52 protein-coding genes and 1 tRNA gene (1 of these 53 only partly in view) are annotated in these 57,288 nt (G+C 70.8%); 24 read left to right on the top strand and 29 right to left on the bottom strand.

The annotated features are described in order from the left end of the window. The 5 genes from BLR04_RS32955 to BLR04_RS32935 all read right to left on the bottom strand — a co-directional run. Positions 1-708: the 5' portion of a 5-oxoprolinase subunit C family protein gene (locus BLR04_RS32955; protein ID WP_090772700.1), read on the bottom strand. It extends 129 nt beyond the left edge of the window; 708 of the gene's 837 nt are visible here — the first part of the coding sequence; its start codon is at positions 706-708; its stop codon lies off the left edge, out of view. Continuing rightward, entirely contained in the window at positions 705-1,328 is a 624-nt protein-coding gene (locus BLR04_RS32950) for a 5-oxoprolinase subunit B family protein (protein WP_090772698.1), read from the bottom strand. Before BLR04_RS32950 ends, BLR04_RS32955 begins: the two co-directional genes overlap by 4 nt. Next, entirely contained in the window at positions 1,325-2,068 is a 744-nt protein-coding gene (locus BLR04_RS32945; RefSeq protein WP_090772696.1) for a LamB/YcsF family protein, read from the bottom strand. Before BLR04_RS32945 ends, BLR04_RS32950 begins: the two co-directional genes overlap by 4 nt. 75 nt (positions 2,069-2,143) lie before the next feature. Then, positions 2,144-3,634 carry a hypothetical protein gene (locus BLR04_RS32940; protein ID WP_245740808.1) on the bottom strand — a complete coding sequence of 497 codons (1,491 nt, stop codon included), beginning with the start codon at positions 3,632-3,634 and terminating at the stop codon, positions 2,144-2,146. Positions 3,635-3,810: 176 nt separating this feature from the next. Beyond that, positions 3,811-4,035: a hypothetical protein gene (locus BLR04_RS32935; protein ID WP_090772692.1), complete on the bottom strand. Its 225-nt coding sequence runs from the start codon at positions 4,033-4,035 to the stop codon at positions 3,811-3,813. Positions 4,036-4,191: 156 nt separating this feature from the next. On the opposite strand from BLR04_RS32935, the gene BLR04_RS32930 reads away from it, so the two are divergent. The 3 genes from BLR04_RS32930 (at position 4,192) to BLR04_RS32920 (ending at position 8,968) form a co-directional block, all read left to right on the top strand. Beyond that, complete coding sequence (locus BLR04_RS32930) at positions 4,192-4,761, top strand: HhH-GPD-type base excision DNA repair protein (RefSeq protein WP_218129257.1); 570 nt, start codon at positions 4,192-4,194, stop codon at positions 4,759-4,761. Positions 4,762-5,003: 242 nt separating this feature from the next. Next, positions 5,004-7,097: a SpoIIE family protein phosphatase gene (locus BLR04_RS32925; protein ID WP_090772688.1), complete on the top strand. Its 2,094-nt coding sequence runs from the start codon at positions 5,004-5,006 to the stop codon at positions 7,095-7,097. 242 nt (positions 7,098-7,339) lie between these two features. Then, a complete protein-coding gene (locus BLR04_RS32920) occupies positions 7,340-8,968 on the top strand; it encodes an RNA polymerase sigma factor (protein WP_090772750.1) in 1,629 nt (542 codons plus the stop codon). Positions 8,969-9,038: 70 nt separating this feature from the next. Here the strand turns inward: BLR04_RS32920 and BLR04_RS32915 are convergent, their stop codons facing one another. Next, a complete protein-coding gene (locus BLR04_RS32915) occupies positions 9,039-9,776 on the bottom strand; it encodes a YaaA family protein (protein ID WP_090772686.1) in 738 nt (245 codons plus the stop codon). Positions 9,777-9,876: 100 nt separating this feature from the next. Here BLR04_RS32915 and BLR04_RS32910 point away from each other — a divergent pair, with 100 nt between their 5' ends. Then, a complete protein-coding gene (locus tag BLR04_RS32910; protein ID WP_090772684.1) occupies positions 9,877-10,581 on the top strand; it encodes a GNAT family N-acetyltransferase in 705 nt (234 codons plus the stop codon). Positions 10,582-10,827: 246 nt separating this feature from the next. Here BLR04_RS32910 and BLR04_RS32905 read toward each other — a convergent pair whose 3' ends face one another. From BLR04_RS32905 to BLR04_RS32890, 3 genes are all read right to left on the bottom strand, one after another. Then, positions 10,828-11,232 carry an NUDIX hydrolase gene (locus tag BLR04_RS32905; protein WP_090772682.1) on the bottom strand — a complete coding sequence of 135 codons (405 nt, stop codon included), beginning with the start codon at positions 11,230-11,232 and terminating at the stop codon, positions 10,828-10,830. Between the two features lie 1,014 nt (positions 11,233-12,246). Beyond that, entirely contained in the window at positions 12,247-12,783 is a 537-nt protein-coding gene (locus BLR04_RS32895; RefSeq protein ID WP_143022324.1) for an LGFP repeat-containing protein, read from the bottom strand. A gap of 658 nt (positions 12,784-13,441) precedes the next feature. Then, complete coding sequence (locus BLR04_RS32890) at positions 13,442-13,672, bottom strand: DUF7455 domain-containing protein (protein WP_090772676.1); 231 nt, start codon at positions 13,670-13,672, stop codon at positions 13,442-13,444. 248 nt (positions 13,673-13,920) lie between these two features. Between BLR04_RS32890 and BLR04_RS32885 the strand changes: the two genes are divergently transcribed. Continuing rightward, complete coding sequence (locus tag BLR04_RS32885) at positions 13,921-15,987, top strand: DNA gyrase/topoisomerase IV subunit B (protein WP_245740806.1); 2,067 nt, start codon at positions 13,921-13,923, stop codon at positions 15,985-15,987. 1,205 nt (positions 15,988-17,192) lie between these two features. Next, positions 17,193-17,561: a YciI family protein gene (locus BLR04_RS32875; protein WP_090772670.1), complete on the top strand. Its 369-nt coding sequence runs from the start codon at positions 17,193-17,195 to the stop codon at positions 17,559-17,561. A gap of 520 nt (positions 17,562-18,081) precedes the next feature. Here BLR04_RS32875 and BLR04_RS32870 read toward each other — a convergent pair. Further along, entirely contained in the window at positions 18,082-18,576 is a 495-nt protein-coding gene (locus BLR04_RS32870; RefSeq protein ID WP_090772668.1) for a beta-class carbonic anhydrase, read from the bottom strand. 149 nt (positions 18,577-18,725) lie between these two features. On the opposite strand from BLR04_RS32870, the gene BLR04_RS32865 reads away from it, so the two are divergent. After that, positions 18,726-19,034: a hypothetical protein gene (locus BLR04_RS32865; protein WP_090772666.1), complete on the top strand. Its 309-nt coding sequence runs from the start codon at positions 18,726-18,728 to the stop codon at positions 19,032-19,034. 2 nt (positions 19,035-19,036) lie between these two features. Here the strand turns inward: BLR04_RS32865 and BLR04_RS32860 are convergent, their stop codons facing one another. Further along, positions 19,037-19,600, bottom strand: coding sequence for a thioredoxin family protein (locus BLR04_RS32860; protein ID WP_090772664.1), 564 nt, complete (start codon positions 19,598-19,600; stop codon positions 19,037-19,039). Positions 19,601-19,632: 32 nt separating this feature from the next. Between BLR04_RS32860 and BLR04_RS32855 the strand changes: the two genes are divergently transcribed. Continuing rightward, the gene (locus BLR04_RS32855; RefSeq protein WP_090772662.1) at positions 19,633-20,004 is read left to right on the top strand and encodes a VOC family protein; all 372 of its coding nucleotides are present in this window, start codon (positions 19,633-19,635) and stop codon (positions 20,002-20,004) included. 50 nt (positions 20,005-20,054) lie between these two features. Here the strand turns inward: BLR04_RS32855 and BLR04_RS32850 are convergent, their stop codons facing one another. Next, positions 20,055-22,574: a DNA gyrase/topoisomerase IV subunit A gene (locus BLR04_RS32850; RefSeq protein WP_090772660.1), complete on the bottom strand. Its 2,520-nt coding sequence runs from the start codon at positions 22,572-22,574 to the stop codon at positions 20,055-20,057. A 148-nt stretch (positions 22,575-22,722) separates the two neighbouring features. Here BLR04_RS32850 and BLR04_RS32845 point away from each other — a divergent pair, with 148 nt between their 5' ends. Then, on the top strand, positions 22,723-24,837 hold the full coding sequence (locus BLR04_RS32845; protein WP_245740804.1) for a RecQ family ATP-dependent DNA helicase: 2,115 nt from the start codon (positions 22,723-22,725) through the stop codon (positions 24,835-24,837). 375 nt (positions 24,838-25,212) lie between these two features. Here the strand turns inward: BLR04_RS32845 and BLR04_RS32840 are convergent, their stop codons facing one another. After that, positions 25,213-26,106 (bottom strand): carbohydrate kinase family protein, encoded by an 894-nt coding sequence (locus BLR04_RS32840; protein WP_090772658.1) that lies wholly within the window; start codon positions 26,104-26,106, stop codon positions 25,213-25,215. 181 nt (positions 26,107-26,287) lie between these two features. Between BLR04_RS32840 and BLR04_RS32835 the strand changes: the two genes are divergently transcribed. The 4 genes from BLR04_RS32835 to BLR04_RS32820 all read left to right on the top strand — a co-directional run bounded on the left by BLR04_RS32835 (position 26,288) and on the right by BLR04_RS32820 (position 31,638). Further along, a complete protein-coding gene (locus tag BLR04_RS32835; RefSeq protein ID WP_425413465.1) occupies positions 26,288-28,960 on the top strand; it encodes a bifunctional acetate--CoA ligase family protein/GNAT family N-acetyltransferase in 2,673 nt (890 codons plus the stop codon). Between the two features lie 93 nt (positions 28,961-29,053). Beyond that, positions 29,054-29,644 (top strand): DUF5998 family protein, encoded by a 591-nt coding sequence (locus BLR04_RS32830; protein WP_090772654.1) that lies wholly within the window; start codon positions 29,054-29,056, stop codon positions 29,642-29,644. 69 nt (positions 29,645-29,713) lie between these two features. Continuing rightward, the gene (locus tag BLR04_RS32825; RefSeq protein WP_090772652.1) at positions 29,714-30,826 is read left to right on the top strand and encodes an alkaline phosphatase family protein; all 1,113 of its coding nucleotides are present in this window, start codon (positions 29,714-29,716) and stop codon (positions 30,824-30,826) included. Next, entirely contained in the window at positions 30,823-31,638 is an 816-nt protein-coding gene (locus tag BLR04_RS32820) for a sulfurtransferase (protein ID WP_090772650.1), read from the top strand. The genes BLR04_RS32825 and BLR04_RS32820 overlap by 4 nt, the downstream gene beginning before the upstream one ends. On the opposite strand, the gene BLR04_RS32815 is transcribed toward BLR04_RS32820, so the two are convergent. The 3 genes from BLR04_RS32815 to BLR04_RS32805 are packed head-to-tail and all read right to left on the bottom strand — an operon-like array spanning position 31,578 to position 35,154. Continuing rightward, complete coding sequence (locus tag BLR04_RS32815) at positions 31,578-34,142, bottom strand: CHAT domain-containing protein (protein ID WP_090772649.1); 2,565 nt, start codon at positions 34,140-34,142, stop codon at positions 31,578-31,580. The two genes, BLR04_RS32820 and BLR04_RS32815, sit on opposite strands and share 61 nt — an antisense overlap. 32 nt (positions 34,143-34,174) lie before the next feature. Further along, complete coding sequence (locus tag BLR04_RS32810; RefSeq protein ID WP_090772647.1) at positions 34,175-34,621, bottom strand: hypothetical protein; 447 nt, start codon at positions 34,619-34,621, stop codon at positions 34,175-34,177. Beyond that, positions 34,618-35,154: an RNA polymerase sigma factor gene (locus tag BLR04_RS32805; RefSeq protein WP_090772645.1), complete on the bottom strand. Its 537-nt coding sequence runs from the start codon at positions 35,152-35,154 to the stop codon at positions 34,618-34,620. Before BLR04_RS32805 ends, BLR04_RS32810 begins: the two co-directional genes overlap by 4 nt. 329 nt (positions 35,155-35,483) lie before the next feature. Between BLR04_RS32805 and BLR04_RS32800 the strand changes: the two genes are divergently transcribed. Continuing rightward, entirely contained in the window at positions 35,484-35,978 is a 495-nt protein-coding gene (locus BLR04_RS32800) for a DUF3145 domain-containing protein (RefSeq protein ID WP_090772643.1), read from the top strand. A 219-nt stretch (positions 35,979-36,197) separates the two neighbouring features. On the opposite strand, the gene BLR04_RS32795 is transcribed toward BLR04_RS32800, so the two are convergent. The 9 genes from BLR04_RS32795 to BLR04_RS32755 all read right to left on the bottom strand — a co-directional run bounded on the left by BLR04_RS32795 (position 36,198) and on the right by BLR04_RS32755 (position 44,415). Beyond that, positions 36,198-37,622, bottom strand: coding sequence for an acyl-CoA carboxylase subunit beta (locus BLR04_RS32795; RefSeq protein WP_090772641.1), 1,425 nt, complete (start codon positions 37,620-37,622; stop codon positions 36,198-36,200). Further along, entirely contained in the window at positions 37,623-38,855 is a 1,233-nt protein-coding gene (gene fabF, locus BLR04_RS32790) for a beta-ketoacyl-ACP synthase II (protein WP_090772640.1), read from the bottom strand. It abuts the gene before it with no gap. 36 nt (positions 38,856-38,891) lie between these two features. Then, positions 38,892-39,131: an acyl carrier protein gene (locus tag BLR04_RS32785; protein ID WP_090772638.1), complete on the bottom strand. Its 240-nt coding sequence runs from the start codon at positions 39,129-39,131 to the stop codon at positions 38,892-38,894. A gap of 78 nt (positions 39,132-39,209) precedes the next feature. Then, entirely contained in the window at positions 39,210-40,163 is a 954-nt protein-coding gene (locus BLR04_RS32780) for a beta-ketoacyl-ACP synthase III (RefSeq protein WP_090772636.1), read from the bottom strand. Then, positions 40,160-41,056 (bottom strand): ACP S-malonyltransferase, encoded by an 897-nt coding sequence (locus BLR04_RS32775; protein ID WP_090772746.1) that lies wholly within the window; start codon positions 41,054-41,056, stop codon positions 40,160-40,162. Before BLR04_RS32775 ends, BLR04_RS32780 begins: the two co-directional genes overlap by 4 nt. A gap of 103 nt (positions 41,057-41,159) precedes the next feature. Continuing rightward, positions 41,160-42,284, bottom strand: coding sequence for a PucR family transcriptional regulator (locus BLR04_RS32770; protein ID WP_176903396.1), 1,125 nt, complete (start codon positions 42,282-42,284; stop codon positions 41,160-41,162). A 130-nt stretch (positions 42,285-42,414) separates the two neighbouring features. Beyond that, positions 42,415-42,846, bottom strand: a complete 432-nt coding sequence (locus BLR04_RS32765) for a DUF350 domain-containing protein (RefSeq protein WP_090772632.1) — start codon at positions 42,844-42,846, stop codon at positions 42,415-42,417. Between the two features lie 41 nt (positions 42,847-42,887). After that, positions 42,888-44,033, bottom strand: coding sequence for a glutathionylspermidine synthase family protein (locus tag BLR04_RS32760; RefSeq protein ID WP_090772630.1), 1,146 nt, complete (start codon positions 44,031-44,033; stop codon positions 42,888-42,890). A gap of 4 nt (positions 44,034-44,037) precedes the next feature. Beyond that, positions 44,038-44,415 (bottom strand): hypothetical protein, encoded by a 378-nt coding sequence (locus BLR04_RS32755; RefSeq protein ID WP_090772628.1) that lies wholly within the window; start codon positions 44,413-44,415, stop codon positions 44,038-44,040. 96 nt (positions 44,416-44,511) lie between these two features. Between BLR04_RS32755 and BLR04_RS32750 the strand changes: the two genes are divergently transcribed. Then, positions 44,512-45,537 (top strand): PHP domain-containing protein, encoded by a 1,026-nt coding sequence (locus BLR04_RS32750; protein ID WP_090772626.1) that lies wholly within the window; start codon positions 44,512-44,514, stop codon positions 45,535-45,537. 214 nt (positions 45,538-45,751) lie between these two features. Then, complete coding sequence (locus BLR04_RS32745) at positions 45,752-46,480, top strand: helix-turn-helix transcriptional regulator (protein WP_090772624.1); 729 nt, start codon at positions 45,752-45,754, stop codon at positions 46,478-46,480. Positions 46,481-47,067: 587 nt separating this feature from the next. Here the strand turns inward: BLR04_RS32745 and BLR04_RS32740 are convergent. From BLR04_RS32740 to aceE, 3 genes are all read right to left on the bottom strand, one after another. After that, a complete protein-coding gene (locus tag BLR04_RS32740) occupies positions 47,068-47,805 on the bottom strand; it encodes a maleylpyruvate isomerase family mycothiol-dependent enzyme (protein WP_143022323.1) in 738 nt (245 codons plus the stop codon). Between the two features lie 35 nt (positions 47,806-47,840). Continuing rightward, the gene (locus BLR04_RS32735) at positions 47,841-49,358 is read right to left on the bottom strand and encodes an alpha/beta hydrolase (protein ID WP_090772620.1); all 1,518 of its coding nucleotides are present in this window, start codon (positions 49,356-49,358) and stop codon (positions 47,841-47,843) included. 187 nt (positions 49,359-49,545) lie between these two features. Beyond that, on the bottom strand, positions 49,546-52,293 hold the full coding sequence (gene aceE / locus BLR04_RS32730; protein ID WP_090772618.1) for a pyruvate dehydrogenase (acetyl-transferring), homodimeric type: 2,748 nt from the start codon (positions 52,291-52,293) through the stop codon (positions 49,546-49,548). 519 nt (positions 52,294-52,812) lie between these two features. Here aceE and BLR04_RS32725 point away from each other — a divergent pair. The 8 genes from BLR04_RS32725 to BLR04_RS32690 all read left to right on the top strand — a co-directional run bounded on the left by BLR04_RS32725 (position 52,813) and on the right by BLR04_RS32690 (position 56,826). After that, a complete protein-coding gene (locus tag BLR04_RS32725) occupies positions 52,813-52,995 on the top strand; it encodes a DUF1918 domain-containing protein (RefSeq protein ID WP_090772616.1) in 183 nt (60 codons plus the stop codon). Positions 52,996-53,004: 9 nt separating this feature from the next. Next, positions 53,005-53,409: a secondary thiamine-phosphate synthase enzyme YjbQ gene (locus tag BLR04_RS32720; protein WP_090772614.1), complete on the top strand. Its 405-nt coding sequence runs from the start codon at positions 53,005-53,007 to the stop codon at positions 53,407-53,409. A gap of 117 nt (positions 53,410-53,526) precedes the next feature. Next, entirely contained in the window at positions 53,527-53,955 is a 429-nt protein-coding gene (locus BLR04_RS32715) for a DUF3052 domain-containing protein (protein WP_090772612.1), read from the top strand. Between the two features lie 27 nt (positions 53,956-53,982). Next, positions 53,983-54,447 (top strand): peroxiredoxin, encoded by a 465-nt coding sequence (locus BLR04_RS32710; protein ID WP_090772610.1) that lies wholly within the window; start codon positions 53,983-53,985, stop codon positions 54,445-54,447. Between the two features lie 18 nt (positions 54,448-54,465). Further along, complete coding sequence (locus BLR04_RS32705) at positions 54,466-54,783, top strand: hypothetical protein (RefSeq protein WP_090772608.1); 318 nt, start codon at positions 54,466-54,468, stop codon at positions 54,781-54,783. 256 nt (positions 54,784-55,039) lie between these two features. After that, positions 55,040-55,990 carry an ROK family protein gene (locus tag BLR04_RS32700; protein WP_090772607.1) on the top strand — a complete coding sequence of 317 codons (951 nt, stop codon included), beginning with the start codon at positions 55,040-55,042 and terminating at the stop codon, positions 55,988-55,990. Between the two features lie 17 nt (positions 55,991-56,007). After that, positions 56,008-56,079, top strand: a tRNA-Val gene (locus BLR04_RS32695). 300 nt (positions 56,080-56,379) lie between these two features. Then, positions 56,380-56,826, top strand: a complete 447-nt coding sequence (locus tag BLR04_RS32690) for a cytidine deaminase (protein ID WP_090772744.1) — start codon at positions 56,380-56,382, stop codon at positions 56,824-56,826. A gap of 193 nt (positions 56,827-57,019) precedes the next feature. On the opposite strand, the gene BLR04_RS32685 is transcribed toward BLR04_RS32690, so the two are convergent. Then, a partial coding sequence (locus BLR04_RS32685; RefSeq protein WP_176903391.1) for a transposase occupies positions 57,020-57,288 on the bottom strand: 269 nt, incomplete at its 5' end.

The following is a 57,288-nucleotide window of genomic DNA, read 5'->3' as shown; positions in this document are numbered from 1 at the left end:
CACGATCGGCTGCCCGCTCGGCGGCACCTGCACCGCGCCCAGCACCATGCCCTCGCTCGGCAGCTCGCCCTGCCTGGCCCGTACCAGCTCGGGCCCGCGCAGCCGCACGCCGACGCGGTTGCTGTCCTGGGTGACGCGGTACGGCCGCGCGCACAGCGCGGCCGGCGCGCCAGGGACGAACCAGTCGTCGCGCGGCCCCGGCACCAGGCGCAGCACCGCCGGACGCGGCGGGGGAGGCGGCGCCAGGTCGGTCGCGATCTCCCCTTGGGGCGGCCCGACGGGCAGCAGCGTGCCCGCCCGCAGCGGTTCCGGCCCCAGCCCCGACAGCGAGTCGGTGGACCGGCTGCCGAGCACCGGCTCGACCGCGATGCCGCCGCGTACCGCCACATAGGTCCGCAGACCCCACGCCGGCGGCCCGAACCGCAGCTCGCCCCCCGCAGGCACCCAGAACGGCGCTCCCATGCCGGCCTCCGACGTGACGGGCGCGCCCGCGAGCGCCACCCAGGCCCCGTCGAGGAACCGCAGCCGCGCCGTCCCGTACGTCAGCTCGACGGCGGCCAGCCCCTCCGGGTTGCCGACGAGCCGGTTGGCCAGCCGCAGGCCGGGCGCGTCGGCCGCTCCCGAGCACGGCACCCCCAGGTGCGCGAGGCCCGGCCGGCCGAGGTCCTGCACGGTCGCGTACGGGCCTGGCGCCACCACCTCGATCATGCGCCGCTCACCCGCTCGAACCGCACGCGGACGCCAGGGAGGAGCAGCGCGGGCGGATCGGCCGTCACGTCCCACACCCGCGTGGACGTGCGCCCGAGCAGCCGCCACCCGCCCGGCGAGGCCGAGGGGTAGACCGCCGAGTACGGGCCGGCCACCGCCACCGACCCGGCGGGCACCGAGGTGCGCGGCGTCTCCAGCCGCGGCGTCCGCAGCACGGGGTCGAGCCCGGTGAGGTACGCGAACCCGGGCGCGAACCCGAGCCAGCCCACCGTGAGCTCGCGCCCGGTGTGACGGGAGATCACCTCGTCGACCGGGATGCCGGCCAGCCTCGCCACGGACTCGAGGTCGGCGCCGTCGTAGACCACGGGGATCGTCACCACCCGCCCCTCGCGCGCCGCCGGGCCGGCCCCTTCGCGTACGTCCTCCGCCAGGGACGCGAGCCGCGCGCGCAGCCGCTCCCGGTCGGCCCCCGGCGCGACCACGAGCACGGTCTCGGGCCCCGGCACGATCTCGACCACCCCGCCCGGCGGCGCGTCGCGGAGCGCGGCGTCCAGCCGGTGGGACATCTCCAGCGACCCGGTCTCCACGAGCAGCCCGTGCTCGCCGGCCGGCCGGATCACCCGAACGCCTGCAGGACCACCCCGGCCGCCAGCAGCGCGTCGCGGACGGCACGCGCCGACCGGACCGCCTCCGGGGTGTCGCCGTGGACGCACAGCGACCGCACCGGGACGGGCGCCGAACTCCCGTCGACCGCCGTCACGCACCCCCGCACGGCCAGGTCGAGGGCGCGGGCGGACACCGCCGCCGCGTCGTCGATCACCGAGTCGGGCATCGGGGAGCCCTCCGGGGTGCAGGCGCGGTCGGCGTACCCCTCGCTGACCGTCGGCACGCCCTCGGCCGCCGCCACCTTGTGCACGACAGAACCGGGCCGCGTGAGGACCGGAAGGGACGGGTCGTAGACGGCCACCGCGTCGACCACCGCCGTCGCCTGTGCCTCGTCGCGGCAGACGCGGGCGTGCAGCGCGCCGTGCGGCTTGACGTACGAGACCCGCCCGCCCATCGCCCTGGCGACGCCGTCGACGGCGGCCAGCTGGTAGAGCACGTCGGCGCACAGTTCCTCCGGCTCGACGTCCATCTCCCTGCACCCGAAGTGGGCCAGGTCGCGGTAGGACACCTTGGCCCCGATCGTCACCCCCCGGTCGACCGCCGCCGCGCACGTGCGCCTGATCGTCACCGGGTCGCCGGCGTGGAAGCCGCAGGCGACGTTGGCACTTGTGACGACGTCGAGGAGGGCGAGGTCGTCGCCCAGCCGCCAGATGCCGAAACCCGCGCCGAGATCCGCGTTCAGGTCGATCACCATGGCTCCATCATGACGAAGACGACCGTCCCGGCGTGGCGAGAACGGGCAGCTCGTCGAGCCGCAGTGGAACGTTCTTCAGATAGCGTCCGGAATGTCGGCGATGTCGTCGAGGGCAGAGGCGAGCTCGTCGGGGTCGCCGCCGATCCGCTCGGCGATCTCGATCAGCACGTGCAGGACGTCGTGACGGTCGTGGCCGAGATCGAGCAGGCGCTGCGCGGCCTCCCACAGCTGCGGCGGGTCGCCGTCCCACAGGCGGCCGGCGATCTCCTCGTGCCAGGCCAGGTGCTCCTGGTCGATCAGCCCCCCGTGGTCGACCTCCAGCAGCGTACGCCGGTCCGCCTCGTCGGCCGGGTTGAGCCGGTCGAGGTCGACGCCGTTGTGCGTGCCCTGCAGATAGGGGAACGCGAAGGCCCGCCTGGCCAGCGCCGACAGGTCGCCGTCCGGCAGCAGCCGCTCCAGCACCGGCCGGTCGATCCCGAACGACGCCGGATCGCGGTACGCCTCGGGGAACTTGCCCGTGGCCTCCCACACCGCGTCGAGCGTCGCCTTCAGCCCCTGCTCGGGCAGCCCCGTGCGGCGGGCCGCGAAGCGCACCCACGCCGACAGCACGTGCGGCATCGCCTCCTGCTCGGCCTCGCTCAGCATCACCTTGCGCGGCAGCCAGTCGAGCAGGAACGTCTCGCACTTGGTGGGGCTCACCCGCAGCGGCCGGTTGAAGTCGCGCTCGCACCCGTAGTCGATGATGTGGTCGGCGCAGCTCGACGCCGCCGACGGGTCGGACAGGTGCTCGGCCGCGTCGGAGGCGAGGAACTCCGCCGCCAGCATGGCCCGCCGCTCCTTGCTGTACGGGGCCTCGATGTGCAGCGGCGCCGGCCGCTTGCGCCCCGGCGGCAGCGCCTTGAGCCGCGCCCTGGCGAAGGCGTGGTAGGCGCTGTAGCTCTCGCTCACCGGCGGCGGCGTCTTGGGCTCTCGAGTGGCCTTCATCGCCGAATCGAGCAGGGCTCTGGCCTGCTCGGGCTGGATCTCCTCGAACAGCAGCATCGGGTTGCCGGCCGCCTCGGCCTCAGCCTGCTCCAGCAGCTTGTCGACCTGCGAGGACACCCACGCGTCGCGCGCCATGCCGTTCATGTTGTGGTCGACGACCATGACGAGCGCGTGGCGGTCGATCGGGCCCGCGCTGTCGGACGTGCGGTAGGCGAAGGTGCAGATGACGGTGTCCTGGTCGCCGTAGGCGTCGCGGGAGACGTAGCAGCCGGCCGGCTTGACCGCGCCGACCCGGTCGGCCCAGCCGGGACGGGCGACGCCCGACTCCATCATGGCCAGCGCCGCGCCCTCGGCCTTGGCGCCCTGGCGGGCCGTGCCGAGGTAGGCCAGACAGATCAGCAGCGTGAGTGACGCGGGGGTGCCCGCCTTGGCGGCGTAGTCGACGAGTCCTTCGCCGAGCACCTGCTCGACGTCGCCGCCCCTGACCCGCCGGCCCCACCAGGCTCCGATCATGTCGGAGACCATCAGCTCCGCGTCCAGCGGTGAGCGCACGGCCAGCAGCTCGCGGGCCGCCTGCACCATCTCCTTGAACACGTCGTCGGGCGGGGTGCTCTCCCGGGGATCTCGTCGGTGTCGGCGCACGCCCTCACTCTCTCGTATTCCAGGCGCGAACGCTGCGGAGAACACGGCCCGGTGACCCCGATGTTATCGGTCGGTCACGTTCCAGGCGGGCACGTGGCGCAGGCGCCCGGTCGACGTTACCGAAGACCCCTGGGCGGGGGCGCGGAGTTGACGATCGCCAGCAGATGCTCGCGGGCGATGCGTTCGACGATCTCGGGCGTCGCGGAGATGCCCAGATGCTGCGCGCACGCGCACGCGTCCGCTACGCAGCGTTCGATCGTGTCCACGGGTACGGTCAGGAACTCTTCGGCCAGCCTGAGACTGACCGGCTCCCGCAGGAACCGTGTGGCCAGAGCGAGCATAGGTCTCAGATTCCCTCTGAAGACCTGGGGGCAAACCCCCAGGAACGTCGACACGGCGACTTGCGCTCTCATTTCACCTTTTCTCGTGTATCTGTCAAGCCTCCGCGGAGGCTGTGTTTCCCTTCACCTGACGTACATCCATGCCAAGCTGTGTCCATGCGCATCCAGCTCGCCCAGCGGAGCGAGGCAGACGAGCTCCTCGGCCGCAGCCCGCTAGCCCTCCTCGTGGGCATGCTGCTCGACCAGCAGATCCCCATGGAGTGGGCGTTCACGGGGCCGTACACCATCTCGGAGCGGCTCGGGCACGACCTGTCCGCGGCCGAGATCGCCGCCTACGACCCCGACGCGTTCGCGGCCCTGCTCGCCGCCAAGCCGGCGGTGCACCGCTACCCCAAGTCCATGGCGGCCCGCGTCCAGCAGCTCGCGTCCTGTCTCGTCGAGCACTACGACGGCCGGCCCGAGGCGATCTGGGCCGATGTGCAAGACGGCCCTGAATTGTTGAAACGACTCATGGCCCTTCCGGGATACGGGAAGCAGAAGGCCCAGATTTTTCTGGCATTGCTGGGCAAGCAGTTGGGGGTCCAGCCGTCAGGCTGGCGGGAGGCGGCCGGACTCTACGGCGAGGAGGGGGCGTTCCGATCGGTCGCCGACGTGGTCGACGCCGACAGTCTGGTCCGCGTGCGAACGGCCAAACAGGAGGCCAAGCGCGCGGCCAAGGCGCCGTAGCCGGACAAAAAGTGCGACGGCGAACAGGCGCTGTAACCTGATCTTGCTGCGCAACGTGGAGCGACTTTGACAGGATGCGTAGACCCTAGAGGCGACCGGGCAGCGGCGGGGGCTTCCGTCCGCACATGCCCATCGCCGATGATGTACTGCAGGATCCGGTCGCCCGGAGCTGCGCTACGCCGATACACAGTTATGGAGATGTGCCGCGTGGGAGACCCTGGCACGCGACGGAGGTGCCGACCATGAGCGCCGAGACCTCCGTTCCCCGTCCCCGGGAGTCGGATGTGGACATCTCTGACTCCGCCCTCTTCAAGGGCATGCTGTCGGAGGCCGAGTTCGCCTTCGCCTTCTTCGACGCCGAAGGCCGCGTCCAGCGGGTCAACGACGTCTTCAGCGACGTCGTCAGCGTGCCCGCCGACCGCCTCGCCGGCAGCCTGCCCGCCGAGGTGCTGTCCGCCGACCTCAACCAGATCATCACGCACGCGGTCCAGGCCGTCATCGACAGTGACGCACCGGTCACCGAGGGCCGCGTCCGCGTGCGCTCCGGCCGGGGCGAGACGCGGCAGTGGTCGCTGTCGTTCTCGCCCGTCCACGACGACGAGGGCGAGCTGCGGGCGGTCGCGCTGATCGGCCTCGACGTGACCGAGAGCCGCCAGACCGAGGAGGCGCTGCGCCGCAGCGAGGAGCGCTACCGCTCGCTCGTCGAGGCGCAGTCGCAGCTGGTCTGGATCACCTCGCCCACCGGCGCCGTGATCGAGGACGCTCCCCAGTGGCGCGCCATCACCGGCCAGGGGCTGGAGGAATACCTGGCCAACGGCTGGCTCGACGTCGTCCACCCGGAAGAGCGCCAGCAGACCGAGGAGGCCTGGCGAGAGGCGCTGCGCGGGCGCACCATGTTCGAGTGGAACTACCGCGTGCGCACCCGCGCCAGCGGCTACCGCCACTTCGAGGTCCGCGCGGTGCCGATCATCCGGCACGGCAGGGTGGTCGAGTGGGTCGGCGCCAACACCGACGTCACCCCGCAGCGCGAGGCCGAGGAGATGCGCGGGCGTCTGACCGACCAGCTCGGCGCCGCCGCCCTGCGCACCGCCCGGCTGCAGGGCGCCACCGCGATGCTGGCCGAGGCCCTCACGGTCGAGCAGGTCGTCCAGGTCATCATCGACGTGGGCCGTACCGCGCTGGCCGCCGACCGCTCGGCGGTCGCGCTGCTCGACACCGACCGCGCCGCGCTCAAGCTGATCAACGGCGAGGGCATCATGGAGGCCTCTGGCGCGCGGGGCGACGAGATCCCGCTGTCGCAGTCCAACGTCATGACCATGGCGGTCAACAGCCGCCGGCCCGTGTTCGCCGAGTCGCCCGAGTCGCTGAAGGCCCAGCTGCTGGAGGCGGGCGGCGACGAAGAGGTGCTGGCCGGGCTGCTCGCCAACGGCGACGAGCGGGCCTGGGTCGGCCTGCCGCTGCTCGCCGCCGGCCGCGCGTTGGGAGCGCTCCGCTTCTCGTTCACCCGGCCGCAGAAGATCTCCCAGGAGGACGGCGTCTTCCTGGAGGCGCTGGCCGGCCAGTGCGCGCTGGCCGTCGAACGGGCCACGCTGTTCGAGCGCGAGCACCGCACCGCCGAGACGCTGCAGCGCAGCCTCCTGCCCGACCGCCTGCCGGTGGTCAAGGGCCTGGTGCTGGCCCAGCGCTTCCGCTCCGGCAGCCGCCACGTCCAGGTCGGCGGCGACTGGTACGACGCGTTCGTGCTGCAGGACGGGCGGGTCGCGGCGGTCGTCGGCGACGTCATGGGCAAGGGCGTCAAGGCCGCGGCCGGCATGGGGCGCATCCGCAACGCCATGCGGGCGCTCGCGCTGACCAACCCGCCGCCCGCGGCAGTGCTCACCGGGCTCGATCGCGTCTTCGAGGCGACCGAGGAGGAAGAGCAGGTCACGACGCTGGCGTACGTGGTCGTCGAGCCGGTCACCGGTGAGGGCACGCTGGCTCTCGCGGGGCATCCGCCACCCGTGCTGGTGTCACCTCAGGGCACCGCGATCCTGTGCGAGCCCGAGCCCGGCACGCCGCTCGGCTGGCCGACGAGCCGCCGGCAGTTCCGCTTCGTGGTGCCGCCAGGACACACCGCCGTGCTGTACTCCGACGGCCTCGTGGAGAACAGGAAGCGCGGATTGGACGCGGGTTTGGCAGAGCTTTGCAGTGTTGTGACCGAAGCCCCACCAGAGGTGGTGGGTAGCCCACATATGTTGCTGGACTTCCTGGTTGACCGGATGTTGTCTGGATATGAACAGGATGATGACGTTACTGCACTCGCAATACACGTCCCGCCAGCCACGAAGAGTGACTGAATGAAACAGTCATAACGGTTGCTTTCGGGTATCAGTGCCCCGCTTACGTACGCACTACTGTCTTGGTCGGCCTAGGGTGGAGGTCAACCGCCGGGAGGTGGCCGTATGGAGTGCGGGGTCGTGCCAGAATGCTGTGCAGGTCCGTCGCGGTCCGCACGGCCTCACCGATCTCTGAGAGAGGCAACAGCCCCCCAGCGGGCATCTGGGTCCATTGTCGCCACGCGTTCGTTCGAGAGGTGTTCGTGTCGCCTGCAAGTTCGACTCGCTCGAAGCCACAAGAGCTGAACGAGCCCGTCATTCAGCGACTGCTCGAGCGTGGGCGCTCGCAGGGTTTCCTCGAGTCTGAGGATGTCCGTCAGGCCTTCGAGGAGGCGGACATCCCCATGTCGCACGCCGCCGCGTTCTTGCGGAACCTCAGCAAAGAGGGCGTGACCGTGGTGGTGACCGCCGCGGATTCGGCTGCGCCGAAGAAGAAGTCTCGAGGTCCAGCAAAGCGTCAGACTGCCGCGCCGGTCAAGACCAAGGCCGCGGCGGCAGCCAAAGAGCAGCAGCCCGACACCGTGACCGCGGTCGTCGGCACCACCGAAGCCGAGCCGGCCGCCAAGAAGGCGGCCCCTGCCAAGAAGGCCGCGCCCGCGGCCAAGAAGGCGGCGTCCGCCGCCAAGAAGGCCGAGCCGAAGAACGCTGGGCCTGCCGAGAGCAAGACCAAGTCGCCCGAGACCAGGGCCGACGGTGACGACGACGACATCGAGCTCGATGGCGACGTCGAGCTGGACGACCTCGAAGACCTCGACGTCGACGAGATCGTCGCCGAGGAAGACACCGAGGCCGACTCCGACTCCGAGGACGACGAAGAGCCCAAGGCCGCCGAGGTCGTGGTGCAGAAGAGCGAGGACGAGGTCCTCATCCTCTCCGACGACGACGATGACGCGCCCGTCGCGCAGGTCGCCGCCGCCGGTGCCACCGCCGACCCGGTGAAGGACTACCTCAAGCAGATCGGCAAGGTCCCCCTGCTCAACGCCGAGCAGGAGGTCGAGCTTGCCAAGCGCATCGAGGCCGGTCTGTTCGCCGAGGAGCAGCTCGGCTCCGAGTCCGACCCGCTGCCGGTCGACGTCAAGGCCGAGCTCGAGTGGATCGCCGAGGACGGCCGCCGCGCGAAGAACCACCTGCTGGAGGCCAACCTCCGGCTCGTGGTCTCCCTGGCCAAGCGCTACACCGGCCGCGGCATGCTGTTCCTCGACCTGATCCAGGAGGGCAACCTGGGTCTGATCAGGGCGGTCGAGAAGTTCGACTACACCAAGGGCTACAAGTTCTCCACCTACGCCACGTGGTGGATCCGGCAGGCGATCACGCGAGCCATGGCCGACCAGGCGCGGACCATCCGCATCCCGGTCCACATGGTCGAAGTGATCAACAAGCTCGCCCGTGTCCAGCGGCAGATGCTGCAGGACCTCGGCCGCGAGCCCACGCCGGAAGAGCTCGCCCGTGAGCTGGACATGACGCCCGAGAAGGTCGTCGAGGTCCAGAAGTACGGGCGCGAGCCCATCTCGCTCCACACCCCGCTGGGTGAGGAGGGCGACAGCGAGTTCGGCGACCTGATCGAAGACTCCGAGGCCATCGTCCCGGCCGACGCCGTCAGCTTCACGCTGCTCCAGGAGCAGCTCCACTCCGTTCTCGACACGCTGTCGGAGCGGGAGGCGGGCGTCGTCTCGATGCGCTTCGGTCTCACCGACGGGCAGCCGAAGACGCTCGACGAGATCGGCAAGGTGTACGGGGTCACCCGTGAGCGCATCCGCCAGATCGAGTCGAAGACCATGTCGAAGCTGCGTCACCCGTCCCGGTCCCAGGTGCTGCGCGACTACCTCGACTGACCTGGCCGAGCCGTAACGATCGAGCCCCGCACGGAACCTGTCCGTGCGGGGCTCTTTCGCGTCTGCCGGGTCAGGTCACGTTGACGTCGAGCGTCCACGGTCGGGTGGGGCGCGACGGCGCGCTGAGCTCGACGGCGTGACCGAGGTCGCTCAGCTGCTTGGCAAGCTCGTCGGGGGTGACGGGGTCGGCGCCGGATTCGAGCAGCGCTCGGGCGATCACGCCGCGCGTGGCCTTGGCCATGTGGCTGACGACCTTGCCGTCGCGGAACACGCGTACCGTGATCGCGCGGTCGCCCGGCTGCCACGCGCCCGCGTACGTGGCCGAGCGCAGGTCGACCACCAGGCCCGGCAGGCGGTCGAGCTCCTTCGTGAGCGCCGGGCGCCAGAACGCCGCGAGCCCCCCGATCGGCGGCAGACTGACCCCCATCGACAGGCGGTACGGCGGGATCCGGTCGTTGATCCGTACGACGCCCCACAGGCCCGAGAAGATCAGCACCGACTCCTCGGCCCGGCTCCGCGCCTCGCCGTCGAGCGTGCCGAGGCCCAGGTTGTCGTACAGGACGCCGGTGTAGAGGTCGGCGGCCGGCAGCGTCGGGGCGGTCTTCAGCTCGAGGTTCTTCGCCAGCTCGCCCGCCAGGCCCGGTGTCAGGCCGAGCGTCTCGAGGGCGTCGCGGCGCTTCGAGGCTCGGATGAGCGCGTTCAGCACCCGGGTGCGGTGCTTGGACAGGGACGCGAAGGACAGCTCACCGACGGGCGGGCCGCTGCCCTCCGACGCTTTGCCTTCAGACGGCGGCAGCAGAATCAACACAGCCCCCTAGCGTATTCGCCCAGGCAGCCCGCCCTGCGCCCGCGTGCCGCTCCGGGACTCCCACGCCTGGGATCTCCCGGTCCTCGGCTAACCTGCGCGGGTGAACTTCGACCTGCTCGTCCACGAGGCATGGCCCGCCTACGAACAGCGCCCGCACGACGGCTGGCTGCTGCGCTACGCGGGCGGGGTGACCAAGCGGGCCAACTCCGTGCTCGCGGTCGATCAGCCGTCCGACCTGGACGGTGCGATCCGCGCGGCGGAGGCGTTCTACGCGGAGCGCGGGCAGCGCTGCGTCTTCTCGATCGGTCCCGGCGTCATGCCCGGACTGGACGAGGAGCTCGGACGCCGGGGCTACGCGGAGGTCGACCCCACGTACCTCATGACGCGCTCTCAGGGGGCCGGGCACCCGTGCGCCGTGGGCGCGGTGCGGATCGAGGAACGGCCGTGGGACGGCTGGCTGGAGACGTGGTGGGCCGTGGACGGCCGGTTCAGCGACGGCTTGTCAGTGGCCGAGCGGGTCTGCACGGGAGTGCCGGCTTGGTACGCGGCCTACGAGGAGGACGGCCGGGTGCTGTCCGTCGGGCGAGGCGTCCCACAGGGCGACACACTGGGCATCTACTGCATGGCCACCCTGCCTGAAGCGCGCAGGAAAGGGCTCGCACGGACGATCCTGCGAGCGCTGACCCGGCACGCCGGCGTCGGGTCGGCGTACCTCGTCGTGACGGAGAAGAACACGGCAGCCCAGAAGCTGTACCGCAGCGAGGGCTTCGAGATCACGACCGGCTACCACTACCGCGTGCGCTGACTCTTTCACGGCTGTCCCTCGTCCGGCCGCCTGGACGGGGGGGACGGTTCCCGAAAGGGGCGGCGCATCCGGAAACAAGGCCCGTGGTGATCAGCGCCCGGCCTGGAGCTGGCGAGGAACGTTGGATTTATCGCCATTTTCCGGACTTGACCTTGTGTTCTCGCGAGGGCGGGTGGCTGCGAGCTTCCTGGAGGTCTGACGGATCCGTAGATGCCCTGGCCGGCCGCTTCCCATGGGTGTCCTGGGTCAGTGAAGCTGCCCGGCCTGGTTCAGGTGATCGAAGATGACCTGGTCGACCGGGGACACGCGGTCGCGGTCGGCGTAGCTCAGCCAGGCGACCTCTTCGATCTCGTTGCTGGGCGTCGGTGCCCCGTGATGGTCGGCGGTGTAGCAGGTCATCTGCACGGTGACGCCCTCGGCATGGCCGTGTGCCTGGGCCTGGTAGGTGCCGATATGGGTGGCGGTGGCGGGGATGATGGTGACGGCGAGTTCCTCATCGATCTCCCGTACGAGGGTGTCGAGGTCGCTTTCACCGGGTTCGCGCTTGCCTCCGGGGATGTAGTAGGCGTCCTTGCCTCGCGACCGGGTACTGAGGATCTTGCCGTGGTCCAGGTGGATCCAGGCAATCTTGTCGATGACGCTGTTCACCATGTGTGCTCCCTGGTGCCGGAGGTGGACGGATGGCTCACGCAGTCGCGTTCGCCGGTGATGCGTTGGTCGTGCGGGCGGCGCACGGGGAGTTCGATCATCTCGAAGGCTGAGACCATCGCGGAGCGCGGGTACCTCGACCTTCGGATCCGGTGCCGCACGGTGGCGACGGCCGGTCAGACGCATCTATAACGCGTAAACCTCACACCCTCCCGCATCCCCCACTTCAACATCAGGACCCGACAGCGCCTCTCACACATCTCTGGCCTCGGTAGGGGCCGGTCCTGCATCGGGGGATCCGCGTAGTGCTTGTGTCGGTGTCGGTGTCGGTGTCGGTGTCGGTGTCGGGGGCGGGTGGGCGTCAGCGCTCTCATGTATCTCTGGCCTCGGTATCGGGGGCCAGTCGTGTATGGGGGTGATCCGCGTATTCCATGCCTCGGTATCGGGGGCGGTCCTGTATCGGGGTGATCCGCGTATTCCTTGCCTTGGTGTCGGGGGCGGGTGGGCGTCAGCGTCCCTCACCTCGATGTCGGGGCCCTCTCGCGCGTCCCTCGCCGGGGCGCTGAGCGTGACTGCATCCAGGCTCGGGTGGGATGTCGGGTCTTCGAGGGTCGTCGACTGGCTTCGTGCCCGCTGCGGACACTTGGCGGCTGGGGTGTTCTTGACTGTGGTTCGCGTGGTGGCCCTTGTTCTCGGCGTTCAAGGTCTCCAGGGAGTGCTTCTCGGCGGTCGAGCGAGTCGACCTTGCGAACAGCGCTGTCGCAGCCAGCATTGGTGTTCCTCGGTCTGCGGCAGTACGGCCGCAGTCCAGTCGAGCGCGCGCCCCCGAGTCCCGGCGCTGGTGCGGGCACCGCCGTGCGGCTTGTCGACGCGCAGGGAGTCGGCTCGTGGCTCGGCCGGCGCAGCGATGGGCCGGCTCCTCAGGGATGTGCCGCTGTGAGCGGTGCGCGGTCGCGGGCGTCGTCTCGAGAGCATCGTCGATGGTCCGGGGATGGGGCAGTCTTCCGGTTCGAGCCGTCAGCCGGTGACCGAGACCGTCCACGACCTCTGGCACTTCGAGCCGACCACGCCGGTGTCACACCCCTTGAGGGTCCACCGGTAGCCGCCGTTGGTCCGCTGGCGGGTCCAGGCCTTGCCGCGGTTGCCGCCGACGAAGTCCTCCTGCCGTCCCTGCGGGTCGGCGGGGCTGGTCCAGCGGACGAGGAACTTGTCCCAGTTGCGGTCGGTGGCCTTCCAGTCGAAATAGGCGTATCCGTTCCTGGAGTACGCGGCCACCACGAGCTTGGAGCCGTTCTTGGGTGACCAAGCCATCTGACCGTGCACGAACGACTGCCTACGTCCTGCCCAGCCGACGCCGTTCATGTAGATGTCGGTCTCCCGCGTCGTCGGGCAGCCCAGCTTGCCGTGCTCGCCGCCCAACTCGGCCCACCGCGCCCCGATCAGCCCGTACGGCGCGATCGCGCAACCCGCGGAGGCGTGGGCCGGCGTTGCGACAGCGATCGTCCCGGCGAGCGCGAGGCCGGCGGTGACGGACAAGACCACGCGACTGCTCATCGAGCACACTCCCAAGGAACCAGACCCGCCTGCCTGTTCGTGCGGGTGCCGGATTCTTTGGTACGCCCGCCGCCTTGGCAGCCGCTTGACCGCCACTTGCTGGAGTCAGCTGGTGCGCCGTCACTCGTCGTGCCTCCGAGTCGATGTGCCGCCGCATGGCTGCCGCTTGCTGGAGCCTGAGCCGCTGCGCAACTGCTCGACCGCCGCTTGTTGGGGCAGCCGGTGTGTCGTCAATCGTCGGAGGGCTGAGCCGTGTGCCGCCGCTTGCTGGGGATCGGAGCCGATGCGCCGCCGCCCCGATGGCCTGGTGCTGATGCGGGTTGCGGGTATCCCCGTCCGGGCCGCTCACTGCTTTGGCGGGGAACACCGGTGTCCGCGTTCTTGCGCGTCGGGAGGGAGGACGGCCTTCGGGACGGCGGCCCTGCTCCGGGTGCGTGCGTGTCGAGCGGGGGAGTTGGTGGTTCTGCTCTGGGCGCGGTGGGGCGAGCCTGGGAGATGGCGGCCCTGCTTTCGCGGCTCGTGGGCTTGGAAGCAGCTCACAGTCAGCTCTGTTGCCGAAGGGGATGACTGCGGGAACGCAGAACGGCGACCCCGGATGGCCGGGGTCGCCGTTCTGGCTACGCGATATGTGGTTATCTCACACGACGGGCGCTTAGGGTCAGCGCTCGTCGCTGGGGGCGGTTGATCGAGTTTCGCTGAGTCGAGCCGACTCGTCCAGGATGTCGGCACCCTTCTCGCGCAGCGCCGCAACGTGCTGACGCCCATGGTGGGCGCAGAACAGCAACTCCCCACCCACGGGCAGGGTCGCGCGAATGTAGGCCTGGGCGCCGCAGCGGTCGCAGCGGTCGAGGGCCGTCAGCGGCTTAACGGGGGCGAGAGCTCCAGTCACGTATCGCCTTTCGGGTCACCCCCGCCGAAGCGAGGATCTGGCGTCAGTCACTTGGAACAACATCTAACCGGACCTGGAGCTTCCCAACCGCCTGCTCTCTACGCCCAGAGCAGAATGTGTCCGAAAGTAATGATGATCAGCCGGTTGGTAACAGCAAACGTTCCGCCATGGCAAGCTTGTACGCGCACGCAGGGGAACAACGGTAAGCTACGCACACGTGTTCGATGCTCAACACCAGGGGAGCGGGAGTGACGCTAGTCGAGGCGGGTTACACGGCTCGTCACCTGTCGGTGCTTGAGGGGCTGGAAGCCGTCCGCAAGCGCCCGGGCATGTACATCGGGTCCACCGACAGCCGCGGGCTCATGCACTGCCTCTGGGAAATCGTGGACAACGGCGTCGACGAGGCGCTCGCCGGCTACTGCGACCGCATCGAGGTCGAGCTCCACGCCGACGGCTCCATCGAGGTGCGCGACAACGGCCGCGGCATCCCGGTCGACGTCGAGCCCAAGTCGGGCCTGGCAGGTGTCGAGCTCGTCTATACGAAGCTGCACGCCGGTGGAAAATTCGGCGGCGGCTCCTACGGCGCGTCCGGCGGTCTGCACGGCGTCGGCGCGTCCGTGGTGAACGCGCTGTCCTCGCGGCTCGACGTCCAGGTCGACCGTGGCAGCCGCGTCCACGAGATCAGCTTCCGGCGCGGCGTCACCGGCGTGTTCGACGGCGACGGGCCCACGGCCAAGTTCAAGAAGAAGTCCGGCCTGCGCGTCGGTGCCGAGCTGCCCAGCAAGGCCACCGGCACCCGCGTGCGTTTCTGGGCCGACCGGCAGATCTTCCTGCCCGACGCCGAGGTCTCCCTCGACGAGATCCACGTACGCCTCAGGCAGACCGCGTTCCTGGTGCCCGGTCTCACCCTGGTGGTCTTCGACAGCCGTCACGAGGAGCGCACCGAAGAGGTGTTCCGCTTCGACGGCGGCATCTCCGAGTTCACCGAGTTCCTGGCGCGCGACGAACCTCTCTGCGAGGTGCTGCGGCTGCAGGGCGTCGGCCACTTCCACGAGACCGTGCCGGTCCTCGACGACCAGGGCCACATGACGCCCACCGAGGTGCAGCGCGAGCTCAGCGTCGACGTGGCGATCCGGTGGGGCAAGGGCTACGAGTCCACCGTGCGGTCCTTCGTCAATGTCATCGCCACCCCCAAGGGCGGCACCCACATCACCGGTTTCGAACGCGGCCTGGTCCGTACGATCAACGAGATCCTGCGCGAGACCCGCCTGCTGAAGAACGGCGACGACCCCGTCACCAAGGACGACATCTCCGAGGGCCTCACCGGCGTCGTCACGGTCAGGGTGCCGGAGCCCCAGTTCGAGGGGCAGACCAAGGAGGTGCTCGGCACCTCCGCGGCCACCCGCATCGTCTCCCACGTCGTCTCCCGCGAGCTCAAGGAGCTGTTCGCCAACCCGCCGCGCGGCTACAAGCAGCCGCTGCGGTCGGTGCTGGAGAAGATCGTGGCGGCCGCCAAGGCCCGCATCGCGGCCCGCGAGCACCGTGACAACCAGCGGCGCAAGAGTGCCCTGGAGAACTCCGCGCTCCCGGCGAAACTGGTCGACTGCCGCAGCGACGACGTCGACCGCAGCGAGCTGTTCATCGTCGAGGGCGACTCCGCTCTCGGCACGGCCAAGCTCGCGCGCGACTCGGAGTTCCAGGCGCTGCTGCCGATCCGCGGCAAGATCCTCAACGTCCAGAAGGCGTCCGTGAGCGACATGCTCAAGAACGCCGAGTGCGCGGCCATCATCCAGGTCGTGGGGGCAGGCTCCGGGCGCTCGTTCGACATCGAGTCCGCCCGCTACGGCAAGGTCATCCTCATGGCGGACGCCGACGTCGACGGCGCCCACATCCGCTGCCTGCTGCTGACCCTCTTCCATCGCTACATGCGTCCCATGGTGGAGGCCGGTCGGGTGTTCGCCGCTGTGCCGCCGCTGCACCGCATCGAGCTGACGAACCCCGGTCGGGGCCAGGAGAAGTACATCTACTGCTACTCCGACGCCGAGCTGCACAAGGTGCTGCGCGACCTGGAACGTCGCGGCAAGCGCTGGAAGGACCCGGTGCAGCGGTACAAGGGCCTCGGTGAGATGGACGCCGACCAGCTCGCCGAGACGACGATGGACCCGCGCCACCGCATCCTGCGGCGCGTGCGCATCGAAGACGCCGAAAGCGCCGAGCAGATCTTCAACCTGCTGATGGGCAGCGAGGTCGCGCCACGACGGGAGTTCATCGTCAACAGCGCCGCCGAGGTCGACCGCGACCACATCGACGCCTGACGGCCAAGGTCGACGGCAGCGACTCTGACGTGTCCCAGCCGCGGTCAACCACGGCTGGGAGTCTGACGTCTCTCGGCCGAGGCAAGCCCGGTGACTCCGACGCGTCTCGGTCGAGGTCAACCGCGGCTGAGTCCCTGGCGTGCACCGGATGGGGTTCAGCCCGGCTTGGCTCCAACGTGTGCGGCTGAGGTTGACGGCGGCTGTGACGCTGATGCTTCTCCGCCGAGCGCGGTGCGCCGGGGGCTGCGCCGTCGCCGTGTCGGCGTGCGTGGTTGGCCGGCGTCTCCTCCTGGTGGCGGGCATCGGTGGCGGCGGCCGCTGCGACGCGGGCCTGCCGTGCTTGATGGCGTCTGCGGCTGTGACGCGTCCCAGCCGGCGCGCGTGGTTGATGACGGTGGTGAGACGCTGGGCCGTGGTTGTCGGGGCTCGTTGCGGCGAATGGCTGCGCTGGAGTGTCGTCGGCCGTCCCAGGGGCGTGCTGGGGCAGTGACGCTGGCGCTCGTGCCGCTCGGCGCGCACGAACTGCGGCACGAGCGGCAGGTACGCCGCCTGGTCGTGTCGAGCGGCGCATCCGCCTCGCCCGCGCCCTCTGCGTCGGGTGATTGCCGATCAACTTGTGGAGAGCTGCCGTGGCGTGCGGTTGATTCCCTGCGTCGCCGCTGTGGTGGTGGCGGTCGTTTCCCTGCGTCGCCGCTGTGCTTCGCAGGAGGGTCTTCGGCAGCCGTGAGCAGTGCACGTGGCGGCCGGTGGATGTGCCGTGAGCGTGCTGATGGTGGCGGCGGGGATCGAACGTGCGTGGCATCTCGCCTGGGCATGTCGCTGTGTTGGCAGGCATGGTTGCTCGTACGGCGATCTTGATGCGGTGCGAGGCTCAGAAGTGTTGTTCGCTTGCACGCGGACCGGGGCGCGTTGATGGAGGGCTCCGGCGCCGTTTCGATCCCGTGGTGGGGCTGGTGGCCTGAAGATTTTCTGTGGTGAAGGGGTAGTGTCCGGGCGTAGCTGCTGGTCCGGGTGCCTGTGCGGGAGGCCGGGTGGGCGAGAGGAACCGGACGTGCGTCACAGCAATCTTGCCGATGTGTGGCTCGTTCGGCGGATGCGGCGGGTGGGTGGGCGGAGTGGCGGTGGAAATTTGCTGTTCCGTGTCGAGGGGTGGGTCCGGGCTCCGACTTACTGCGAAAGTACGGATCGAGAGTCGAGGAGATGACGTGAAGTTTCTGCTGATTATGCATATGAACCCGCAGGTCTGGGACGGCCTGACCGAGGAGCAGCGGCAAGAGGTGTTCGACGGCCACGGGGCGTTCATGGCGACGATCACAAAGTCTGGCGAGATGTTGGGCACCGTCGCCCTGGCCGACCCGTCGCAAAGCGCCGTCGTGCGGGTGCAGCGGGGAATGCCGGCGGTGACCGACGGGCCGTACGCGGAGGCGAAGGAGTACCTCGGCGGTTACTACCTGGTCGAGTGCGACAGCAAGGAGCGTGCCCTGGAGCTGGCGGCCCTCATCCCGGACGCTTCCGTGCCCGGGCTCGGCATCGAGGTACGGCCGGTGGTCTTCGCCAGTACGACCGAGGGCTGATGCCAAGCTCCTGCCAGGTCTCCGGGTGCGAGGTTCCGCCCGGGTCCCCCGGACGTGGAGTTCCTGCCGGGTCTCCGGGTGTGAGGTTCCGCCCGGGTCCCCGGATGTGGAGTTTGTGCCGGGTCTCCGGGCGTGAAGTTCCGCCCGGGTCCCCGGATGTGAAGTTCATGCCGGTCTGCGGATGTGGAGTTCCGGCCGGGGCTTCGCGCGGGGGAGGCGCGGCCGGAGGAGGTCGAGCGGGCGTGGGCTCCTGACCGTGGAGTCGGCCTTGGTCGCCTTCTGGTGACTCGCCGACGCCGCCACTGCCCGACCGGGTCCACGAACCCGGACCGTGTTGATGGTGACGACCCGTAGCGGGTGACGGCCCCGCTACGGGTCGTGTCATGTTCGGCCGCTCAGGCTTGCGGGCTGTGCGGTGGTCGCCCCGCGCAGGGCTCTGCTGCGGGTGGTGTTGTTCCGTGCATGCCCGGACGCTCAGGGGTCCGGGTGGGTGGAGAGGTGGCCCGCCTGGGGCGGATCGTCAGAATGAGGACGGGTTGAGTCGTCCTGTGTGGACGTCGTAGATGGCGCCTGCCACCGGCATGCCCGCAGGCAGGAACGGCGTCGCCCTGATGCGCAGGAGGTCGTGCCGGAGGGCCTCCTCCTGGTTCGCGATCGTGTGGTACTCGAGGCTGCGCGTGTCGACGCCGCGTGCGGCGGCCATCGCATGGACGTCGGCGTCGGTCACCTTCGCCATGCCGCAGTCGGTGTGCGGCATCAGCAGCACTCGTTCCACCCCGAGCACATAGACGGCCAGCACCAGCGTACGGAGCACGTCGTCGGTCACGCGCGCACCGGCGTTGCGCAGGATCTTGGCGTCGCCCGGCCGCAGGCCGAGCAGCCCCAGCGGGTCGATGCGGGAATCCATGCACGTCACGACGGCAAGTCCGCGGGCTGCGCGCCCGGTGAGCTCGGCATTGCTGAACGATTCGGCAAACCTCGTGTTGCCCTCATAAACGTCGTCGAACGCACTCATGCCATGAATGATCCCGCAAGCAGCAAAGTCGCTGGTGACCGGGGTGGCGACTCGGGCCGCACGTGCTGGAGTTGGCAAACGTGCCACGCAATCAGCTCACGATGCGTGATGATGTCGTAGCCGTATGTACGTTGCCGAAGAAGGTTGTCATGAGTAGGTCCGAATCGCTCGCCGCATATCTCCGTGCCCAGGCCTGGCGGCGCCTCGACCGCGTCGAGCTCAACGACGACGGCCGTAACGCCAGAAGCGCCTTGGCCCTCCTCGACACCGCCGCCTATGCCGCCGGCCTGCCCGAGGACGATCCGCTCATCCTCACGCTGCACGAGGCGGGCTGCTTCGGCCCCGGCGAGCGGTTCGACCCGGGCGAGGCGGGCACCAAGCTGATCAAGCACTGGGCGGGTGGAGAGCCGCACGAGCTGCTCATCGCCCTGCCGCACGCCATCGCCGCCGCCATGTGAGGTCATGCGGGCTGGTTACCCGGCTTCCACTTGATGCTGCAGCCGAGCGCCGGCCGCTGCTGCTCCGGCACGGGCCGTCCCTCGAGTAGCGCGTCGACGGCCGCCCGCAGCGACGACCCGGTCACCGGTACGGAGTTGCCCGGCCGCGCCCCGTCGAACTCACCCCGGTAGGCGAGCCGCAGCTCGGCGTCGTACAGGAAGAAGTCGGGCGTGCAGGCCGCCTTGTAGGCCTTGGCGACGTCCTGGGTGTCGTCCAGCAGGTACGGAAACGTGAACCCGGCCCGCGTGGCCTGCTCGGCGAGGTGGGTGGGGTCGTCGTCGGGATAGTTGACGCTGTCGTTGCTGCAGATCGCGACGATCGACAGCCGCGCCCCGTAGTCCTTGGCGAGCGCGCCGATGCCGGTTTCTATATGCCGGACGTATGGGCAGTGGTTGGAGAGGAAGACCACGAGGGTGGCGGGTGAGTCCTTCAGGTCTTCGAGCGACACGCTGCCGCCGTTGATCGCGGTCAGGTCGAAGGCGGGCGCCGGGGTGCCCAGTGGCACCATGGACGAATTGACAGCCATGACCCCATTCTCCCGGAGAGAGGCGGACATCCATGGGAGGCATTGCCGAGTTCCGTAGCATCGTGCTCGACTGCCCCGACCCGAAGGCCCTCGCGGAGTTCTACTCCGAGCTCCTCGGCTGGCCGATCACGTCGGTCGAGCACGACTGGGTGGTCGTCAGCGACGGGGGCTCGCCGAGGCGGCTGGCCTTCCAGCTCGCCGCTGACCACCGTCCCCCGACCTGGCCGGACGCCGAACGTCCCCAGCAGCTCCACCTCGACCTGACGGTCACCGACCTGGACGAGGCCGAGCGGCGCGTCCTGAAGATCGGGGCTCGCAAGCACGACCACCAGCCGAGCGAGGAGGGCGACTTCCGGGTGTACCTCGACCCGGCGGGCCACCCGTTCTGCCTCTGCGTGGACTGAGGCCGTTCGGCGAGGCTGACCCCGCGAGTTCCGCGGGGTCAGCTTTCACGTCACTCGTCGCCGGGCTCGGGGGACGCCGGGGCTTGCGGCGTGCCTCCGGGCAGGGCCTCCTCGGTGGAGGCCAGGGCGCCGCCGATCGCGCCGATGGTGTGCGTCAGCCGGACACCCGATCCGTCGCGCCGGCCGACCTCGTCCGGCAGCGGCACCGGCTTGCCGACCGCCGAGACCGCCTTCGCGGGCGCCGGCCCGGCCCAGGCGAGCAGGAGGACGTCCTCGCCCTTCAGGAAACGCTGGGCGCGTACGCCGCCCGTGGCGCGGCCCTTCGGCGGGAACTCCGCGTAGTCGGACACCTTGCCGCCGCCCACCTGCGTGCCGGGCAGCGCCGTGGACGACCCCGCGACCGTGACCACCTGAGCGGGGCTGTCGGGATCGACCACACCGAACCAGATGACCTGCGCCCCGTCGTCGAGGCGGATGCCCGCCATGCCGCCCGCGGGACGGCCCTGGGGGCGTACGAGGGCGGCGGAGTAGCGCAGGAGTTGCGCGTCGGAGGTGATGAAGACCAGGTCGTGGTCCTCGGAGACGAGCTCGACGGCGCCGACCACGCGGTCGCCATCCTTCAGGGTGATCACTTCGAAGTCGTCGCGGTTGGCCGGGTATTCCGGAACCACCCGTTTGACCACGCCCTGCGCGGTGCCGAGGGCAAGACCAGGGCTGTCGGGGTCGAGGGAGCCGAGCCCGACCACCTTCTCGTCGGGCTCCAGCGACACGTACTCGGACACCGGATGCCCGCCCGACAGCGACGGCGGGACGGCCGTGGGCGGCAGCGTCGGCAGGTCGACGACCTGGACGCGGATCAGCCGGCCGAGGGACGTGACCACGCCGACCTCACCGCGTACGGACGTCTTGACGACCGAGACGAGCACGTCGTGCGCCGAGCGCTCGCCCTCGCCCGACAGCGGCGAGGCGTCGGAGGTGCGGGCGAGCAGGCCGGTCGAGGACAGCAGCGCCAGGCACGGGTCGTCGGCCACCTGCAGCGACACCACCGGCGTGCGCGTCACGCCGGCCGCCTCGAGCAGGACCGTGCGGCGCGGCGTGCCGTACTTCTTGGCCACGTCGGCCAGCTCGCCGGACACCACCTGGCGCAGCTTCGTCTCGGACGACAGGATCTCGGTGAGCCGCGCGATCTCGTCGGTCAGCGTCTCTTTCTCGCCGTCGAGCTCCAGCTTGTCGTAGCGGGTCAGCCGGCGCAGCGGCGTGTCGAGGATGTAGGCGGCCTGGATCGCGGTCAGGTCGAAGACCTCCATCAGCCGCGTGCGCGCCTGCGCCGAGTCGTCGGAGGAACGGATGACCTGGATGACCTCGTCGATGTTGAGCAGCGCGATGATGAGGCCGTCAACCAGGTGCAGGCGCTCCTCGCGCTTGCGCCGCCGGAACTCCGACCTGCGGCGCACGACCTCGATCCGGTGGTCGACGTAGACCTGCAGCAGCTCGCGCAGCCCGAGCGTGCGCGGCTGGCCGTCGACCAGGGCGACGTTGTTGATGCCGAACGTCTCCTCCATCGGCGTGAGCCGGTAGAGCTCCTCGAGGACGGCCTCGGGGATGAAGCCGTTCTTGATCTCGATGACCAGCCGGAGGCCCTTGTGGCGGTCGGTGAGGTCTTTCAGATCGGCGATGCCCTGCAGCTTCTTGCTGGTCACCAGCTCCTTGATCTTGGTGACCACGCGCTCGGGGCCGACGTTGTACGGCAGCTCGGTGACGACGATGCCCTTGCGGCGCGGGGTGATCTGCTCGACCGTGCACCTGGCGCGCATGCGGAAGGTGCCGCGGCCCGTCTCGTACGCGTCGCGCACGCCCTGCAGCCCGATGATCGTCCCGCCCGTCGGCAGGTCGGGGCCCGGGACGAACTTCATCAGGTCGTCGAGCGAGGCGTCGGGCTTCTTGATGAGGTGGCGGGCGGCGGCCACGACCTCGGTGAGGTTGTGCGGCGCCATGTTGGTGGCCATGCCCACCGCGATGCCGCTGGCGCCGTTGACCAGCAGGTTGGGGAACGCCGACGGCACGACCGCGGGCTCGGTCTCCTGGCCGTCGTAGTTGGGCTTGAAGTCGACGGTGTCCTCGTCGAGCGACTCGACCATCAGCATCGCCGCCGGGGCCAGCCTGGCCTCGGTGTAGCGCATGGCCGCGGGCAGGTCGTCGGGGGAGCCGAAGTTGCCGTGCCCGTCGACCAGCGGCAGCCGCATCGAGAACGGCTGCGCCAGGCGTACGAGGGCGTCGTAGATGGCGCTGTCGCCGTGGGGGTGCAGCTTGCCCATGACGTCGCCGACGACGCGCGAGGACTTGACGTGGCCGCGGTCGGGACGCAGGCCCATCTCGCTCATCGAATAGAGGATGCGCCGCTGCACGGGCTTGAGGCCGTCACGAGCGTCGGGCAGCGCCCGCTGGTAGATCACCGAGTAGGCGTACTCGAGAAAGCTCGTGCGCATTTCGGAGGAGACGTCGATGTCGACGATCCGCTCCTCGAAGTCCTCGGGCGGGGGGGCAGTCGTGCGTCGGGCCATGTCGAACATTGTGCCGAAGCGTTCGGGTGCCCGCGACCGGTTGAGCCGCCCGAGGAGTTCGCGGCGGGCGTGAATCCGCCGCTGTACGGCGCTGTGGGCACGCGGTTTCCGGCTCGGCGGGCGCGAATCGTCGGTGGAAGCTGGTAACAAGGGAGGCATGATTGACGCCCCCGATGCCGTGATGCTCCGCGAAGAGGCCGAGGAACGGCTGCGGGCCCTGGCCGGTGAGCACGCCGTGCTCCGTGAGGACCAGTGGGCCGCCATCCAGGCTCTCGTGCTCGACCGCCGCAGGGTCCTGGTCGTGCAGCGCACCGGCTGGGGCAAGTCGGCCGTCTACTTCGTGGCCACCGCGCTCCTGCGCGACCTCGGCGAGGGGCCGACGGTCATCGTCTCGCCGCTGCTGGCGCTGATGCGCAACCAGATCGCCGCCGCCGAGCGGGCCGGCATCCGGGCGGTCACGATCAACTCCGCCAACCCGGAGGCGTGGGAGGAGATCTACGGCCAGGTCGCCGAGGGCCTGGTCGACGTGCTGCTGGTCAGCCCCGAACGGCTCAACAACCCTGACTTCCGCGACAACGTCCTGCCTGAGCTGGCCGAGAGCGCCGGGCTCGTGGTGGTCGACGAGGCGCACTGCATCTCCGACTGGGGCCACGACTTCCGTCCCGACTACCGCAGGCTGTCCACGCTGTTCGCGGAGCTGCCGCCGGGCATCCCGGTCCTCGCCACCACGGCCACCGCCAACGCGCGTGTCACCCACGACGTGGCCGAGCAGCTGCGGCTGCCCCCGGAGCTGCGTCCCGACGGTGACGACACGCTGGTCCTGCGCGGGCCGCTCGAACGCGACAGCCTCCATCTGAGCGTCGTCCGCCTGCCCTCGGCCGAGCAGCGGCTGGCCTGGCTGGCCCAGACGATGCGGGAGCTGCCCGGCTCCGGCATCGTCTACTCCCTCACCGTCGCCGCCGCCCACGAGATCGCCGGGTTCCTGCGCGATCAGGGGCTGGAGGTCGCCGCCTACTCCGGCCAGACCGATCCGGCGGAGCGGCTCGCGGCCGAGGAGGCGCTGCTCGGCAACAAGATCAAGGCCCTGGTGGCCACGAGCGCGCTCGGCATGGGCTTCGACAAGCCCGACCTCGGGTTCGTCATCCACATGGGCGCGCCGCAGTCTCCCGTGGCTTACTACCAGCAGGTCGGCCGGGCCGGGCGTGGTGTCGAGCGGGCCGAGGTGATCCTGCTGCCCGGCACCGAAGACCGTGACATCTGGGCCTACTTCGCCTCGCTGGCGTTCCCGCCAGAGCCCGTCGTCCGCACCACGCTCGAGGCGTTGGAGGAACGCGGCGTCATGTCCACCCCGGCCCTCGAGAACGCCGTCGACCTGAGCCGCAGCCGACTGGAGATGATGCTCAAGGTGCTTGACGTCGACGGCGCCGTGCGCCGGGTCAAGGGCGGCTGGGAGGCCACGGGCCGGCCATGGGAGTACGACGCCGACCGTTACGCCCGCATCGCCGCCGAGCGCCGGGCCGAGCAGGAGGCGATGATCGCCTACCTGACGACGTCCGAGTGCCGCGAGCTGTTCCTGCGCCGCTGCCTCGACGACGACACCGCCGCGCCGTGCGGGCGGTGCGACAACTGCACCGGCCGCCACCGCTCCACCGAGATCGGCGCGCAGGCCGTCGAGACCGCCCGCGAACGGCTGAGCCGGCCCGGCGTCGAGATCGAGGCGCGCAAGCAGTGGCCCACGGGGCTGTCCGACCTGTCCGGGCGCATCAAGCCCGAGCTGGGCGCCGAGCCAGGCAGGGCGCTGGGCCGGTTGACCGACATCGGGTGGGGCAACCGGTTGCGCGATATGTTCGCCGGCGACGACGGGCCGATGGCCGACGACATGTTCGCGGCCGTGATCAAGGTGCTGAGCGCGTGGGAGTGGCGGGAGCGTCCCGTCGCCGTGGTCAACGTCCCGTCGGTGGGGCGGCCGAAGCTCGTACGCGGCTTCGCCGAGCGGCTGGCGCAGGTGGGCCGGCTGGCGTACCTGGGCGAGCTGGGCTACCGGGCGGGCTCGCCGGGCAAGCAGTTCAACAGCGCCCAGCGGGTGCTGGCGATCAGGGGCACGCTCGCCATGCCGAAGGACGTCGGCGCGGCCATCGCCCAGTGCGGTGGCCCGGTGCTGCTGGTGGACGACCGTGTCGACACAGGCTGGACGATGACCCTCGCGGCCGCCCAGGTCCGCCACGCCGGCGCCCCAGCCGTCCTCCCCCTGGCCCTGGCCGTCACGAACTGACCCACCCGGTACGCCTGCCTGCAGCGCCTCCACGGCTGTGGCTGCCGGCAGAAGGTCCCGCGTCGACGAGGTCGGCGGCGAAGACGCAGGGGCGGGGGCGGCATGTGGCCGTTGGCGGCAGTCGCGGCCTGGGCGCCATGCGGCTGCTTCTGCCCTTGCTGACGCCTGAACCCGAAGGCGATGGTGACGGCTTGGGGCGCACGCGGGTCGTCGGCCGTGTTCGCGGCCTCGGCGGCTCCAGGGCCGCTGCTTGCTGTGCTTGTTCGCGCCTGGGCTCGGACAGCGGCGGCGCGTGCCGGGGCGGCCGCGGTCACTGAGGGGTGATGCCAGGGGCGTGAGACGGCACGCGACCGTGGTGCGTTACGTCGCCTGGAGTTAGAACGGGGGACGGGCGCCCAGGTGCATGATGGCCTTGGTGGCCAGGCGGCAGCCGGAGGCCAGTGATTCGGCGGGGGGCTTGCCGTCGAGCCATTCGGGCAGGAAGCCGGCGCAGAACGCGTCGCCCGCGCCCGTACCGTCGACGATCTTGTCGACCGGGTCGGCGGCGACGCGGACGGGGTCGGGGCGGCCGTTGCCGTACCAGAGCGCGCCCTCGGCGTTCAGCTTGATGACGACCTCGGGGAACCACGCGGTGAGGACCTTCGCGGCGGCCTCGGCGTCGTCGCGGCCGGTCAGGACCTTGGCCTGGTCGGTGTTGGCGAACAGCAGCTTGGCGCCGTTGGTCCACTCGAGGAACGGCTCGGCGCCCGTGCGATCGAGCGGTGCGGCCGACGCGCAGTCGACCGAGATCGACATGCCGCTGCGCCGGGCCATGTCGAGCGCGGCCAGGCCGGCGTCGCGCGAACCCTCGTTGACCAGCGTGTAACCCGACAGGTGCAGGTGGGAACCGTTGGTGAACAGGTCGCGCGGAAGGTCTTCGGGCGACAGAGCCGCGTTCGCGCCGGGGTCGGAGAGCATGGTGCGCTCGCCCTTGTGGGTGACGAGTACCACGCAGGTGCCGGTCGGGCGCTCAGGGTCCATGACGAGGCGGGCGTCGACGCCGTACCCCATCAGTTCCATGTCGCGGTTGCGGCCGGTGATGTCGGCGCCCCTGCGGCCGATGAAGGCGACGTCGCCGCCTTCGACAGCGAGCCAGGAGGAGATATTGGCCCCGGAACCACCACCGTGCATCGTCACGATCGCCGGGGTGTCGCTCGCCCTGGCGAGCGCATAACGGGCGCGAGCGACCGCGTCGGTCATGAGATCGCCCACCACGACGACCCGCGTCATGATGTCACCACCTTGCTGCCTTCGAAAACGAGCCTGGCCACGGCGAAACGCCACCGTAAAACTAACAGCTTCCAGGCTGTTCGTGGGGCCGACCCCGGAGACCGGGTGTGAGTCGATGCACAAGCGTTGTCCAACAGCGCCTCTGGTCATGGCATACGAAGCCAGGGTTACGCTCGACATCGTGGAGGCACAGTATCCGGCTCACTGGGAGGCCGACGTCGTCCTCGCCGACGGCGGCACCGCGCACGTCAGGCCCATCAGGCCGGCGGACGCCGACCGTCTCCGTTCGTTCTACTCCCGGTTGTCCGACGAGTCGATCTACTTCCGGTTCTTCGGTCCGCGGCCGCGGCTGTCCGACAGGGAGGTCGAGCGGTTCACCAACGTCGACTACGTCGGCAGGGTGGCCCTGATCGCCACGATCGGCGCCGAGATGGTGGCGGTGATCCGCTACGACCGCACAGAACCGGGCGAGGCCGAGGTGGCCTTCCTCGTCGAGGACGCCCACCAGGGCAGGGGAGTGGCGTCCGTCCTGCTGGAGCATCTGGCCGCGACGGCCCGCGAACGCGGCATCGAACGGTTCGTCGCCGACGTGCTGCCCGCCAACATGCGCATGATGGGGGTGCTGCGCCAGGCCGGCTACACCGCCCAGAGTCAGTTCGCCGACGGCGTCGTCCGCATGACGCTCGACCTGACCCCGACCGAGACGTCGGCGGAGGTCGTGGAGGCGCGCGAGCACCGGGCCGAGGCCCGGTCCATCAGCAGGCTGCTCGCCCCCGGCTCGGTCGCGGTCATCGGCGCCTCGCGCGCGCCCGGTGGCGTGGGCCAGACGGTGCTGCGCAATCTGCTGGCAGCCGACTTCACCGGTCCGGTCTACCCGGTGCACCGCGAGGCGCGCGCGATGGCGGGCGTGCGGGCCTACCCGCGGGTGAGCGACATCGACGACGAGGTCGATCTCGCCGTCGTCGCCGTGCCCGCGGAGGGCGTGATCGACGTGGTGAAGGAGTGCGCGGAGAAGGGCGTGCACGGCCTGGTCGTGGTCTCGTCCGGGTTCGGCGAGACGGGCGAGGAAGGGCGTTCCCGTCAGGACGAACTCGCCCGCATCGCCCGTTCGTACGGCCTGCGGGTCGTGGGCCCCAACTGTCTCGGCATCGCCAACACCGACCCGGCGGTCAGGCTGAACGCCACGCTGGCCGCCACCGTCCCGGGCCGCGGCAAGGTGGGCTTCTTCAGCCAGTCGGGCGCGCTCGGCACCGCGCTGCTGCAGCGGGTGGCCCAGCGCGGCATGGGCATCTCGACGTTCGTCTCGGCGGGGAACCGCGCCGACGTCTCGGGCAACGACCTGCTGCAGTACTGGGAGGAGGACGACTCGACCGAGGTGATCCTCCTTTACCTCGAGTCGCTGGGCAACCCGCGCAAGTTCACCCGGCTCGCGCGGCGCATCTCCCGCAACAAGCCGGTCGTGGTGGTCAAGACGGGCGACACCCCGGCCGGGCACTCGGCCAAGGAGCTCGGGCTGCCCGACTCGGCGATCAGCTCGCTGTTCGAGCAGGCGGGCCTGATCAGGGTCGACGACCTCTTCCAGCTCTTCGACGTGGGCCAGCTGCTGGCCTACCAGCCGCCGCCCGCCGGTCCGCGGGTGGCGCTGGTGACCAACTCCGACGCGCTCGGCCTGCTCGCGGTGCACGCCTGCCAGGCCGCCGGGCTCGAACCTCGCCCGCCGGTCAACCTGGGGCCGTCGGCCGGGGCCGCCGAGTACGGCGAGTCCCTCGCAAGCGAGCTGGCCGCGCCCGAGGTCGACGCGGTCGTCGTGATCTACACGCCGCCGATCCCCGGGGACGCCGACGCGGTGGCGGGCGAGCTGCTGCGGGTGTCCGAGGGGGCAGGCAAGCCGGTGCTGGCCACGTTCGAAGGGCATCTCGGGATGCATCCGTCGCTGCGCGTCAAGACGGGCGCGACGCCCGAGCGCGGCTCCATCCCCTCGTACACGGCCCCTGAGGAGGCCGTGCGGGCGCTGGCTCACGCGGTGCGCTACGCGAAGTGGCGCGCGCGCCCCGCGGGGCCGCTGCCGCAGCTCGACGGCATCGACACCGCCCGCGCGCGGGCCCTCGTCCGCGAGACCCTCGCGGCCGGCACGGCGGCGGCGCAGGACGCCGCCACGGCTACGGGGACGTTCGCGCAGGCAGGGCCGCCGGTGGAGATCGACGCGACCGAACTGCTGTCCTGCTACGGGCTGACCGTGTGGCCCACCGAGATCGTGCGCTCGCCGGAGGAGGCGGTGGCCGCCGCCGAGCGGCTCGGCTGGCCTGCGGTGGTCAAGGTCGCCGACCCCGGCGCCTCACGCCGCGCCGGCACCGTCCGGCTGGGGCTGACCGGGCCCGAGACGGTACGCCACGCCTACGCCGAGTTCGCCGAGCAGTTCGGCCAGGACGCCGAGCTGGCCGTGCAGCGCATGGCTCCGCAGCCCGCCGTCCCGACGGTCGTGGGGGTCGTGGAGGACCCCGCGTTCGGTCCTGTCGTGTCGTTCGGGCTGGGCGAGGTGACCGCGCGCCTCCTGCTCGACCAGGGCTTCCGCCTCGCGCCGCTGACCGGCGAGGACGCCGCGGCGCTGGTGCGGTCCGTACGCGCCGCCCCGCTGCTGTTCGGTCAGTACGGTTACCCGCCCGTGGCGGTCGGCGCCCTCGAGGAGCTGCTCGTACGCGTCGGGCGGCTGGCCGACGACCTGCCGGAGGTGGCCAGGCTCGACCTCGACCAGGTGCTCGTGGGCGAGTCGGACGTCATGGTCCTCGGGGCGCGCGCCACCTTGCGCACCCCGGCAGGGCCACGGCTCGACGGTGGGCCGCGCCGACTGTCCTGATGCGGCTGTGCCCGGTGAGGCCGGTGCGCAAGACGTTATAGAGCGTTATGCCGGGCGGGTGAGGGCACTGCCCGGCCCTGGCAGGATGGACCCATGAGGGAAACCCGAGTCTCCGCCGCGGGCCTGCGCGAAGCGATCGAGCGCAGCGGCTACTACCCCGACCTCGTCACCGATGCGGTCGAATCGGCCCTGGGCAAGGAGGCCGTGACCGCGTTCGTGGTCCATCACGAGGCCACGTTCGATCCCGCGATGGAGGTTCGCCGGCACGTCACCGTTCTGGTGCTGTCGGCCACGCGGCTGCTGGTCTGCCACACCGACGAGCACCCCGCGGTCGAGGGCGTCTCGGCGTCCCACGCCTCCACCACCACCGAGGCCGTGCGGCTGAGCCGCGTGCAGTCGGTGGCCGTCACCCGCGTGGTGCCCGACCCCGCCGCGTACGCCCCGGGCGTCCCTCCCACGGAGGTGACGCTCACCATCGGCTGGGGCGCCATCTCCCACGTCGACCTCGAACCCGCCACCTGCGGCGACGAGAACTGCGAGGCCGACCACGGCTACACCGGCGCCATCACCGCCGACGACCTGTCGCTGCGGGTGAGCGAGGCCGCAGACGGCCCTGAGGCCGTCACCCACGTGCTTGCCTTCGCCAAGGCCCTCTCGGAGGCCACCGCCCGCTCGGGCTCCTGACCGCTGCCCGCGCGTGCCCCGGCGCAGGTCCCGCGGTACGCGCGGCAGGTCGAGGCTTAGACTGTGGGAATGCTAGTGCCGGGGTACGGCGGCGGGTCGCTGACCGACCTGCCCGGCTCCCTGCTCGCCGCGCTGGGCCTGCGTGAGCCCAACGCGCTGGCGCTGGAGCCCGCCGACCGTGTCTGCCTCCTGCTGGTCGACGGTCTCGGCGCCGAGCTGCTGAGCGCCCACCCCGAACGCGCCCCCTTCCTGGCGAGCCTGGCGGGCCGTACCCTCTCCGCCGGGTTCCCCTCGACCACCGTCACCAGCCTGTCCAGCCTCGGCACCGGCCTGACTCCCGGCGAGCACGGCATGGTCGGCCTGATGCTCGCCCTGCCCGGCACCGGCCACCTGTTCAACTGCCTGCGCTGGACCGCTCCCGAGGGCCTGACGGTCGAGCCCGAGGAGTGGCAGCCCGCCGAGACGGTCTACGAGCGCGCCGCCCGTGCCGGGGTGCGGCCCGTGTACGTCGCGCCCGCCGAGTTCGAGGCCACCGGTTTGACCAGGGCCGTCTACCGCGGCGTACGGTACGCGCCCGCCGACTCCGTGGACGAGCGCGTCGCCCGCGCCCACGCGGCGCTGCGCGAGAGCCGTCCCGCCCACGCCACCGTCTACTACGGCGACCTCGACGCCGCCGGGCACATGACCGGCTGGGGCAGCGACGCGTGGCTGCGGCAGCTGTCCGTCGTCGACGACATGGCGCAGCGGCTCGCCGAGGGGCTCCCGCCCGGAACGGCGCTCTACGTCACCGCCGACCACGGCATGGTCAACGCCACCGAGCGGATCGACGCCGAGCGCGTCCCCGAGCTGACGGAAGGGGTCGAGCTGCTCGGCGGCGAGGCGCGGGCCAGGCACGTCTACACCCGACCTGGGGCCGCCAAGCAGGTGCTTGAGTCGTGGCGCGGCTTCCTCGGCGACCGGGCGCGGGTGGTCTCGCGCCAGGAGGCGGTCGAGTCGGGCTGGTTCGGCCCCCGGGTGCGCGAGGCGTGGCTCGAACGCATCGGCGACGTCGTGGCGGTCCCGTACGGCGGCCTGGTCCTCACCGCTCCCACCCAGCACCCCGTCGAGGCCCGCTTCGCCGGTTACCATGGCTCGCTGACCGCGGCAGAACAGCACGTCCCGCTCCTGGAGGTACGTTCGTGACCAGCCTGTTGATCACTCCCGAGCAGCTCGCCGAGCTCCGCGGCGCGACCGTGCTCGACGTGCGATGGCGGCTGGGCGGCCCGCCCGGGATCGACCTCTACCGCGAGGGTCACGTTGAGGGCGCCGTCTTCTGCGACCTCAACGCCGACCTGGCCGACCCTCCTGGCGAGGCCGGACGCCACCCGCTGCCCGAGCCGTCGGCCTTCCAGAGCGCGATGCGCCGCCTCGGGGTGTCCGACGACCGTCCGGTGGTGGTCTACGACGACACCGCCTCGACCGCCGCCGCCCGGGCCTGGTGGGTGCTGCGCTACTACGGCCACCACGACGTACGCGTGCTCGACGGCGGGCTGCCCGCCTGGCTCGCCGCCGGGCTGCCCGTCACCAAGGACGTCCCCGTGCCGGCCGAGGGCGACTTCACCGCGCGGCCGGGCGGCATGCCGATGCTGACGGCCGACGAGGCGGCGGCGCTGGCCGGTGAGGGCGTGCTGCTCGACGCCAGGGCCGCCGAGCGCTACCGGGGCGAGGTCGAGCCGATCGACCCGGTCGCCGGGCACGTGCCGGGCGCGGTCTCCGCCCCCACGACCGAGAACGTCGGCCCCGACGGCAGGTTCCTCGCCGCCGAGACGCTCCGCCACCGCTTCGCCGGGCTGGGCGTCACCGAGGGCGTCAGGACGGGGGCGTACTGCGGTTCTGGCGTGACGGCCGCCCACGAGGTGCTGGCGCTGGCGGTCGCGGGCGTTCCCGCCGCCCTCTACGTCGGCTCCTGGTCGCACTGGGTGGCCGACCCGTCGAGGCCGGTCGCCACCGGCTGACGTCCGCCCGGGCGTCGGTAGAGCGGCACGTCGCCGGCGCCGAAGCAGACGAAACCGGCCTCCTCGGCCTTCGCCGCCGCGCCGGCCAGCGCCGCGTCCGGCGGCTGCCCGGCCACCACGAGCTCGTGGAACACGCTCATGACCGCCTTCGCGGCCTCGTCGCGCACCGGCACCATCCCGGCGACCACGCAGGACGTGCTCTTCGCGAGGAACGTCCCCGGCAGCCCGAGCGGCGCGCCCTCCATCGGCGTCCGCGACATCCCGGAGTTGCACGCCGACAGCACCACGAGCCCGGCCGTACGCGGCAGCTCCAGCAGGTCGTACGCCATGAGGGGGCCGTCGTCCAGGGTGATGCCCGACACCAGCGGGGTGCGCGCGTGGAACACCCCATGGGCGGCCAGGTGCAGGACGTCGGCGCTCTCCAGCGCCGAAAGCACCGCCTCGACCTGGGCGGGCACCTGCCGCCCTCCGGGGTGGCAGGCGAGCACGTGCGCCACTTCGGCCTCGGCGTGCGCGAGCGCGGGCCCGGCCGCCGCGGCCACGACCGGCGCCCGGTCGGGGCGGGGCAGGGCGCGCGCGCGGCACCAGCCCGCGGCGCTGGCCGCCACGCTCACCGGCCGTTCGCGCAGGCTCGGCAGCGCACCCCACGGCAGCGTGTGCAGCGCGCCCACCGGAACCACCACCAGCGGCCCGTCACCCAGCTCGGGCGCGAGCGGCCGCAGCACGAGCCGTTCGACCTCGGCGGCCGCCGTCTCGACGACGGTCCGCTCCTGCTGGCGGCGCAAGGCGTACCGGAGCCGGACGATCGCCTCCTTGACCTCGCGCACGTCGCACAGCCGCCGCAGCAGCGTCCGCCGGCCGCTGACGAGCACGGCCAGCAGCGTGTCCTGGTCGGCGACGTACTCCACGAGGGCGCCCGTGCCGAGGTCCGCCCGCACCCGCTCGAGGTCGGCCGGCACGCTCGCGTGAGCGGGCGCGGCGACGGCGCGCCACCGTTCTGCCCACTTGAACACCTCCGCGGCCTCACCGCCCTGCGCCGCGAGCCCCAGCCCGAACGCCGCCAGCCGCATGCCCGACCGGGCCGCGTGGGCGCGCACCGACGGGTCGTCGAACGTCTCCAGCCGGCCGCTCACGTCCTCCAAGCCCTCGCGTACCGCGTGGAAGGCCGCCGGGAGGTCCTCGCGCAGCGCCGCCTGCAGCGCGAGCGCGTGCTGACGCACCGGCGCCGGGACCGCCGGAGGCTGGGCCGGCGCGCGCGACAGCGGCGTCAGCCGGGTGCCGGCCGGCGCGCGCGGCTCGCGCCGCTCGGCGTTCCTGGTGAGGTGGGCCAGCTGCGCCGAGGCGGTCGGGTGGTCGTCCACGGCGAGCGCCGCTTCTGCCGCCTCCAGGCGCAGCACCGCCGCGTCGGCGGGGTGCGCCGAACCGCCCTCCAGCGCGTCGGCGCACGAGATCAGCTCGGCCACCAGCTCCGGCGTGACGCTTTCGAGCGCCAGCCGGCACCGCAGCATGACCTCCGTGGCCTGCGGCAGCCACGACGTCCGGTCCTGGGCTGCGAGCTCGCCGGCGGCCTGCTCGGCCACCTGCATGGCCCGGCGCGGATCGCCGGTCAGCAGTTCGACCTGCGCCAGTTTCAGCCGGGCCTCGGCCAGCGCGCCGTGCGCGCCCGCGGCCTCCAGATCGGGTACGGCGAGGCTCAGCATCGCTCTGGCCTCGCCCGGCAGGTGCGCGGCCAGCAGCGCTCCGGCGAAGTCGGCCCGCATCGTGGCCAGGCGTTCGGGGAAGCCGAACAGGGTGTCCTCGGCCTCGCGGTAGTGCTTGAACGCCCCCGCGATGTCGCCCCGCCGTACGGACAGGAAGGGCAGGTTGGCGGAGGACAGCCGGGCCAGGTGGCGCAGCCCGGCGTGCTCGGCGATCTGCAGGCAGGCAGTCAGGTCGCGCATGGCGGCGCCCCAGTCGCCCCGGTAGGAGTGGATCAGCCCCCGGTTGAGCAGCCCTCCGGCCAGGAACCGCCGGTCGTCGAGGGTGCCGGGCGCGGTCACCAGCGCGCGCAGTGCGCGGTCGCAGGCGGCCTCGGCCTCCTGATGGCGGCCCAGGCAGGCCAGGGCGACCGCGCGCTGGGTGTCGAGCTTGGCGCGGTCGAGCGGCGGCAGGTACGCCCACGCCAGCGCGGCCACGCGCAGGGCCTGCAGGGGATGGCCACGCTCGGTGCGTACGGTGACCAGCGACAGGCGGGCCTGGGCGACCCGCCAGGCAGGGGCTCCACGGGTGGCGATCGCCCGGCGCAGGTGGTGTTCTGCGCCTTCGAGGTCGCCCAGCTCGCGAGCGGCCAGCGCCATCGCCCGCAGCGCCACGGCCTCCGCCTCCGGCGACTCGGCACGTCCGGCGGCGGCGAGGACGGCGCGCGCGGCGCGCATCGCGTCGTCCGGATCGACCAGGGCACGCATCATGGCGGCCTCGGCCGCGGCGACGAGCCTGCCGCCGGATTCCTGCGCTGGTGGACTCATGGTGGCAGCTCTCCTGGCCGGTGCATCGCCGATCAGGGACGGATGCGCACCCAGGTGGTCTGGACGGGAGCCAGTCCGGGCCGGTGGCACACCACGCTGATCCAGCCCGGCGGCAGCCCGGTGACGGCGAAGTGGCCGGTGGGCCCGATCCGCCGGGTGAGGGTCATGTGCGGGGTGCGGACGTCGACCAGGGAGTCGTCGCCCGGATAGGGGGACACGAGCCCGGCGACGTCGATCAGCCCGTCGCCCTCGGTCACCTCCAGATCGAACGTGAGACCCGCGGCGACGAACCGGACGAGGTGGGAGCCGTCGTCGTCGCGGACGCCGCGTACGGCCGAGCACTCGGCGGGGGCGGCGGTCAGGGCGTGCGGCACCCGGAGGGCGAAGGCCTCACGCGCGGTGGCGGACACGTGACGGGGGATCGGGTCGTGCCCGGAGGACAGCCGAAGCGCCGCCAGGAAGTACTCGTCGTTGATCATTGCGCCGTCTCCTGTGTCGAGATCAGAGTGCGCAGTTTGTCGAGGCAGCGGGACTTGGTCGGGCCGATGCTGCCGACGGGGAGCCCGAGCCGGGAGGCCACCTGCTGGTTGCCCAGGTCGTTGGCGACGAGCTGGAGCAGGCTGCGGCAGGGCTCGTGCAGGGCGGAAACCGTCTTCCAGAGCAGGCGCCGGTCGTCGGCCTCGAGGACGGCCGCGGCCGGGTCTGGCTCGTCGACGACCTCGGCGGCGGCCAGCAGCGGACGGTCTTTCCTGAGGAGTTGCAGAGCCTCGCGGCGTACGGTGGTCATGAGCCAGGCGCCCACCCCGGCGGGCTCCCTGATCGTGTGCAGGTGCTGGAGCAGCCGCAGCCAGGCACCCTGGACGGCGTCGGCCGCGTCGGCGGGTCCGAGGCCGCACGCGCGGGCCACCGCCCACATGCGCGGGCCGAATCTCGACACCAGTTCGTCCCATGCGGACTGGTCGCCCTCGGCCGCGGCCAGGAGCAGCTCCGCCGGTTCGCGTGCGGCGTGCATGCGGTCTCCTTCCGTCAGCCCCCGTCAGCACCGAGAGGCGATGCCTCCCCGTGGTTGTCCGGGGACTGAGCGTAAACTTTACAGATTCGACCGGTCGGGAACTCCCAGATCGGAAATTTGGTCGGAGCGGTGGGCGACACGCCGACGCCTCCGGCCTCCGTGGCGCGTTTTCCTCGGCCGGCGGGGCGTCCTCTCACCGGGGCACCAACTTGGTATGGCCCCCCTCTGGTGTCGGATGGCGACCGACGGTAGTCTCTCCCTAGTCACTTGTGATCATCCCGGGGCGAGGCCGTTGGGGAAGGCGCACCTCGTACCAAACGGGAGGTCCGGTGTCTGCTCGTGGCGTCCTTTACGTCCACTCGGCTCAGCCCGCGCTGTGCCCACACATCGAATGGGCAGTCGCGGGTGTCCTCGGCGTGCCCGTAGACCTGACGTGGACGCCGCAACCCGCCGCGCCCAACGTGGTCCGCGCGCAGGCGGAATGGGAAGGTCGCCCGGGCATCGCGGCGGCCATCGCCTCCTCGCTCATGGGCTGGCAGCGCCTCAGGTTCGAGATCACCGAGGACGCCTCTCCCGGCGTCGACGGCTCTCGCCACGCCTACACGCCGACGCTGGGCGCCTTCACGGCGGTCATCGGCGCCGCCGGCGACATCATGATCCCCGAGGACCGGCTGCGCGCCGCGATGATGACGGCCGCGCAGGGCCGTTGCGTCCTGGAGGACGAGCTCGACAAGATGCTCGGCAAGCCGTGGGACGAGGAGCTGGAGCCGTTCCGGTACGCCGGCGACGGCGCGCCGGTCCGCTGGCTGCACGCCGCCGTCTGACCCGACCCGTCGCCCGAGCCCGCCAGACACCGGGGCGCCTGCTGTGAAGGGCTCCACATCCGACCTTGGTGCGGGGCCTCTACGAGAAAGAGGCCTCGCACCTTCGGGGCGGGGCCTGCCTGAACGGGAGAAAATGCCCGCACCCTTGGCGCGGGGCCTCCTTGAACGTGTGAAGGCCCGCACCGGAATCGGTGCGGGCCTTTCACGTGGAGAACGCGATTACAGCGGGATGTTGCCGTGCGCGCCGCGGGCCGGGGTGGCCTGGGCGAGCACCTTGGCGATGGCGCCGCGGGTCTCCTCGGGCTTGATCACCTCGTCGACGACGCCGATGTCCTGGGCCCTGGTCAGGCCGCCGGCGAGCTTCTCGTGCTCCTCGGCCAGACGCTGCTCCAGCTCGGCCCGCTCCTCCTCGGAGACGGCAGCGAGCTCGCGCCGCTTGAGGATGCGCACCGCGGCCACCGAACCCATGACCGCGACCTGGGTCGTCGGCCAGGCGAACACCTTGGTCGCGCCCAGGGCGCGGGAGTTCATCGCGATGTACGCCCCGCCGTACGCCTTGCGGGTCATCAGCGTCACGCGCGGCACCGAGGCCTCGGCGAAGGCGTGCAGCAGCTTGGCGCCGCGGCGCACCACGCCGTCGTGCTCCTGGCCGACGCCCGGCAGGTAACCGGGCACGTCCACGAGGACAACCAGCGGGACCCCGAAGGCGTCACACATGCGTACGAACCGGGCGGCCTTCTCGGCGGACGTGGAGTCGAGGCAGCCGCCGAGCCGCATCGGGTTGTTGGCGATCACGCCGACCGTCCGGCCACCGAGGCGGCCGAGCGACGTGACGATGTTGGGCGCCCACTTCGGGTGGAGCTCGATGCCGGGCTCGTCGAGCAGGCCGTTGACCAGCGGCTTGACGTCGTAGGCACGACGCGCCGACTCGGGCAGCAGCGACGAGAAGTCGACCTCGTCGATCGCCCCGGCGCGCACCCGGCCCTGGTGGCCCAGCAGCGTGGTGAGCTGACGCGCCTTGACGTACGCGTCGGTCTCGGACTTGGTCACGACGTGGACGACGCCGCTGCGCTTGCTGTGCGGCTCGGGACCGCCGAGCGCGGCGCTGTCGACGTCCTCGCCGGTGACGCTGCGCACGACGTCGGGGCCGGTCACGAAGATGCGGCCGGAGTCGGCGAGGATGACCAGGTCGGTGAGGGCGGGGCCGTAGGCGGCGCCGCCGGCGGCCGGCCCGACCACCACGGAGATCTGCGGGACGACGCCCGAGGCCTTCGTCATGGCGGCGAAGACCCGGCCGACCCCGTGCAGGGACTCGACGCCCTCGGGGATGCGCGCGCCGCCGGAGTGCCAGGTGCCGATGACCGGCACCCGCTCGCGGACGGCCACGTCGTAGGCGTGCACGATGTGCTCGCAACCCTCGACGCCCATGGCGCCGCCCTGGAAGCGGGCGTCACTGCAGAAGGCGACGACGGGAACACCCTCGACGCGCCCCATGGCAGCGAGCACGCCGCTCTTGTCCTCGGGGGTGATCAGTCGTACCGAGCCCTCGTCGAGGAGCGCGGCAAGGCGGACGCGGGGGTCGCGGGGATCAGCAGGCTCCTGATCGGAGCCTTCGGTCACCACTCGGTTGTCGAGCACGGTCATTTAAGCCCCCTTAAAGACGACGGAAACGTTGTGGCCTCCGAAGCCGAACGAGTTGTTGATCGCTGCGATGTCGCCGTCGGGCAACGTGCGGTTCTCGCCGTGGACGATGTCCACTTCGATGCCGTCGTCGAGGTCTTCGAGGTTGATGGTCGCGGGGACGATCCGGTGCTGCAGGGCCTTGATGGTGAAGACGGACTCGATGCCGCCCGCACCGCCGAGCAGGTGACCCGTCATCGACTTGGTCGAGGTCACCAGCGGGTGGGTGCCGATGGCCTTGGCCATCGCCTGCACCTCACCGACGTCGCCCGCGGGCGTCGAGGTGGCGTGCGCGTTGACGTGCTTGACGTCGAGGCCGGTGATGCCGGCGTCGTTGAGCGCCTGCGTCATCGCCATGATGATGCCGCGGCCCTCGGGCTCAGGCTGGGTGATGTGGTGGGCGTCGGCGGAGTAGCCCGCACCCGCGCAGTACGCGTAGATGCGCGCGCCGCGGGCCTTGGCGAACTCCTCGGACTCCAGCACCACGATGCCGGCGCCCTCGCCGAGGACGAAGCCGTCACGGCTGCGGTCCCACGGGCGGGAGGCGCCCGCCGGGTCGTCGTTGCGGGTCGACATGGCCCGCGCGGCGGCGAACGCCGCCATGTTGAGGCCGTGGATCGCGGCCTCGGTGCCGCCGGCCACCACCACGTCGGCGCGGCCGGACCTGATCATGTCCATCGCGTGGCCGATCGCCTCGGCTCCCGAGGCGCAGGCCGACACGGTGGCGTGCACGCCTGCCTGGGCGCCCAGGTCGAGGCCGATCCATGCGGCGGGACCATTGGGCATGAGCATCGGGACGGTGAACGGCGACAGCCGGTTCCAGCCCTTCTCGCGCCAGGTGTCGTAGGCGCTCAGCGTGGTCGAGATGCCGCCGATGCCGCTGGAGACCACGACGCCGAGCCGCTCCGGCGCCACCGCGGGAGTGCCGGCGTCCTGCCAGGCCTCGCGTGCGGCGACCAGCGCGAACTGCTCGCTGCGGTCGAGGCGGCGGGACTCCGGCCGGGGCAGGACCTCGGTGGGGTCGACCGCCGCCGTTCCCGCGAACTTCACGGGAACGGCGTCGATCCAGTCCGTGGTGAGCGTCTCGACACCCGACTGACCGGCCAGGAGCGCCGTCCAGGACGAGGTGACGTCTCCACCGACGGGCGTCGTCGCGCCAAGCCCGGTAACGACGACACGTACCCGGTTCGCACTCACGTTTTCGCGCTCCTTAGAGATCAGAGGGGTGTTCGATCAGCCCTGGATGAAGGTGAGGACGTCCTTGACCGTCTTCAGGTTCTTGAGCTGGTCGTCGGGGATCTCGACGCCGAACTCGTCCTGGGCGGCCACGGCGATCTCGACCATGGACAGGGAGTCGATGTCGAGGTCGTCCACGAAGCTCTTCTCGGGGGTCACCTCGGACGCCGGAATGCCGGTGATCTCGTTGATGATCTTGCCGAGGCCCTCGAGGATTTCCTGCTCGGTGGCAGCCATGTCGCTTGTTCTCCTTTGGATATTCGGTGTCTGTGCGGACGTGGCCGCACAAGCTCATGAAAAGACCGGGACCCCGTCTCAGGGGATCTCGATCACCTGTCCTGCGTACGTCAGGCCCGCGCCGAAGCCGAGCACCAGCGCGAGACCGCCCGAGCTGACCTCGCCACGCTCCACCATGCGGGAGAGCGCGAGCGGGATCGAGGCGGCCGACGTGTTTCCCGCGTGGACGATGTCGCGCGCGACGACGGCCTTGTCGGCGCCCAGCTTGCGGGCGATGGCCTCGACGATGCGCAGGTTGGCCTGGTGAGGCACGAAGGCCGCCAGTTCGGACGGGTCGACGCCGGCCCGGGCGCAGGCCTCCAGCGCCACCGGGTGCAGGGCGGTCGTGGCCCAGCGGAAGACCGTCTGGCCCTCCTGGTGGAGGAAGCTGTCGCGGTCCTTGACCTCGATGGCCTCGGACTTGTCGCCGGCGCTGCCCCACACCACGGGACCGATGCCGGGCGTCTCGGACGGGCCGACCACCGCGGCGCCGGCGCCGTCGGCGAAGATCACGGCCGTGGACCTGTCGGTCCAGTCGACCCACTGCGAGAGCTTCTCGGCGCCGATGACGAGGACGTTGCGCGCCGCACCGCCGCGCACGGCGGCGCTGGCGGTGGCGAGGGCGTAGCAGAACCCGGCGCAGGCGGCGTTGACGTCGAACGCGCCAGGCGACTTGATGCCGAGGCGGTGGGCCACCACGGCGGCGGCGTTCGGGATCTGCGTCTCCAGCGTGCAGGTGGCCACGATGACGAGGTCGACGTCGTCGGGGGACAGGCCGCTCGCCGCCAGCGCCTTGCCGCCGGCGATCGTCGCCATGTCCTCGACGGACTCGTCCTTGGCGACCCTGCGCTCCTTGATGCCGACCCGGGACTGGATCCACTCGTCGTTGGTGTCCATGGTCTTGGCCAGGTCGTCGTTGGTCACCACGTGGGCCGGCTGGTAGTGGCCGAGGGCCAGAACCTTGGCGCCGGCGGCGATGTCGGGGATCCTCACTTGATCAGCTCCCTGGCCGCCTCGAGGTCGTCTGGGGTCTTGAGCGCCACCGTCTGCACGCCGCGCAGCCCGCGCCTGGCCAGGCCGGTCAGCGTGCCGCCGGGCAGCAGCTCGATCATCGCGGTGACGCCGAGCCCCGCCATGGTCTCCATGCACAGGTCCCACCGGACGGGGTTGCTCACCTGCTTGACGAGCAGGTCGAGGAACGCGGCGCCACCGGCGACCGCCTTACCGTCGGCGTTGGACAGCAGCGTGACCCGCGGGTCGGCGGGGATGACCTGCTCGGCGGCCTCGCGCAGGCTCTCCACGGCCGGGGCCATGTGGTGGGTGTGGAACGCGCCCGCCACGGACAGCGGGATGAGCCTGGCACGGGCCGGCGCGTCGTCCTTGAACGCGGCCAGCTGCTCGGTCGTGCCGCCGGCGACGATCTGGCCGGCGCCGTTGATGTTGGCGGCGGTCAGCCCGTGGCGCTCGATGGTGGCCAGCACCTCGTCCTCAGCGCCGCCGAGCACGGCGGTCATGCTGGTCTCGGTGACGGCGGCGGCCTTGGCCATGGCCTGCGCGCGGTCGCGGACGAGGGACAGCGCCTGCTCGGACGTGAGCACCCCGGCCAGGGCGGCCGCGGCGAACTCGCCGACGCTGTGGCCGGCGACCACGTCAGGGGTCATGCCGAGCGCCTCGGCGGAGGCCAGCGCGGCGGCCACGATCAGCGGCTGCGCGACGGCGGTGTCACGGATCTCGTCGGCACCGGCCGTCGTGCCGTAGGCAACCAGGTCGAGCCCGACGACCTCGGACCAGGCGCCGAGCCGGTCGGCCAGCCCGGGGAGATCAAGCCACGGTGTCAGAAAACCTGGGGTCTGGGCACCTTGGCCCGGAGCGACGAGAACAAGCACAAAGCCCACCATGCCCTGTAGAACTCCGACACGATGATGGAGATCCGTACGAACTTTGTCCGGGGTCTTTTGTAGGAACGCCACAGTGGGGATTTCGGCACCGTTACGTTAGGGCACGCCAGTCCGCCGAACTCTCGGAAAGCCTGCCCAAAATCAGTCCCACCTGCAGGGTGAACGCGCTGCGGCCCTCGGTCGGCTGGTACCCCGTCAGCTCGGTGATCTTCTTCAGGCGGTAGCGGACGGTGTTGGGGTGCACGAACAGCAGCCGCGCCGTCGCCTCCAACGAGGTGCCCTGCTCCAGGTACGTCGCCAGCGTGTCGAGCAGCGGCGTACCGGCGAGCGGCTGGTAGACGTTCTCGATGAGCTGCCGGCGGGCGTCGGTGTCGCCGTCGAGCGCGCGTTCGGCCAGCAGGTCTTCCGCGTGCACCGGGCGCGGCGCGTCCGGCCAGCCGCAGGAGGCCTGCAGCCCGGCCAGCGCGGCCCTCGCGGAGCGGGCGGCGGCGTGCAGGTCGGGCACCTCGGGTCCGATGACGACGGGGCCGACCCCGAAGCGGGACACCACCTGCCGGGCGGCCTCCTCGACGCTGCCCGCGCCGCCGACGATGACGATCAGCCGGTCGGCCTGGACACCCGCCAGCAGGTCCATGCCGATACGGCGGCCCTTCTCGCGCAGCCCGTCGATGACCGCGCGCGGGTCGTCGTCAGGGGGATGCCCGGCGATGACCACCACGGGGGAGGAGGTCCAGCCGAGCGCGGCGGCCCAGGAGTGCAGCCCGTCGTCCACCTCGCCGCGGACGAGGGCGTCGACGATGAGTGCCTCCAGCCGGGCGTCCCATGAGCCTCTCGCCTCGGCCTCGCGGGCGTAGACGTGGGCGGCGGCGAAGGCCACGTCGCGCGTGTAGCGGAGCATGGCCTGCTGGAGTTCGTCCTCGCCGCCGGGCGCGGCCAGCTCGTCGGTCTGCGCCTCGACGACCTCCACCACGACCCGGACGACGTCGACGGTCTGCTGGAGCGAGATCGACCGCTTGAGCTCGCGCGGAGCTGTACCGAAGAACTCGATGCTGGGCGTGGGGCGGTCCTTGCCGGCGTGCTGGAACCACTCGACGAACGCGGCGATGCCGGCCTGCGCCACCAGCCCCACCCACGAGCGGTCCTCCGCGCTGAGCGCGCGGAACCACGGCAGCTTCTCGTCCATGCGCGCCATCGCCGCGGTGCCGAGCGAGCCCATGGCCCGCTCAAGCCTGCGTGTGGTGTCCTCCCTGGTCCGGTCTGTCACGCCTCTAGAGTGCCAGGTCCGTCCCAGTGTCCGGAACGGCCGTCGCCGCCTGTCGGGCGGCGATCGGCCGTACGGGGGCCGCTCAGATGACCGCGACGGCGGTGATCATGCCGATCGCCACGTGCGTGACGCTCAGCAGCCGCGCGCCCGGCTGCAGCTCCGGCTCCTGCACGAGCTCGCGTACGGAGATGCCGACGGTCTTGTCGAACAGCAGCATCGCCACGGTCTGCACCACGATGCCGACCAGGCCGAACACGGCCGTGCCCGCGAGCCCCTCGGCCAGCCGGCCGCCGGAGGACCAGATGGAGGCGGCCACGATGAGACCGACCGCGGCCATGGCGGAGCCGGCGAGCAGGGTGGCGTTCGGGTTGCGGCCCTTGCGGATGATCTCGCTGAGCTTGCCGGGCGTGGCCCAGTCGATCACGTAGAAACCGACGATCATCAGGATCACGCCGACGGCGGCGTATGCGGCGATGGCGCCCGCGCCGCGGGCGAGGGTCTCGAGAAAGGTCACGTCAGGTCCTGTTCAGGCGGATCGTTCGATGGGGGGAAGGGTCAGGCACCGATGCGGTGCGGGACGAAGGAGGAGGTGTCGTCGGTGATCAGGCCGGTCGACTCCCGGATGCCGAGCCCGGCGGCCTCGTCGGCGACCACCCACGCCCCGAGCACCGGACGCTGCCCCTCGAAGTCGGGCAGCGGGTCGAAGCCCTGGAAGACGTAGCCCTCGCGGCCGTAGTCGCCCGGTGTCTCCTGGGTGCCCTCGGGGGTGACGACGCGCATGGAGGCGCCCTCGCGGCCGAGCAGCGGTTTGGCGATGTAGGACGTCAGGTCGCGCGGGCTGTCGAGGTAGGCGGGCAGCAGGTTGGGGTGGCCAGGGTTGAGCTCCCACAGCACCGCCAGCAGCGCCTTGTTCGACAGCAGCGCCTTCCACAGCGGCTCGATCCACGTGGAGTGGCGTACGGCGTGGCGGCCGAAGTCGTCGGAGAGCATCCACTCCCACGGGTAGAGCTTGAAGACCGAGCGGATCACCCGGTCCTCGACGTCGACGAAGCGGCGGTTGAGTGCGTCCCAGCCGATGTCCTCCATGGCGACGGCGACCGTCGCCAGGCCGGCCTGCTCGGCCGTCTCCTGCAGGTAGGCCACCGTCATGGCCTCCTCGCCGGTCTCGTCGGCGTTGGTGAACGCGAAGTGCGTCGGGCCGGGCGGCAGCCGCAGCCCGCGCCAGCGGTCGATCAGCCGCTCGTGCACGGAGTTCCACTGGTCGTCGTCAGGGAACACGTCCTGGAGCCAGAACCACTGCACGACCGACGCCTCCAGCAGCGAGGTCGGCGTGTCGGCGTTGTACTCCAGCAGCCTGGCCGGGCCGGTGCCGTCGTAGCGCAGGTCGAAGCGGCCGTACAGGTGGCCGTCGCGCCGCTCCCACGAGCGGGCGACCTCCTCCCAGGCCCACTCGGGGACGGCGAAGTCGGCGAAGCGGCCGGTGGAGACCACGTGGTCGACGGCCCGCAGGCACATGGCGTGCAGCTCCTCGACCTGCTCCTCCAGCGCCTCGACCTCGTCGAGCGAGAAGACGTAGTGGACGGACTCGTCCCAGTACGGGCGGTCGAGGCCCGCCGGGTGGGCGGCCCGGTGATAGGCGAGGCCGTGGCTCTCGATCTTCTTCTCCCAGCCGTCCCTGGGCGGGTGGTGCTCGCGCCGCACGACGTCAGCTCCCGCCGGTCCAGCTGCGGCCGAAGCCGCCGCGCTGGATCGACTTGCCGCTGCGGCTGCTGATGTTGACGTCGGTGGGACGCAGGGTGGTGCCGCCCTGCATGCGGTTGCCGACCATGCGGCCGCCGTAGTACCACATGTACGCGCCCCGCGAGCCTCCGTAGTAGGCGTGCCCGTCGTCGCAGTAGTCGTCGTCGACGACCTCGTACGTGCCGTCCTCGCGCTGGATGACGCAGTCGGCGGTGACGTCGTCGTCCGTCGTGGCGGCGCAGTAGCCGACCACCATCACCGACAGCACCCCGATGACGACTAACGGCACGACCTTGGACGACTTGCGCGGCGGCTCCTTGGTCGCCTGCGGCGGTTTTGCCATCGAAACCTGCTTTCCTGGGCCGCTCAGCCTAGCGGCGGCCCGTCTCCCCGTTCAATGCGTGAATCCGGTCCGACGGCGCTCGGGTATGACGGAGGCATGGATCCCGTCGAGGCGTTGCGTGAGATCGCCTTCCTGCTCGAGCGTGCCGGCGAGCCGACGTACCGTGTGCGGGCGTTCCGCCGTGCCGCCTCCGTCGTCGCCGATCTCCCCCGTGACGAGCTCGTACGGCTGTCGGGCACTGGCGGCCTCGCCGACCTGCCTGGCATCGGCAAGGTGACCACACTTGTCATCAACGAAAGTCTGCAAGGCCAGGTTCCTACGTATTTGCGGCGAATGCGAGCGACCGCGGAGGTCGAGCTCGACGCGGAGACGGCCGCGCTGCGCGCCGCGCTCAGGGGAGACCTGCACAGCCACTCCGACTGGTCGGACGGCGGCTCCCCGATCGAGGAGATGGCCACGGCGGCCCGCGCGCTCGGCCACGACTACCTGGCGCTCACCGACCATTCGCCGCGCCTGACCGTGGCCGGGGGGCTGTCGGCCGAGCGGCTGGAACGCCAGCTCGACGTCGTGGCGGAGCTCAACGAGCGGCTCGCGCCGTTCCGGCTCCTCACCGGGATCGAGGTGGACGTCAACCCCGACGGCTCGCTCGACCAGGATCCGCGCCTGCTGGAGCGGCTCGACGTGGTGGTGGCGTCCGTGCACTCCAAGCTGCGGATGGACGGCGAGGAGATGACCCGGCGGATGGTCACCGCGATCGCCGACCCGCTGGTGGACGTCCTCGGCCACTGCACCGGACGCGTGGTGCGGGCGGGCGGCAAGCGGGGGGAGAAGCGGCCGGAGTCGGAGTTCGACGCGGAGCTGGTCTTCGAGGCCTGCCGTCGGTTCGGGGTGGCGGTGGAGATCAACTCGAGGCCCGACAGGCTCGACCCGCCCAAGCGGCTGATGCGGCTGGCGTACGAGATGGGGTGCGTGTTCGCGGTCGACTCCGACGCGCACGCGCCCGGGCAGCTCGACTGGCAGCGGTTCGGGTGCGAGCGGGCGGCCCGGTGCGGCATCGACGCCGGGCGGATCGTCAACACCTGGCCGCTCGACCGGCTCCTCGACTGGACGCGAGCCACGTGAGTCTCGCGGGGGGATGGCGTGCGAACGGCATGCAATAGGGCGTCGCGTATGTCATCGTGTGCAAAGGGCGTTTCGTTGTGAGAAGCGGAAAAACGGGCGATCTCACAGGGGTGCTGGCCGGAGCGTGAGACTCCTGTGTCGGTGGGGTTAGGCAGGTGTCGCGGGGACGCCGCGCGGCCCGCGATTGTCGGTGGCGGCACGTAGCGTCGCGGCTGTGAATCGAACCGACCGGCTCTACGCGCTCGTCGAAGACCTGCGCGCCATCGCCCCCCGCCGCCGCTCCGCCCGCGAGCTGGCCGAGCGGTTCGAGGTGAGCGTGCGCACGATCGAGCGCGACATCACCGCGCTGCAGGAGTCGGGCGTGCCGATCTACGCCGAGCCGGGGCGCAGGGGAGGCTACGCCATCGACAAGAAGATGTCGCTGCCGCCGCTCAACTTCACCCCCGCCGAGGCGGTGGCCATCGCCGTGGCGCTGAGCCGGGCCGGTGACCAGCCGTTCGGCCGCGAGGCGCGCAGCGCGTTACGCAAGGTCGTGGCCGCGATGCCCGGCTCCGAGGGCGACCTCGCCCGAGAGCTGGCCCGCCGCGTGCAGCACGTCCAGCCGGAGCCCGGCCCCGGCGACGACCTGCGGCCGCTCGGCGCCGAGGGCGTCTCCCGCGCGATCGAGCAGGCGCTGCTGCGCCGCCGCGTGCTGCGGCTCGACTACGCCGACGCCAAGGGCGCGCTCACCTCGCGCGACGTCGAGCCCGGGGTGTTCCTCGGCGGGCGCGGCGGCTTCTGGTACCTCGTGGCCTGGTGCCGGCTGCGCGACGACGTCCGCGTCTTCCGCCTCGACCGCATCGCCGCCGCCGCGGTCACCCCCGAACGCTGCCCCGACCGTCCTCTGGAGGGCTTCGCCACCGAGGTGCCCGAAATGGTGGTCCACGGCACAGCCCTCGACTAGGCGACACGGCACGCGAAAACACCGACGCAAGCCCGCCGCACGGGCCTCAGGGAGCACTGGCGCGAGGCTGTCGTACGGGCTTCACGGGACACCGGCGAGAGACGTCAGGCGAAAGCACCGACGCAAGCCCGTCGCACGGGCTTCACGGGATACCCGCGCGAGGCTGTCGTACGGGCTTCAGGAACGCCCGTGCGAGGGGTCCGCGTGGGGGTGGAATTCGTGGAAACACCGACATAAGGGTGTCGCGTGGGTGGGGGATTGTCGTCGTGCTCGACAGCACCTGACGACACTCGCCCGCGCCTGACTTCGGCGGTGTCGTCGGGATGTCCCGCAGCAGGTGATCGACACTCGCCGCCGGAGGCCGCCTTCCCCGCGACAGCCGGCCGGAGCGATTCACCCTTAGCCCTGGACACGCCGCCGATCGCCGAGCGGCGGCGCGTCCAGGGCCATATCAGCGGGCCACGTCAGAGAGCCCATATCCATGGGCCCACGTCAGAGGGCCCAGTTCAGAGGCCCACGTGAAAGGGCCCGGGTGAAGGGCCCACGTGAAAGGGCCCACGTGAAAGGGCCCACGTGAAAGGGCGGAGTCAGAGCGCGGCCGTCGACAGCCAGCGGTCCAGGAAGTCGCGGTCGCCGAACACCTCGACCGCGTCGGAGGAGCGCCGTCCGTACAGCACGAGCAGCAGGTCGGCGAGCGGGCCCCGTACGGCGACGTCGCCCTTGGCGTGGCCGCGCTCCCAGGTGAACCTCCCGGCCGGGCCCTGCGTGACGGTCCACTCGCCGTCGCCGTCGGTCGCGTGCAGGTGGATCGTCGCCCCCTCCGCGTCCAGCGTGGCCAGCCGCCGGGTGACCCAGCCGGCGTACGGCAGGTTGGTCAGGTACTCCTCGATCCCGGCGGCCGCGGTCGAGGCCGGGATCTCCGGCTCGATGCCGAGTGCGAGCTCGGCGTCGGCCCGGTGGATCATCAGCTCGAACAGCATCCGGGGCGCCCACCAGGACGCCCGCCGGTCGGGGCCCCACGTCCACACGGGCAGCGCCGGATCGGTGCCGCGCAGGGTGTCCAGCAACGCGGCGGCCCCCGCCCGCAGCCACGCCGTGTCACCCTTCGCGCCCTCGGGCAGCCCGCTCGGCACCTGTGGTGGCCAGACGCGCTCCTGCACCTGCTCGCGCAGCACGTGCGTGGCCCAGCGTTGGATGCGCCCCACGTGGGTGACCAGGTCGGCGAGCGTCCATCCCGGGCACGTCGGCACCGGGACGGACGGATCGCCCGTCAGCGCGACCAGCCTCGCCATCTCGGCGTCGATCTGCGGCGTGTAGTCCTTCACCAGCCCCACATTAGGCGCGAACCCCTCATCAGGCACTAGGCCGCGGGGCACGTGGCGCCCTTCTGCGGGAGCTTGCCGTCGATGAGGTAGGAGTTCACGAGCTGCTGGACGCACTTGCTGCCCGACAGGTAGGCCCCGTGGCCCTCGCCCTCGTACGTCACCAGCGTCCCGGTCTTGAGCTGGGCCGTCAGCTTGGGAGCCCACTCGTACGGCGTGGCCGGGTCGCCCTTGCCGCCGATCACCACGATCGGGGCGGAGCCGGTGGCGTCGATGTGCCGGGCCTCGTCGCTGCCCTTGACCGGCCAGACCCGGCAGAGCCCGCCCGAGCCCTCGCTGCCGAACAGCGGCGAGATCTTCATCGCGGCGGCCTCGGTGCGCCGCAGCGTCGCGATGTCAGGACGCTCGGCCGTGTCGACGCAGGTGATCGCCGGGAAGCTGGTCATCTGGGTGGAGTAGCTGCCGTCGGGGGAGCGCCCGGTGTAGGTGTCGGACAGGAACATCAGGCCCTCGCCCTGCCCCTTGAGCGCCGCGCCGAGCGCCTGCTCCAGGAACGGCCAGGTCATCTCGGAGTACAGCGCGGCGGCCACGCCGGTGGAGGCCAGCCCCTGCGTCAGCATGCGGTTGTCGACCTGCAGCGGCTGGGAGGTGAGCTGGTTCAGCAGCTTGGCGACGTTGGCGTTGGCGGTGTCGAGGTCGCGGCCCACCTCGCACGACCCGCTCTTGACGCACGAGCGCAGGAAGCTCTCGTACGCCTGCTGGAAGCCGCGCGTCTGGGCCAGTGTGCGCTGCTCGAACGTCACCGTGGGGTCGAGCGGCGCGTCGAGGACCATGCGGCCGACGTTCTTGGGGAACAGCGTGGCGTAGACGCCGCCGAGCTGGGTGCCGTACGACATGCCGACGTAGTTGAGCTTGTCGTCGCCGACGGCGGCGCGGATGAGGTCCATGTCGCGGGCCGCGTTGACGGTGCCGACGTAGGGCAGGACCTTGCCGGAGTCCTGCTGGCACAGGGCGGCGAACTGCTTGTTGGCCTCCTCGGTCTTGCGGTGCGTCTCCTCGTCGGGGGGCAGCGTGTCGAGCGCGGTGAAGGTGTCCATCTCCTTGCCGCCGCCGCAGCGTACGCCCGAGCTGCGCTCGACGCCGCGCGGGTCGAAACTGATCAGGTCGTAGCGGTTGCGCAGCGCCGCGAGGGCCTTGCCGGCCTGGTCGAGCGTGTCGACGCCCGACCCGCCCGGGCCGCCGAAGTTGAACACCAGCGAACCGAGCCGCTTGCCGGGACCGGTGGCCGTCAACTTGATGAGCGCCAGTTCGAGCTGCTCGCCGTCGGGCTTGCTGTAGTCAAGCGGCACCGCCAGCTTGCCGCATCGTACGGTGGCGTCCTTGCGGGCCGGGGGCGCTCCGTCGGGCCGCTTGATGTCGGTGCACGGGCCCCAGGCGATCGTCGCGGTCTGGTCGGAAGGGTTGGCCGTCTTCTGCGTGGCCGGCTGGGCCGGCTGGGCGGGCACGGACGAACAGCCGACGGTCAGGAACAGAGCGGCGGCTAGGACGCGACGCATATACAAACTTCCCCTCATAGGCCTTAGGGGGAGGTAGTGCCCACAATACGCGATCCCGCCACTCAACGCGGGTGAGGCGGCACGTACCCCTCCTCGACGTGCCGCCCCACCCGCCGGTCGGTGTCGGCGGGACGGAAAACGACGGCGCTCCCGCGAGTCTTCCACGGGAGCGCCCTCATGAACGGGTTCAGATGCCCATCGACTGGGTGTCGTTGCTCTCGGCGCCGCCGGCCTCGGTGACGCCGTTCTTCAGGTGGTAGCGGGCGATGGCCTCGCGCAGCACCTCGGCGTCGAGCTCGTCCCGCTTGACCAGGCTGGTCAGCACGGCCAGCGTGATGGAGGCGGCGTCGACGTGGAAGTGCCGGCGCAGCGCCGAGCGGGTGTCGGACAGGCCGAACCCGTCGGTGCCGAGCGAGGACCAGTCACCCGGGACCCACTGCGCGATCTGGTCCTGGACGGCCTTCATGTAGTCGCTGACGCCCACGAACGGCCCCCGCGCCCCGGACAGCACCTGGGTGACGTACGGGACGCGCTGCTCGGCGTCGGGGTTGAGCAGGTTGTACTCGTCGCACGCCATGGCCTCGCGCCGCAGCTCGGACCACGACGTGGCCGACCAGACGTCGGCCGACACGCCCCAGTCCTCGGCCAGCAGGCGCTGCGCCTCCAGCGCCCACGGGCCCGCCACGCCGGAGGACAGGATGTTGGCCTTCGGCCCCGGCGTCTGCGGCCCTTCGGCGAACTTGTACAGGCCCTTGAGCAGTCCGTCGACGTCGATGCCCGCCGGCTGGGCCGGCTGCAGGTAGGGCTCGTTGTAGACGGTCATGTAGTAGAAGACGTCCTCGGGCTGGTCGCCGTACATGCGGCGCAGGCCGTCCTTGACGATGTGGGCCACCTCGAACGCCCACGACGGGTCGTAGGCGACCACGCCGGGGTTGGTCGAGGCGATGAGCGGCGTGTGGCCGTCCTCGTGCTGCAGGCCCTCGCCGTTCAGCGTGGTGCGGCCCGCGGTGGCGCCCAGCAGGAAGCCGCGGCCCATCTGGTCGGCCATCTGCCACATCTGGTCGGCGGTGCGCTGGAACCCGAACATCGAGTAGAAGATGTAGATCGGGATCATGTGCTCGCCGTGCGTGGCGTAGGAGGTGCCGGCCGCGATGGTCGAGGCCATCGAGCCCGACTCGCTGATGCCCTCGTGCAGGATCTGCCCCTGCACGGCCTCCTTGTACGACAGCAGCAGGTCCCTGTCGACGGCCTCGTACGTCTGGCCGTGCGGCGAGTAGATCTTGGCGGTCGGGAACATCGCGTCGAGACCGAACGTACGCGCCTCGTCGGGGATGACCGGCACGAAGCGGTGGCCGATCTCCTTGTCGCGCATGAGGTCCTTCAGCAGCCGCACGAACGCCATCGTGGTGGCGACCTGCTGCTTGCCCGAGCCCTTGGTGAACGTGCCGTAGACGTCGTCGGAGGGCAGCTTGAGCGGCCTGGCCCGCAGGACGCGCTTGGGCAGCACGCCGCCGAGCGCGGCGCGGCGCTCCTTCATGTACTGGATCTCGGGGTCGTCCTCGCCCGGGTGGAAGTAGGGCGGCAGGTCGCCCTCGAGGGCGGAGTCGGGGATCGGCAGGTAGAGCCGGTCGCGGAACTCCTTCAGCTCGGCCTTGGTGAGCTTCTTCATCTGGTGCGTGGCGTTGCGCGCCTCGAAGTCCTTGCCGAGCGTCCAGCCCTTGATGGTCTGGGCGAGGATCACCGTCGGCTGGCCGACGTGCTCGCGGGCCGCCTTGAACGCCGCGTACACCTTGCGGTAGTCGTGGCCGCCGCGCGACAGCTTGCGGATGTCGTCGTCGGTGAGGTGCTCGACCATCTTGCGCAGGCGCGGGTCGGAGCCGAAGAAGTGGTCGCGGATGTAGGCGCCCGACTCGACCGAGTAGGTCTGGAACTGGCCGTCGGGAGTGGTGTTCATCTGGTTGACCAGGACGCCGTCGACGTCGGCGGCGAGCAGCGGGTCCCAGTCGCGGCCCCAGACGACCTTGATGACGTTCCAGCCGGCGCCGCGGAAGTACGACTCCAGCTCCTGGATGATCTTGCCGTTGCCGCGTACCGGGCCGTCGAGCCGCTGTAGGTTGCAGTTGATCACGAATGTGAGGTTGTCGAGCTCCTCGCGCGCGGCCAGGCCGATGGCGCCGAGCGACTCGGGCTCGTCCATCTCGCCGTCGCCGAGGAACGCCCACACGTGGCTGCGGCTCGTGTCCTTCATCTGGCGGTTGAGCAGGTAGCGGTTGAACCGCGCCTGGTAGATCGCGCCGATCGGGCCCAGGCCCATCGAGACCGTGGGGAACTCCCAGAAGTCGGGCATGAGCCGCGGGTGCGGGTAGGACGGCAGGCCGCGGAACCCGTGCGACAGCTCCTGGCGGAACGCGTCCAGCTGCGACTCGTTGAGCCGTCCCTCGAGGAAGGCGCGCGCGTAGATGCCGGGGGCGGCGTGCCCCTGGAAGAAGACCTGGTCGCCGGACTCGCCGTGGTCCTTGCCGCGGAAGAAGTGGTTGAAGCCGACCTCGTAGAGCGAGGCCGCCGAGGCGTAGGTGGCGATGTGGCCGCCGACGTTGGTGCGGGCGTTGGCCCGCGACACCATGACGGCCGCGTTCCAGCGGATGTAGGCGCGGATGCGCCGCTCGACGTGCTCGTCGCCGGGGAACCATGGTTCGCGCTCCGGCGGGATCGTGTTGATGTAGTCGGTGCTGCGCAGGCCCGGCACGCCGACCTGGTGCTCGCGCGCCCGCTCCAGCAGTCGGAGCATGAGGTAGCGGGCTCTGGTGCGGCCCTCGGCCTTCACGACGTTGTCGAGCGACTCGAGCCACTCGTTGGTCTCGCTGGGGTCGACATCAGGCAGTTGGCTGGGTAGGCCGTCGCTGATGATCGAGAAACGCTGGCGTCCGGAAGCCACTGGGTCTCGCCTTCCGAGATGGACTGATGTCTGGTCTGGGTCGTCTTCCATCCTGGTAGCTAGCCGTAGAAAACGCATCTCTACTGGTTGGTAACCAGAGTGTCCCTGCTGGCAGGGGGCACTTCTCTGGCCTAGACCACCGATGGTAGGACGAATCGCCACCAAAGGTTACATCCCTAGGGCATTTTAACAAGACAGGAAAACGGATGAAATTTCGCTCGTATGCCTATCCTTGCCCTCAGCCTTGTGGCGTAACCTTTCCCCTCCCCCGATCAGGGGAGGTTCTCACCCGCTGGAGGGCGGTTGTGCGGCGCGAGTCTAGCCGCCGTCCCTCCCGCCGCGCCCTCAAGGGCTCCTGGGGATCGGTGCCGGCGCCCGGTCTGATGGCGTACGGCGATGGCGGGTGCCGGGCATCAGCGGCGCGTAACGGTTCCATCAATTTTGGGCCTCCCTCTAGAGAAGGGGCAAAGGTTTCGAATCTCGCTTTTCGTCCGGCATTCCGCGTACCAATCTGGAGGTATGAAGGCGACGGTTGGAGACCGGCTCCTGGTTCACGCGAATGCCGTGGGCGAAAGGGACCGGACCGGGGTGATCACGGAGGTCATGGGGCCGGACGGCACGCCTCCGTTCATGGTGGAGTTCGACGACGGGCACACCGTCCTGGTGTTTCCGGGGCCCGATGCCCTCGTCGTCCATAAGTAAGCTTTCCGCGTGAGATCCGAAATCTTCGCGGTGTCCACGGGTTCGCGCGAGACGGTGCACGACATCACGTCCGAATGCGCCGCGTTCGTACGTGATCAGGGGGACGGACTGCTGCACGTGTTCGTGCCGCACGCCACAGCGGGGGTGGCGCTGCTCGAACTTGGTTCGGGCAGCGACCACGACCTGCTGGCGGCTCTGCGTGACCTGCTTCCGGCCGACGACCGCTGGCGTCATGCCCACGGTTCGCGCGGCCACGGCAGGTCTCATGTCATGCCCGCGCTCATCCCGCCGTACGTCACGATCCCCGTGCTGGACGGGCATATGGCGCTGGGCATGTGGCAGTCCGTGGCGCTTGTGGACCTGAACGTCGACAACCCGCAACGCCAGGTTCGCCTGTCGTTTTTGTCTGATTGATTCTGACCGACTACGGCCGTACCCGTGGCGACCGTTGACGACTGAGGGTCACAGCGTGTGGACTGTGCCGAAGCGATAAACCGCATAAGCGGGGCCACTCAAGCAGGAGGGATAAACGTGAGCGCGACCGCGGGTCAGGCGCAGGGCGAGCGCGGCCTGGCCGAACGACTCGGCCTCAAGCCGGGTCAGGTGGTGCAGGAGATCGGTTGGGACGAGGACGTCGACGACAAGCTGCGCGACTCCATCGAGAACCTGACCGGCAACGAGCTGCTGGACGAGGACAGTGACGACGTCGTCGACGTGGTGCTGCTGTGGTGGCGCGATGGAGACGGAGACCTGTTCGACGCTCTGACCAACGCCATGCGATCACTCGCCGACGGCGGCCAGATCTGGCTGCTCACTCCCAAGGCCGGGCGCGAGGGCCACGTGGAGCCGAGCGACATCGGGGAGGACGCGGCGACCGCAGGTCTCTCGCAGACCAGCAGCATCTCCGCCGCACCCGATTGGTCCGGTACGAGACTGGTCACACCGAAGGGCCGCCGGTAAGAGCCCGAGCGCCTGCCGTACGGCAGGATGGTGACCGTGAAAGCGCATCCTGCCGAGGTCGGCGCCCTGGCTCCCGATTTCGAGCTGCAGGACCAGCACGGCGCTCCGGTGAGACTGTCCCGGTTCCGGGGACGCAAGGTCGTGCTGGTCTTCTACCCGCTGGCGTTCAGCGGGATCTGTCACGGTGAGCTGTCTGTCCTGCGCGATCATCCGATCGACGACGCGCAGGTGCTGACGGTGTCCGTCGACTCCGTGTTCGCCCATCGTGCGTGGGCCGATCGCGAGGGCTTCACGTTCTCGCTGCTCTCCGACTTCTGGCCGCACGGACAGGTGGCCCGGGCGTACGGTGTCTTCGACGAGGCGAAGGGCGTCGCGCAGCGCGGCACCTTCGTCATCGACCGCGAGGGTGTGATCCGCTGGTCGGTGGTCAACCCGAGCTCCCAGGCGCGTGACGTGGCCGACTACGTCAAGGCGCTCGCCGACATTTCGTGACTTCGTACGGAGGAATCGATGCCCTGCTACCGCTGCGGGGCCCGGCAGACGGACCCGGTGCGCGGGGCGAGTCCCTGGCAGCGTGGTGTGCGCGACGAGTCGCAGGTGCTCGTCTGTCCCGACTGCCAACGGCTGCACGACCTCGACCTCGACTCCTGCGCGACCTGTGGGTCCAGGACGTTGATCTGCCGGCTCGGCGAGGTCGAGTGCCGGGCGTGTGGAGCCGTACGGACGGCACGGGCGCCCGAGACGGTGCGGACCGCGACGGTCGCGGCCCCTCCGGGGCTGGCCGCGGAGGTGGAGGCGGCCCTGAACCGCGTCCTGGGCCGCGCCTGAGCCTCGGGGTGGGTGGCAGGCCCGCACGGGCGCTTGAGAGCGGTGTGAGGGCCGCTGAAAGGCTCCTGGGCACCGGGTCGGGTAGTCGTTGGCCGCGTCGGGAAACGGGTCGGGAGGGCGTCCTGCCCGGGACCTGAGCGGTGTCGGACCGCGAGCCGGACGGCGTGCGGCACCTGGGGTGGAAGGGCGTACGGGGGTGAGCGCCCGTCGGGCGGCCTTTCCAGACATTTGTTGAGCTGCGCTATCGTTCCCTTTCGTGTCCGCTAAGAGTTCGTTCGTTGTCGCGCTTGACGTCGGTGGCACGTCCATGAAGGGCGGCCTGGTCAGCGACACCGGCGTGGTGCTGCTGAGCGAGCGCCGGCCGACCCCCCGGGCCGAGGGCCCGGACGCGGTCGTGGCCGCCATCTCCGCGTTCATCAGCCACCTGGCCTCCTCCGGCGACGGCGAACCGGCCGGGGTCGGCCTCGCCGTGCCGGGCCTGGTGTCCGAGCACTCCGCGATCTACGCGACGAACCTGGGCTGGCGCGACGTCCCCGCCACCGCCTTCACCACCCTGGACATCCCCATCATGCTGGGGCACGACGTCCGCACCGGGGGGCTGGCGGAGAGCATCCTCGGCTCGGGACGCGGCGTGTCCGACTTCCTCTTCCTCCCCATCGGCACGGGCATCGCCGGAGCCTCGATCATCCGCGGGGAACCGTACGGCGGGTCGTCCGGCTGGGCCGGCGAGATCGGTCACACCCCGGTGTTCCCCGACGGCGAACAGTGCGCGTGCGGCCAGTTCGGCTGCCTGGAGACGTACGCGTCGGCGGCCTCGGTCGGCCGGCGCTACAGCCAGCGGGCCGGCGTCGAGGGCGTCCGGGCCGAACAGGTGGTCTCCTCCGACGACCCGATCGCCATCGAGGTGTGGGACGAGGCCGTGGAGGCCCTCTCGCTGGCCCTGGCGACGTACACGCTGCTCCTGGACCCCTCGGTGATCGTCCTCGGCGGCGGCCTGGCCCAGGCGGGCCCGGCCCTCTTCGACCCCGTACGCACCCGCCTCATCAAGCGCCTGGCCTTCCGCGAGGCGCCGCCGCTGATCCCGGCCGCGCTGGGGGTGGACGCCGGAATGCTCGGCGCGGGCCTCTTGGGCTGGCGGGCAGCCGGCCGCCCCGAACTGGGACCTGACTGGTCGGTGGATGTGCGGTCGGAGCCGTTGGTGTCGTAAGGTGTAGTGCCGATCAGGGGCGGTTAGCTCAGCGGTAGAGCACTCGCCTTACAAGCGAGGGGTCACTGGTTCGAACCCAGTACCGCCCACCTGAAAACGAGCCCGGCCAGCGATCACGCTGCGGGGCGGTCGCTCATCAGCTGCCGTCTGGACGCGCTCACGTGATCTCGCCGTGTGCCGGAGGTCGTGGAGTGGACATTCGGACGGTGCTCGGTGTGTGGTGGACGAGATGTGGCTGCTTCGCAGGCCGGGATCGTGGTCGTCTGGTCCGTACCTGTCAGTCAGGGTTTGATCTTCGTCATCCGTTCCAGCAGGAAGGTTCTGGTCGGGAGCGGTTCTGAGCCCAGGGCGTCAAGGATCTGGCCGCCTTGATGTGGCACGATGCCTGCATGCAGCTTGATCAAACTCTGGTGGACGCGGCCATCGCGCAGATGGATCGGCGATGGCCGGTCGATGAGCCAGGTGGTGCGGCGGCCGTCTACCTGGAGGACGGGGAGATCCTCACCAGCGTCGGCTTGGACAACCTGAATGGCGGAGTTTCGCTGTGTCATGAGACCGGTGCCATCTGCCAGGCCTACACGCTCAACAAGAAGGTCACTGCATCGGTGTGCGTTTATCGGGCTTCCGAACGTGACCGCGTCCTCGTCCTTCCCCCGTGCGGCATCTGCCAGGAGCGTTTGGCGCTGTGGGGGCCTGACGTACAAGTCGGTGTGCCTGACGACTCCAGCGTGACGGGGTGGGGCGTTCGCACTCTTCGTGACGTGAACCCGTTCTACTGGGGATCACAGTTCACGGAAGACGGTGCCTGGCCTGCCCCTGAAGTCCACTTCTCTTGACCCGGCTCTGGCCCGTCGCGCCCTTGGTGAGCAAACACCAGCCGGAATGTTCGACCTGCTCGCCGCTACCGAACGCACTTGGTCAGGCGGGATTCTGCGGCCCCTGTCCTTCGGGCGGACGAGGCGGACGGGAAGCCGGTGGACTGGTACATGAGATATCGCTGCCATACACAGGTTGAATTCGTAGAGCCGGTCATGTGGTCACGGTGGTCTCCTCGATGATGAGTCCGGTCTGAGCCAGGCAGCCATCGATCAGGTGGGGCCGGTACTGAATCTTCTTGAGCTTGCGCTTGACGATCCGGACGAGTGTGGTCAGGTCGGTGACCACGAAGTTGGCCATGGAGCGCCGCATCAGCGACCAGACGCCTTCAGTCGGGTTCAGGTCGGGGGCGTAGGCCGGAAGCTGGTAGATACGTAACCAGTCGGCGTTGGCCTCGGCGAAGCGGGCCAGTTCGGCGACCA

The sequence above is a fragment of the Nonomuraea maritima genome, assembly GCF_900100395.1.
Lineage (GTDB): Bacteria > Actinomycetota > Actinomycetes > Streptosporangiales > Streptosporangiaceae > Nonomuraea > Nonomuraea maritima.
Note: the sequence above shows the minus strand (reverse complement) of the source record. Positions and strands in the feature narration are given on the sequence as shown.

Coding starts and splice junctions, on each gene's coding strand:
- BLR04_RS32870 (WP_090772668.1), bottom strand. CDS start 18,576: ATGAGTGCGTTCGACGACGTTTATGAGGGCAACACGAGGTTTGCCGAA.
- BLR04_RS32895 (WP_143022324.1), bottom strand. CDS start 12,783: ATGAGCAGTCGCGTGGTCTTGTCCGTCACCGCCGGCCTCGCGCTCGCC.
- BLR04_RS32735 (WP_090772620.1), bottom strand. CDS start 49,358: ATGCGTCGCGTCCTAGCCGCCGCTCTGTTCCTGACCGTCGGCTGTTCG.
- BLR04_RS32845 (WP_245740804.1), top strand. CDS start 22,723: ATGATTGACGCCCCCGATGCCGTGATGCTCCGCGAAGAGGCCGAGGAA.
- BLR04_RS32865 (WP_090772666.1), top strand. CDS start 18,726: ATGAGTAGGTCCGAATCGCTCGCCGCATATCTCCGTGCCCAGGCCTGG.
- BLR04_RS32925 (WP_090772688.1), top strand. CDS start 5,004: ATGAGCGCCGAGACCTCCGTTCCCCGTCCCCGGGAGTCGGATGTGGAC.
- BLR04_RS32705 (WP_090772608.1), top strand. CDS start 54,466: ATGCCCTGCTACCGCTGCGGGGCCCGGCAGACGGACCCGGTGCGCGGG.
- BLR04_RS32770 (WP_176903396.1), bottom strand. CDS start 42,284: ATGGGCTCGCTCGGCACCGCGGCGATGGCGCGCATGGACGAGAAGCTG.
- BLR04_RS32795 (WP_090772641.1), bottom strand. CDS start 37,622: ATGACCGTGCTCGACAACCGAGTGGTGACCGAAGGCTCCGATCAGGAG.
- BLR04_RS32805 (WP_090772645.1), bottom strand. CDS start 35,154: ATGCACGCCGCACGCGAACCGGCGGAGCTGCTCCTGGCCGCGGCCGAG.
- BLR04_RS32690 (WP_090772744.1), top strand. CDS start 56,380: ATGCAGCTTGATCAAACTCTGGTGGACGCGGCCATCGCGCAGATGGAT.
- BLR04_RS32940 (WP_245740808.1), bottom strand. CDS start 3,634: ATGGTGCAGGCGGCCCGCGAGCTGCTGGCCGTGCGCTCACCGCTGGAC.
- BLR04_RS32850 (WP_090772660.1), bottom strand. CDS start 22,574: ATGTTCGACATGGCCCGACGCACGACTGCCCCCCCGCCCGAGGACTTC.
- BLR04_RS32830 (WP_090772654.1), top strand. CDS start 29,054: ATGAGGGAAACCCGAGTCTCCGCCGCGGGCCTGCGCGAAGCGATCGAG.
- BLR04_RS32750 (WP_090772626.1), top strand. CDS start 44,512: ATGGATCCCGTCGAGGCGTTGCGTGAGATCGCCTTCCTGCTCGAGCGT.
- BLR04_RS32815 (WP_090772649.1), bottom strand. CDS start 34,142: ATGAGTCCACCAGCGCAGGAATCCGGCGGCAGGCTCGTCGCCGCGGCC.
- BLR04_RS32755 (WP_090772628.1), bottom strand. CDS start 44,415: ATGGCAAAACCGCCGCAGGCGACCAAGGAGCCGCCGCGCAAGTCGTCC.
- BLR04_RS32810 (WP_090772647.1), bottom strand. CDS start 34,621: ATGATCAACGACGAGTACTTCCTGGCGGCGCTTCGGCTGTCCTCCGGG.
- BLR04_RS32840 (WP_090772658.1), bottom strand. CDS start 26,106: ATGACGCGGGTCGTCGTGGTGGGCGATCTCATGACCGACGCGGTCGCT.
- BLR04_RS32855 (WP_090772662.1), top strand. CDS start 19,633: ATGGGAGGCATTGCCGAGTTCCGTAGCATCGTGCTCGACTGCCCCGAC.
- BLR04_RS32930 (WP_218129257.1), top strand. CDS start 4,192: ATGCGCATCCAGCTCGCCCAGCGGAGCGAGGCAGACGAGCTCCTCGGC.
- BLR04_RS32860 (WP_090772664.1), bottom strand. CDS start 19,600: ATGGCTGTCAATTCGTCCATGGTGCCACTGGGCACCCCGGCGCCCGCC.
- BLR04_RS32710 (WP_090772610.1), top strand. CDS start 53,983: ATGGTGACCGTGAAAGCGCATCCTGCCGAGGTCGGCGCCCTGGCTCCC.
- BLR04_RS32905 (WP_090772682.1), bottom strand. CDS start 11,232: ATGGTGAACAGCGTCATCGACAAGATTGCCTGGATCCACCTGGACCAC.
- BLR04_RS32825 (WP_090772652.1), top strand. CDS start 29,714: ATGCTAGTGCCGGGGTACGGCGGCGGGTCGCTGACCGACCTGCCCGGC.
- BLR04_RS32945 (WP_090772696.1), bottom strand. CDS start 2,068: ATGGTGATCGACCTGAACGCGGATCTCGGCGCGGGTTTCGGCATCTGG.
- BLR04_RS32935 (WP_090772692.1), bottom strand. CDS start 4,035: ATGCTCGCTCTGGCCACACGGTTCCTGCGGGAGCCGGTCAGTCTCAGG.
- BLR04_RS32785 (WP_090772638.1), bottom strand. CDS start 39,131: ATGGCTGCCACCGAGCAGGAAATCCTCGAGGGCCTCGGCAAGATCATC.
- BLR04_RS32725 (WP_090772616.1), top strand. CDS start 52,813: ATGAAGGCGACGGTTGGAGACCGGCTCCTGGTTCACGCGAATGCCGTG.